The following is a 57,671-nucleotide window of genomic DNA, read 5'->3' as shown; positions in this document are numbered from 1 at the left end:
AGCGGTCAACAACTTGTGATGAAAACAATAGAAGCACTGCTCAGAAAAGGCTATGAGTATGATACAATTAAAGATAAATTAAGAGAAAGCGGGATTAGCGATGACTGAGAAAAGTTTAAGCGAAATGACTAAAAGTGAAATTTTAAATGAAATACAAAAATATAAAGAAAAAATGCGTAAAGCAGAAATGAACGGCATTTTAAACGAGTACGATGTCTACCGTACCAAAGTCATCATAGCGGAAAGTTACTTGGTAGATACAGACAAAATTGAATTCGGTAAACTTTATGAATTAAATGATGGTACGAAACGTTATATGCGTGTCGATCGTTTGAAAGGTGTCTTTGCATGGGGCAAAATCTTGCATAGCGGACTAAGTGAAGAAGGCATCCCAGTCGCATTATTAAAACTTTAGAAGGATGTAGAAATTATGGCGAGTTCGATTGTATTAAAATTACTGAATATAACACATTATTATCGTAAAAAGAATAGAAAAAAATGGTATCTCCCATATGGTTATGATGCTGAAGATATCGAGTTGAACAATGTGTCGCTTCACTTATATCAAGGCGAATCGTTAGGCATTATAGGAGAGCCAGGCGCGTCTAAAACATTAATCGGCAGAATTTTAGCGGGTGAAGTCAAACCGGATAAAGGGCGTATCAGACGAAACGGCAGTTTATACTTCGGAGATATTGAAGATAAACATTTACATGAAGAAACGGTAGCTGCTTTTGTTCAAAATGCGGTGGAACTTTTTACATATACAGCTTCTGGACACAAAGTCGAACAAATTTTGCGCTATGCTGATTTATTTGAACAAAAAGACAAGCCAGTTTATGAACTGACAGATCGTGCCTATGCACAATTAATTGTCAGTTTAGCACGTACTTCTAAAGCAGATATCATTATTTTCAACCATGTACTCAGTGAACTAGATGATTCATTTATGGATAAAGCTGTCGCTTTATCACAAGATTACATAGATGATGAACTGACGATGATCACGATTGATGATAACTTAGAAGTGATTCAAGCTGTGTGTAACTATGCGGTATGGGTTTCACATGGTCAATTACGTTTAGAAGGACCATTGAGTCGTGTGCTGCCTACATTTAGAGAACATGAGCGCGATCGCCAATCATTAAAAACTGACGAGGAAAAAGCGCAGTTTGATGTGGATTGGAAGAAAAAACGATCACGAATTCCTGAAATGTCCTACAACTTTAAGCGTGTTGAACGTTATAAACACGCAAAACCTACGCCTTTCCTTGCGCGCGTGATTGGTTGGAGTGTCTTGTTGCTGGTCGGTTTTATCTTTACAGCGGCATTATTGTTCAACAATTTAGGAATTGTACACTTCGCTCAAAATACAGAACAAAGTAAATTACAAGCACAGAAAAAAGGTGTCTTTGATGAAACATTGACGTATGGCATTGTGACGAATAAGGAAATAGAAGTGAAAGGTTTGGACAATTCTAATAAAGTAAAATTGCCGAAATACTCATTTGTGACCATTACGGGTGAAAATGATGATAAATATCGTCTTGTGATAGATGACAAAACATATGTAACAGGCAAAAATAAATTGTATCATTTCAATCCAGCAGGCTTGTATGAACGACATGGTAAAGATTCACTCGAAGATTATATGAAGTCTAACTATATTAACTATATTGATTTCTATAATAGTCATATCGGCCAATCACATAAAAAAGCAACTAAAAGTTTAGTTCCTGAACAAGACCAGCGTTTTGTGGCGCCGGTGACACAACAACCTGTAGATTTACTATTTAATGATACTGATCATTTAACAGGCTTTGTTTTCCCAATTGTTGATAAAGACAAATTGGTCGATAAGTTCGATATCAAAGGTGATTATTGGGTAACAAAATCTGGTAAGGGTTACTTTATCGCTGATTTGAAAGATAATAAATGGATTTATATAGAATTGTAGGTGAGACGTTTTGATCGATAAACTGATAAATTTTTATTATAGCTTGCCGCAAATGATTAGACATTTAACGGGCAGTTTGAAGCGGAATTGGAGATGGCTTGCGATTCCGCTTGCAGCTTCTGTATTATTATTACTCGTCATGTTGCTGTTGTTAAAAGTCATTAATGCGACAGAAGAAACACAAGCAGTGTGGTATTACCGTTTCATCGGGTTCATCACATTATCGTGGACACTGGTCACACTTTATTTCAACACAATGCGTTATCGCAGGGATTATTATGAATATAAAAATTATGACTATCCGACAGCCTTTAAAACAATCATCTATTCATTGATTTTTTCTCTAGGATTACTCATTTCTATCGCGATGGTTGTCCTTGTGAAACCGGTGAATTTAGACAGTTCTTTTTGGGCCATATTGTTTTATTGGGTAATGTGGAATATCTTTGTGATGATTGTGTCACAAGTTCTTGGTTTAGTAAGAATGATTAGTCGTTATCAAATTTTTGATATAACGCTTTATATCGTGTTTGCGTTGATGTTTATCATCGTACCAATCTTTTTCATTCCAACTGCACATAAATCAATTTGGATGCATATTTTAATGTTGAATCCATTGTTTTATCTTGTTTCTGGTATTGAAGAAGCTGTCATTATCGGTATAAATAGCTTAGGAAATATTCCTTACCATTTCTTCTTTATGGTTTGGTTGGGTATCGCCAGTTTATTACTGTATATTTTAAGACCGCATATTGCGTATGAGAAATTCAGAATGACGACACATCGTTCGATTCATTTGAAAAATACAGCTGAACCAGATAAAGTCAAAAACACAAATTTTGAGCAGTAAGCTATAAATGATATATACAAGATTTATGAATAAAGGCGTGCATAAATAAAACGAGAACAAAGTGTATAAAATACATTTTGTTCTCGTTCTTTTATTAATGGGCATATAGCTTTTTCATTAATTTTTGTTCGCTGAAGACCCAACCTGTATAGGAATGCGTGATGTTTAATGCTTGATTTAGGTGGACAATCGCAACGAAAGAGTAGTGATCTTTGTTTAAGTAACGTAAGTCAATGAAGCGGACTTCAAGAATATTATCACTTAAACGACGTGTATCCCATCTGTAAATAGATGAAAAGTTTAAAAATGCTTTGATGTTAGGGTCATTACGTAATACTTTCATTAACGCCTCATCAGGGAAAGGCTGTCGTTTAACTTTATCTGCGAAGACCACATTTGTTCCATAACTGCGTCCAACATAATCATGTGTTTGTGTTTGAACCGCGACACGCCATTCCATAAACTTCATAGTAGGTGCGACAAAGACTTTGACAAGGTGGGCGTCATCTTGGCTGCTGACCATACGTAAAACACGTTTTCTAATCGTCGCTTGGAAAATAAAACGTACAATGTAATAAATGACCAACACAATGAAAATTGGAATATAAACTGCAAAGGCGTTTAAACCGAAAGCCCAAAGGACGATACCTAAACACCATAAAATAAAGATATATGGATCAAAGGTATTGATAACACTCAATTGAATCCATTTATTTGAGAATGGTCGTAAAGCTTGGGTTCCATAAGAGTTGAAAATATCTACAAAGACGTGTAAAAAGACCGCAAGTTGTGCCCATAACCAAATATGCAATGGATTGATATGGCTGAAGAATGTAAATATGAGTAAAGTAATGAGTATCGGCCATAATATAGTAAAAGGTATTGAATGTGTGATACCTCTATGATTAGATATATAAGCAGCATTGTTTTTTAGTTTTAATACAGTGTCGCTGTCAGGAATCAATGAACCTGCGATTAATGTTGTCGCAGCAGCACCAAAGTGATCTGACAGGGTGGGGTCATGCATGGCGAGCGCGGTAAGCCCGATGCCCATGACAATGTGTGTACCTGTATCCATAATTGTTCACTCATTTCAATTATTCTTACATATAGTATAAAACATATTGACAAATAACTAAATCAATTCATCTTTAAAAAAGGTTGAGTTGACGAGAGAGAAGGAGTACTGTTTTTTGATGAAACATCAAAAAAGTTTCAAAAAAGATTTATTAGATTGGTTTGAAACCAATCAACGTGAAATGCCGTGGCGTGAAACAACCAATCCGTATTATATCTGGATAAGTGAAGTCATGTTGCAGCAAACACAAGTCAAAACGGTGATTGATTATTATCATCGTTTTACAGAACGCTTCCCGACTGTGGAAGATTTAAGTGAAGCATCTCAAGATGAAGTTCTAAAATATTGGGAAGGACTGGGTTATTATAGTCGTGCACGAAATTTTCATCATGCTGTTCAAGAAGTTGCGACGAAATATAATGGACAAGTCCCAAGCAATCCGGATTTGTTTGCGCGATTAAAAGGGGTAGGTCCTTATACGCAAGCAGCAGTGATGAGTATTGCGTTTGATTTACCTTTACCAACTGTTGATGGTAATGTATTTCGTGTTTGGTCTCGTTTAAATAATGATTTCAGCGATACGACAAAACAATCCGTACGAAAAAAGTTTGAACAAGAATTACGTCCCTATGTGCAAACTAACGCAGGTCAATTCAATCAAGCCATGATGGAACTAGGCGCATTAATCTGCACACCAAAGTCGCCACTTTGTTTACTTTGTCCGGTGCAGAGCCATTGTGCTGCATTAGAAGAAGGTACAGTTGATGCGTTGCCAGTTAAACCGAAAAAGATTAAGAAGAAAACGATTAAGCAGAACTGTTATGTCATTTATAACCAAAATCATGAAGTGCTGATTGAACAGCGCACGGAAAAATTATTGCATGGCATGTGGGAATTTCCAATGTATGAAGCGGTACATAGTGAAGAACAGCTGCATGATTTACTACAACAAGATGTTTCCATCAGCGATGAACCGATATTTACGTTAAAACATCAGTTCACACATTTAACATGGGATATTCAAGTGTATCAAGTTGATGATGTCATAGATGCGTCAGAGATTACGTTAGATGAACAATTTTTGTGGATGCGTCTCGAGGATCGCGATGCATATAATTTCCCGGCATCTATGCATAAAGTTATGAACTATTTAACTAAAAAGTAGTTTAGTCTGAGTTTAAAATGGCGTTATGTTATAATTGGGAATGTGAAAAATAGCCAGGAGGAGGTGTGGAACATGGTAAAAGAGTCCATACCGAAAGAAGGAGAACGGATTAAAATTCAAAGTTACAAGCACGATGGCAACATTCATAGAGTCTGGTCAGAAACTACGATATTGAAAGGGACAGACCATGTTGTGATTGGAGGCAATGACCACACGCTTGTAACCGAAAGCGATGGACGTACATGGATTACTAGAGAACCAGCTATTGTTTACTTCCACTCGGAATATTGGTTTAATGTCATCTGTATGTTCAGAGAAGACGGTGTTTACTATTATTGCAACTTATCTTCACCTTTTGTGTGTGATGAGGAAGCATTGAAATATATTGATTATGATTTAGATATCAAAGTTTATCCGAACGGGAAGTATCATTTGTTGGATGAAGATGAATATCAGCAACATATGCAGCAAATGAATTATCCAAAAGATATTGATGCGATTTTACGCAGGAACGTTGATATCTTACAACAATGGATTGAACAAAAGAAAGGCCCATTTGCGCCTGACTTTATTAAAGTTTGGAAAGAACGATTTAAAAAATTAAGACAAGGTTAGCGTATCAAGCAGAATGCTTTATTACGGCTTGTGTTTTTAATTATAATAACTGAGGTATGAATAACAATCTTAATACGAGGTTGGGACATCACGTGGTAATGTCTCGCCTCGTTGATTTATTTCACGTTATAAATACAAATAGGATAGAAAGGGAGGATTGCCTCAATGATACGCAGGTATTTAAAGTTTGTTAAGCCGTATAGATGGCGGATAGCAGCTACCATTATCATTGGTATCATTAAATTCGGCATTCCGATGTTGATTCCATTATTAATAAAATATGTTATTGATGATGTTATCAACAATCCGAGCATGGGCATGCAATCGAAATTGAGCCACTTGGGTATCGCAATCGGGATTGCCTTTTTTATATTTGCAATTGTACGTCCACCAATAGAGTATATGCGCCAATATCTTGCACAGTGGACCAGCAACAAAATTCTTTATGATATTCGTAAGCGGCTTTATGATCATCTACAAGCCCTCAGCGCACGCTTTTATGCCAATAATAAAGCAGGCGAAGTGATTTCACGTGTGATTAATGACGTTGAACAAACGAAAGACTTTATCTTAACTGGGCTGATGAATATTTGGTTAGACTGTGTGACGATTATTATCGCATTGTCTATCATGTTTGTGCTTGATGTTAAATTAACATTGGCAGCGATGGTTATATTCCCGTTCTACATTTTAACGGTCTATTACTTCTTCGGAAGATTACGTAGTTTAACACGTGAAAGATCACAAGCTTTAGCAGAAGTGCAAGGTTTCTTGCATGAACGTGTTCAAGGTATTTCAGTCATTAAAAGTTTTGCGATTGAAAAAAATGAAGCACAAAACTTTGATAAGAAGAATAGTAAATTCTTAAATCGTGCCTTTAAACATACACGTTGGAATGCGTATTCATTCGCCGCAATTAATACTGTAACTGACATTGGTCCGATTATTGTTATTGGTGTCGGCGGTTATTTAGCGGTTACAGGTTCTATAACAGTGGGTACGTTAGCAGCTTTCGTCAGCTACTTAGAACAACTCTTTGGACCTTTACGTCGTTTAGTATCTTCATTTACAACATTGACACAAAGTTTTGCGTCAATGGACCGTGTTTTCCATTTACTAGATGAAGATTATGATGTCAAAGACGAACCGTGTGCGAAACCGATTAAAATTACAGAAGGCAATATCTCATTAGAGCATGTATCATTTAGATATAATCCACATGCACCGAAAGTATTGGATAATATTTCATTAAATGTCAATCATGGAGAAACCGTCGCATTTGTCGGAATGTCCGGTGGCGGTAAATCCACATTGATTAATTTGATTCCGCGTTTCTATGATTCCACAGATGGGACAATCACCATCGATGGTTATAACATCAAAGATTTCTTATTATCCAGCTTGCGTGAACAAATTGGTTTAGTCCAGCAGGATAATATCTTGTTCTCAGATACTATCAGAGAGAATATCTTGTTAGGTAAACCAGGTGCAAGTGATGAAGAAGTGATTGAAGCGGCGAAACTCGCAAATGCACATGATTTCATTATGAGTTTGCCTGAAGGTTATGAAACTGAAGTAGGGGAACGTGGTGTGAAATTATCTGGCGGTCAAAAACAACGTATTTCACTGGCACGTATCTTCTTAAATAATCCGCCGATTATTATTTTAGATGAAGCGACAAGTGCTTTAGACCTAGAGAGTGAAGCAATTATTCAAGAAGCATTAGCACATTTAAGCGAAAATAGAACCACATTAATCGTTGCGCATCGTTTGTCTACGATTACGCATGCAGATAAAATTGTTGTGGTTGAAAATGGACAAATTATTGAAGTGGGTACGCATCAAGAGTTATTAGCTAAACAAGGTGCATACCACCATCTCTACACAATTCAAGATTTATAATAAAGAAAGAGCAGAAACGCACCTCAGCTGAGAGGTATGTTTCTGCTCTTATTTTTATAAGTCTAAGTCTTCTTCTTCAATTTCAATATTTGAGTCATCTGTATGATATTTGAAATAACTTAAAACTAAACGGTCTAAGTGTTCTAAATCATAACTGAATTCTTCAATCGCAGAGATAATCTGCATCACATTTGAAATTGAATACTCAGATGTTTCAGTGTTTAGAAGCATTTCATTTCTAAATGCATCCAATAATTCAATTTTTTGCGGAATGTCTACAGGTGCTTGGAAGTTATCAAAGTCGTGCCTTGCTTTTTGTGCAATACTTAACATGATTTGATCATATGAAGTCATTAAATCGTCTAATTCAAATTTAATTTGTAATTTGAGTTCAGTACTCATATTATGCAAATCGTGTTGATAACGATGCATGCGTCTTAAAACATCATAGGCACTTTTCGTCGTTGTGACCACTTGTTTAAAGATGATTTTCTTACGATTTAGTTCTGGCCAGTTTTTTCTGAAGAAAGGACGTTCTTCTTTATAGTAATTAAACAATTGTTCGAGGTTCTTTAAACGCTCTTTAATACTCTTCGTATCTTCTTTAACGTGGTAGAACTCAGTCGTATCATTAATAACTAATTTAATCCAAATGAAAATATCTGAAGCGATATTCATTGAATTATAATACAGTTTAGTTTCGTATTTAGGTGGGAAGAAAGCTACATTGACAGTAAAAGCACTGAAAACACCAATCATCACTAAAACGAAACGATAAAAGGCTGATGCATAGAAGTTACCTGTTTCGCCGCCTTGTCCCATGATGATGAGGGCAGTAACAGTAGCTAAAGTTGCAACATGTTGCAGTTTGATTTGGAATAACAACGCAATTAACACAATTACTGTTGCACCCATGATAATAATATTATCGCCAAACAAACTGACCATCGATACAGATAAAATGGCACCGATTAAGTTACCTTGAAACTGTTCTTTTATCGTTTTATAAGAACGATATACACTTGGCTGCATTGCTACAATTGCACCAATACCGGCTACGGTAGGAATCCCTGCACTTTTTGGCAGTAATGATGCAATTAACATTGCTAGGACAATCGCAATACCTGTTTTAAATATTCTTGCACCTAGTTTCAAATGAGCGTGCTCCTTTTTTCTATTTATGCACATTAGTTCGAGAATAACTTCCCGAACAAAAACGTATATTAAAGTTTATACACTGAATCAGTATGTTTTTCAAGTTTATTTCATTTGAGAGAAGGCATAGTCTGCAGCACGTAATGTTTCATCAATATCTTCGTCTGTATGTTCTGTTGTTAAGAACCATGCTTCGAATTTAGATGGTGCTAAGTTGATACCTTGATGCAACATTAATTTAAAGAATTTAGCAAAAGCATCACCATCAGAATTCTCTGCTTGGTCATAATGTGTAACTTTCTCATCTGTAAAGTAAAGTGTTAATGAACCATAGACACGATTGATAGTTGCTGTGATGCCATGTTTTTTGATTAGTTCATTTAAACCGTCTTCTAATTTTTTACCAAGACGATCTAATTTATCATAGACGCCTTCTTGTTCTAATACTTCTAATAAAGCAATACCTGCTTTCATTGAAAGTGGGTTACCTGCCATAGTACCTGCTTGATATGCGGGACCTAAAGGCGCAACTTGTTCCATAATATCTTGACGTCCGCCGTAACCGCCGATTGGTAAACCGCCGCCGACAATTTTACCGAATGCTGTTAAGTCCGGATAAACATTAAGCAAGTCTTGTGCTGCACCATAGTGGAAGCGGAAAGCTGTGATGACTTCATCATAAATCACTAAGCCGCCATATTGATGTGTAATTTCATTGACTTCTTCAAGGAATCCAGGAAGCGGTTCAACCATTCCGAAGTTACCGATAATTGGTTCAACTAAGACTGCAGCGATTTGATCGCCCCAATGTTTCATTGCTTCTTTGTAAGATTCGATATCATTAAATGGTACAGTGATGACTTCTTGTGCAACACTCTTAGGTACGCCGGCTGAATCTGGTGAACCTAATTGAGAAGGGCCGCTGCCTGCTGCAACAAGTACTAAATCAGAATGGCCATGATATGAACCTGCGAATTTAATGATTTTATCGCGATTAGTATACGCACGTGCGACACGGATTGTTGTCATGACTGCTTCAGTACCAGAGTTGACAAAACGCATTTTTTCTAATGATGGAATAGCTTCACGTAATTTTTTAGCAAACTCGATTTCTAATTCAGTTGGTGTACCATATAACACACCTTTAGCTGCTTGTTCTTGAATCGCTTTAGTAATATGTGGATGTGCATGTCCTGTGATAATCGGACCATACGCTTGTAGATAATCAATATAACGATTTCCATCTACATCGTATAAGTATTGTCCTTTACCTTCCTTCATTACTACCGGAGCACCGCCGCCAACTGCTTTATAAGAACGAGAAGGGGAGTTGACACCGCCAAGGATATATTCGTTAGACAAACTCTGAAGACGTTCGCTTTCAGTAAATTTCATGATTTATCAACCTCTTTTAATTTAATATTTCCGTTTACTATCGTATCATATAATTAACTATAAGAAGAAAAAGGTGAGCATATGTTGAAAAAAGGAGACAAATTCCCTGAATTTGCATTAGAAAATCAAGATGGAGAAGTCATTACTAACGACACAATCAAAGGCAGAAAGGCAATTCTTTATTTCTATCCAAGAGATAATACACCAGGATGCACAACTGAAGCTTGCGACTTCCGTGATAACATGGCAATGTTTAATGATTTAGATATTACAGTTTACGGAATTAGTGGAGATTCTAAAAAGAAACACCAAAACTTTATCGCAAAGCATGATTTGAATTTCGACTTACTTGTGGATGAAGATTATAAATTATCTGAAGCAACAGGCGTTTATCAATTGAAAAAAAGTTTTGGTAAAGAATCTATGGGCATTGTAAGAACAACTTTTGTTGTAGATGAAAATGGTGTCGTAGAACATGTGATTGAAAAAGTAAAAGTTAAAGAACAAATGGATCAATTAAAAGAAATGTTGGGGTGAAGTGCGTGAAGGTTCTTTCATTAAATAGACTAAAAGACTCTGAGCAGTTATTGGAAGAAACTTTTCCAGAAGTTGAATTTGTATTTCATAAAAATGTAGATGAAATAAAAGAACAAGATAAACAAGACGCAGAGGTTGTCATTGGTTATAGTGGCAAAGCTGATCAAGCTTTCTTTGAAGGTATGCCGAATTTAAAATTTGTGGCATGGTATGCTGCAGGTGTAAATTCATTACCATTAGAGTATTTTGCTGAACGTGATATTGTGCTGACAAATGCATCAGGTATCCATGCAAAACAAATGAGCCAGTTTGTGTTTGCTTATATTCTTGATGATTATAAACAAATGCGAGTATCTAGACATAATCAAGAGAATAAAGTTTATGATTCGAAAATTACTGGCAGACGTGTAGATGGAGATACAATACTTTTATTAGGTACAGGTAATATCCCGCAACAGATCGCAAAACTTGCACGCGCATTTGAAATGAACATTATTGGGATTAATACGACTGGGCATGAAGTTGAAGGATTTGATGAAGTATATCCTTTAAGTGAACTTGATGAAGTGTTGCCTAAAGCGGACATTGTGGTTAATGTTTTACCTGAAACTGAATCCACGTATTATTTATTAAAGGATAAACAATTTGATGCGATGAAGGAATCTGCATTATTCATTAATATTGGCAGAGGTACTATTGCATCAGAGGAAACGATAGTAAACGCATTGAAAGAGAATAAAATCCGTCACGCTTATTTAGATGTATTTGAAAAGGAACCCTTATCAGAAGATAATCCACTTTATGATTTAGACAATGTGAGCATTACTGCACATATTACAGGAAATGGTAAAGAGAACTTCAAAGAGGCATCTCAAATATTTATTAGGAATTTCAAACAATTCTTAAACAATGGAGATGTTATTGAGAATAAAGTAGATTTATCAAAAGGTTATTGATAAAACAGTGTGCTAACATTGACATTTCAGTGGTTCTACCGTTATATTAATATTAAGTAATAATTATTATTAAGTAGAAAGACGGTGGATTAGATGAGTGCAGAAATGGAATCTATTGAGCATCAATTAGAGGACTCTATTGCATCTTTAAGAAATGCCGGAATCAGAATTACACCGCAAAGACAAGCCATTCTTAGATTTTTGATTTCAAGTAAAACTCATCCAACAGCAGATGAAATTTATCAGGCACTGTCACCAGATTTTCCAAACATAAGTGTTGCGACGATATACAATAACTTACGCGTGTTTAAGAAAACAGGAATTGTGAATGAACTGACTTACGGAGATGCATCTAGTCGCTTTGATTTTAATACACATAATCATTATCACGTCATTTGTGAGAATTGCGGTAAGATAGTAGATTTTCACTATCCGCAATTACATGAAGTTGAACAATTAGCTCAACATGTGACCGGTTTTAAAGTGTCACATCACAGAATGGAAATTTATGGATTATGTCCAGAATGCCAAAGTAAAGAACAATAACATTATTACCAATTAAAGGGAAAGCTGAATGTCGTTTGGACATTCAGCTTTTTTAATTACCATTTGATCGCAAGAGTTTTAATGTAATGTAAAGAGATGAAAACAATAAGAATATATAATTTAAATTACAGAACGAAGTATAACTACACACAAATGGTAAGAAAGTTAGTCGCGTAATTACACCATATACAGCAATAATCTCATATGAATGAAAACGTGCGCGCTTGTAGTAATTTTATACAATTTTTATTATAGAAAATTATTGACTCTTAACAGAAGGCTTGATATGATGAATAGGTCGTTGAAACGGCGCAGTAAATTAAACATTGAGTTTTAAAAGTTTGAATTAAAAACTTTAACAAAGTGTAAATTTTACTATTGATTAACAACAAGAAACATTATAGAATAGTTATTGTTGAAAAAAACGAAACAAGTTACTTCGAAAAAATATTTTTAAAAAGTACTTGACTTCGAAATTCATAAGCAGTATAATTGATTGTTGTAACGCGAAAAAATGAACATTGAAAACTGAATGACAATATGTCAACGTTAATTCCAAATTAACAAACGTCTTAAGACGTTTTAAAACAATTAGTTTTTATGAGCTAGTCAAACATCATAAATTATTATGGAGAGTTTGATCCTGGCTCAGGATGAACGCTGGCGGCGTGCCTAATACATGCAAGTCGAGCGAACAGATAAGGAGCTTGCTCCTTTGACGTTAGCGGCGGACGGGTGAGTAACACGTGGGTAACCTACCTATAAGACTGGGATAACTCCGGGAAACCGGGGCTAATACCGGATAACACATAAAACCGCATGGTTTTATGATGAAAGACGGTTTTGCTGTCACTTATAGATGGACCCGCGGCGTATTAGCTAGTTGGTAAGGTAACGGCTTACCAAGGCAACGATACGTAGCCGACCTGAGAGGGTGATCGGCCACACTGGAACTGAGACACGGTCCAGACTCCTACGGGAGGCAGCAGTAGGGAATCTTCCGCAATGGGCGAAAGCCTGACGGAGCAACGCCGCGTGAGTGATGAAGGTCTTCGGATCGTAAAACTCTGTTATTAGGGAAGAACAAGGATGTAAGTAACTGTGCATCCCTTGACGGTACCTAATCAGAAAGCCACGGCTAACTACGTGCCAGCAGCCGCGGTAATACGTAGGTGGCAAGCGTTATCCGGAATTATTGGGCGTAAAGCGCGCGTAGGCGGTTTTTTAAGTCTGATGTGAAAGCCCACGGCTCAACCGTGGAGGGTCATTGGAAACTGGAAAACTTGAGTGCAGAAGAGGAAAGTGGAATTCCATGTGTAGCGGTGAAATGCGCAGAGATATGGAGGAACACCAGTGGCGAAGGCGACTTTCTGGTCTGCAACTGACGCTGATGTGCGAAAGCGTGGGGATCAAACAGGATTAGATACCCTGGTAGTCCACGCCGTAAACGATGAGTGCTAAGTGTTAGGGGGTTTCCGCCCCTTAGTGCTGCAGCTAACGCATTAAGCACTCCGCCTGGGGAGTACGGCCGCAAGGCTGAAACTCAAAGGAATTGACGGGGACCCGCACAAGCGGTGGAGCATGTGGTTTAATTCGAAGCAACGCGAAGAACCTTACCAAATCTTGACATCCTTTGATAACTCTAGAGATAGAGCTTTCCCCTTCGGGGGACAAAGTGACAGGTGGTGCATGGTTGTCGTCAGCTCGTGTCGTGAGATGTTGGGTTAAGTCCCGCAACGAGCGCAACCCTTAAGCTTAGTTGCCAGCATTAAGTTGGGCACTCTAAGTTGACTGCCGGTGACAAACCGGAGGAAGGTGGGGATGACGTCAAATCATCATGCCCCTTATGATTTGGGCTACACACGTGCTACAATGGACGGTACAAAGGGCAGCGAACCCGCGAGGTCAAGCAAATCCCATAAAGCCGTTCTCAGTTCGGATTGTAGTCTGCAACTCGACTACATGAAGCTGGAATCGCTAGTAATCGTAGATCAGCATGCTACGGTGAATACGTTCCCGGGTCTTGTACACACCGCCCGTCACACCACGAGAGTTTGTAACACCCGAAGCCGGTGGAGTAACCTTTTAGGAACTAGCCGTCGAAGGTGGGACAAATGATTGGGGTGAAGTCGTAACAAGGTAGCCGTATCGGAAGGTGCGGCTGGATCACCTCCTTTCTAAGGATATATTCGGAACAGTTTCGTAGGAAACTGAAACGGAATAACGTGACATATTGTATTCAGTTTTGAATGTTTATCATTCAATTTTAAATGGGCCTATAGCTCAGCTGGTTAGAGCGCACGCCTGATAAGCGTGAGGTCGGTGGTTCGAGTCCACTTAGGCCCACCATTTAAAATTCATATATGGGGGCTTAGCTCAGCTGGGAGAGCGCCTGCTTTGCACGCAGGAGGTCAGCGGTTCGATCCCGCTAGTCTCCACCATTATTATTTGTACATTGAAAACTAGATAAGTAAGTAAAATAGATTTTACCAAGCAAAACCGAGTGAATTAGAGTTTTAAAAGCTTTATTCATTTAAATGAATCGCTAGTAATCAATTGCCGATGGCAAGCGATTACTCACAATATTAATAACGTGATTAAGTTATTAAGGGCGCACGGTGGATGCCTTGGCACTAGAAGCCGATGAAGGACGTTACTAACGACGATATGCTTTGGGTAGCTGTAAGTAAGCGTTGATCCAGAGATTTCCGAATGGGGGAACCCAGCACAAGTTATGTTGTGTTATCGACATGTGAATACATAGCATGTCAGAAGGCAGACGCGGAGAACTGAAACATCTTAGTACCCGCAGGAAGAGAAAGAAAAATCGATTCCCTGAGTAGCGGCGAGCGAAACGGGAAGAGCCCAAACCAATGAGCTTGCTCATTGGGGTTGTAGGACACTCTATACGGAGTTACAAAGGAATAAATTAGACGAATCACCTGGAAAGTTGAACCAGAGAAGGTAAAAGTCCTGTAGTCGAAAGTTTATTCTCTCTTGAGTGGATCCTGAGTACGACGGAGCACGTGAAATTCCGTCGGAATCTGGGAGGACCATCTCCCAAGGCTAAATACTCTCTAGTGACCGATAGTGAACCAGTACCGTGAGGGAAAGGTGAAAAGTACCCCGGAAGGGGAGTGAAAGAGAACTTGAAACCGTGTGCTTACAAGTAGTCAGAGCCCGTTAATGGGTGATGGCGTGCCTTTTGTAGAATGAACCGGCGAGTTACGATCTGATGCAAGGTTAAGCAGCAAATGTGGAGCCGCAGCGAAAGCGAGTCTGAATAGGGCGTTGAGTATTTGGTCGTAGACCCGAAACCAGGTGATCTACCCTTGGTCAGGTTGAAGTTCAGGTAACACTGAATGGAGGACCGAACCGACTTACGTTGAAAAGTGAGCGGATGAACTGAGGGTAGCGGAGAAATTCCAATCGAACCTGGAGATAGCTGGTTCTCTCCGAAATAGCTTTAGGGCTAGCCTCAAGTGATGATTGTTGGAGGTAGAGCACTGTTTGGACGAGGGGCCCCTCTCGGGTTACCGAATTCAGACAAACTCCGAATGCCAATCAATTTAACTTGGGAGTCAGAACGTGGGTGATAAGGTCCATGTTCGAAAGGGAAACAGCCCAGACCACCAGCTAAGGTCCCAAAATATATGTTAAGTGGCAAAGGATGTGGTATTGCCCAGACAACTAGGATGTTGGCTTAGAAGCAGCCATCATTTAAAGAGTGCGTAATAGCTCACTAGTCGAGTGACACTGCGCCGAAAATGTACCGGGGCTAAACATATTACCGAAGCTGTGGATTGTCCGTAGGACAATGGTAGGAGAGCGTTCTAAGTGCGTCGAAGCATGATCGCAAGGACATGTGGAGCGCTTAGAAGTGAGAATGCCGGTGTGAGTAGCGAAAGATGGGTGAGAATCCCATCCACCGATTGACTAAGGTTTCCAGAGGAAGGCTCGTCCGCTCTGGGTTAGTCGGGTCCTAAGCCGAGGCCGACAGGCGTAGGCGATGGATAACAGGTTGATATTCCTGTACCACCATTTATCGTTTTAAGCGATGGGGGGACACAGTAGGATAGGCGAAGCGTGCTGTTGGAGTGCACGTCTAAGCAGTGAGACTGAATGGTAGGCAAATCCGCCATTCTTAAGGTTGAGCTGTGATGGGGAGAGGAAACATGTTTTCCTCGAGTCGTTGATTTCACACTGTCGAGAAAAGCCTCTAGCTAGATAACTGGTGCCCGTACCGCAAACCGACACAGGTAGTCAAGATGAGAATTCTAAGGTGAGCGAGAGAACTCTCGTTAAGGAACTCGGCAAAATGACCCCGTAACTTCGGGAGAAGGGGTGCTCTTTAGGGTTCACGCTCTGAAGAGCCGCAGTGAATAGGCCCAAGCGACTGTTTATCAAAAACACAGGTCTCTGCTAAACCGTAAGGTGATGTATAGGGGCTGACGCCTGCCCGGTGCTGGAAGGTTAAGAGGAGTGGTTAGCTTCTGCGAAGCTACGAATCGAAGCCCCAGTAAACGGCGGCCGTAACTATAACGGTCCTAAGGTAGCGAAATTCCTTGTCGGGTAAGTTCCGACCCGCACGAAAGGCGTAACGATTTGGGCACTGTCTCAACGAGAGACTCGGTGAAATCATAGTACCTGTGAAGATGCAGGTTACCCGCGACAGGACGGAAAGACCCCGTGGAGCTTTACTGTAGCCTGATATTGAAATTCGGCACAGCTTGTACAGGATAGGTAGGAGCCTTAGAAACGTGAGCGCTAGCTTACGTGGAGGCGCTGGTGGGATACTACCCTAGCTGTGTTGGATTTCTAACCCGCACCATTGATCATGGTGGGAGACAGTGTCAGGCGGGCAGTTTGACTGGGGCGGTCGCCTCCTAAAGTGTAACGGAGGCGCTCAAAGGTTCCCTCAGAATGGTTGGAAATCATTCATAGAGTGTAAAGGCATAAGGGAGCTTGACTGCGAGACCTACAAGTCGAGCAGGGTCGAAAGACGGACTTAGTGATCCGGTGGTTCCGCATGGAAGGGCCATCGCTCAACGGATAAAAGCTACCCCGGGGATAACAGGCTTATCTCCCCCAAGAGTTCACATCGACGGGGAGGTTTGGCACCTCGATGTCGGCTCATCGCATCCTGGGGCTGTAGTCGGTCCCAAGGGTTGGGCTGTTCGCCCATTAAAGCGGTACGCGAGCTGGGTTCAGAACGTCGTGAGACAGTTCGGTCCCTATCCGTCGTGGGCGTAGGAAATTTGAGAGGAGCTGTCCTTAGTACGAGAGGACCGGGATGGACATACCTCTGGTGTACCAGTTGTCGTGCCAACGGCATAGCTGGGTAGCTATGTATGGACGGGATAAGTGCTGAAAGCATCTAAGCATGAAGCCCCCCTCAAGATGAGATTTCCCAACTTCGGTTATAAGATCCCTCAAAGATGATGAGGTTAATAGGTTCGGGGTGGAAGCATAGCGATATGTGGAGCTGACGAATACTAATCGATCGAAGACTTAATCAAATTTCAAGTTTTGATTGGTCGAATTGAAATTTACTTACTATCTAGTTTTGAATGTATAATACATTCCATTGTCTGGCGACAATGGCAAAGAGGTCACACCTGTTCCCATGCCGAACACAGAAGTTAAGCTCTTTAGCGCCGATGGTAGTCGGACTTACGTTCCGCAAGAGTAGGACGTTGCCAGGCAATCTATATTTGGAGAATTAGCTCAGCTGGGAGAGCATCTGCCTTACAAGCAGAGGGTCGGCGGTTCGAACCCGTCATTCTCCACCATTTAAATAGCCGGCCTAGCTCAATTGGTAGAGCAACTGACTTGTAATCAGTAGGTTGGGGGTTCAAGTCCTCTGGCCGGCACCATCTCAAGAGCCATTAGCTCAGTTGGTAGAGCATCTGACTTTTAATCAGAGGGTCAGAGGTTCGAATCCTCTATGGCTCACCATTTTAACGCGGGTGTGGCGGAATTGGCAGACGCACTAGACTTAGGATCTAGCGCCTTACGGCGTGGGGGTTCGACTCCCTTCACCCGCATATGCAGAAGTAGTTCAGCGGTAGAATACAACCTTGCCAAGGTTGGGGTCGCGGGTTCGAATCCCGTCTTCTGCTCCATTTTTTTGCCGGGGTGGCGGAACTGGCAGACGCACAGGACTTAAAATCCTGCGATAAGTGATTATCGTACCGGTTCGATTCCGGTCCTCGGCACCATAAATATTATAAAGATGCGCCCGTAGCTCAACTGGATAGAGCGTTTGACTACGGATCAAGAGGTTATGGGTTCGACTCCTATCGGGCGCGCTTATTTTCTACGGGAAGTAGCTCAGCTTGGTAGAGCACTTGGTTTGGGACCAAGGGGTCGTAGGTTCGAATCCTGTCTTCCCGATAACCTTAGAAAAAGGATTGTTAAATGAATATGGGGGCTTAGCTCAGATGGGAGAGCGCCTGCTTTGCACGCAGGAGGTCAGCGGTTCGATCCCGCTAGTCTCCACCATATTTAATTACAACATAAACCTATACAATGGCGGTGTAGCTCAGCTGGCTAGAGCGTACGGTTCATACCCGTGAGGTCGGGGGTTCGATCCCCTCCACCGCCACTAATTATTAGTTGTAAAATTATTTAGGACCTTTAGCTCAGTTGGTTAGAGCTAACGGCTCATAACCGTTCGGTCGCAGGTTCGAGTCCTGCAAGGTCCATATAATTTTTTTGGAGGAATACCCAAGTCCGGCTGAAGGGATCGGTCTTGAAAACCGACAGGGGCTTAACGGCTCGCGGGGGTTCGAATCCCTCTTCCTCCGCCATTTATTTTATAAAAATATTATTATCGCGGGATGGAGCAGTTCGGTAGCTCGTCGGGCTCATAACCCGAAGGTCGGTGGTTCAAATCCGCCTCCCGCAATTTTATTATGTAGGTCCCGTAGTGTAGCGGTTAACACGCCTGCCTGTCACGCAGGAGATCGCGGGTTCGATTCCCGTCGGGACCGCCATTCATTAATTTCATTATGGTTCAGTAGCTCAGTTGGTAGAGCAATGGATTGAAGCTCCATGTGTCGGCAGTTCGACTCTGTCCTGAACCATATTTGCCGGCCTAGCTCAATTGGTAGAGCAACTGACTTGTAATCAGTAGGTTGGGGGTTCAAGTCCTCTGGCCGGCACCATCTCTGGAGGGGTAGCGAAGTGGCTAAACGCGGCGGACTGTAAATCCGCTCCTTCGGGTTCGGCAGTTCGAATCTGCCCCCCTCCACCATCTTATTTAAATAGGGGCATAGTTCAACGGTAGAATAGAGGTCTCCAAAACCTTTGATGTGGGTTCGATTCCTACTGCCCCTGCCATGGCGACTGTGGTGAAGTGGTTAACACATCGGATTGTGGTTCCGACATTCGTGGGTTCGATTCCCATCAGTCGCCCTTTATTATTAATGGGCTATAGCCAAGCGGTAAGGCAACGGACTTTGACTCCGTCACTCACTGGTTCGAATCCAGTTAGCCCAGTTACTTTTGGCGGCATAGCCAAGTGGTAAGGCCAAGGTCTGCAAAACCTTTATTCACCGGTTCAAATCCGGTTGCCGCCTCCATGAATTATGCGGGAGTAGTTCAACTTTTAGAACACGTTCCTTCCCGGAACGAGGTATAGGTGCAAATCCTATCTTCCGCTCCATATATTTTATTTAATGCGGGAATAGTTCAACTCTTAGAACACGTTCCTTCCCGGAACGAGGTATAGGTGCAAATCCTATTTTCCGCTCCATTTTTTATTTTCTGCGGGAGTAGTTCAACTTTTAGAACACGTTCCTTCCCGGAACGAGGTATAGGTGTAAATCCTATCTTCCGCTCCATATTAAGCCGGCGTGGCGGAATTGGCAGACGCGCGGGACTCAAAATCCCGTTCCAGCTAATGGAGTGCCGGTTCGACCCCGGCCGCCGGTACTAGCCAATTAAGAAGAGTATAACTACTGATGACTCAGTGTTTATACTCTTTTTAATTGGTTTTTTTGCGTTTTATCTCCAAATATACCAGTTAAACAGCATTGCTTCGCGTTTAATTTCTATTTCATATTGTTATTTTGTGAAAAATATCATATGATTAAACAATAGTTAAAGAACGGAGGAAAAAGTAATCTTATGGCTAAATCAGAGTTAAACGCAAAAGTGTTTTTTAGTAATATTTTGAATGCGGTCGGCGCAGGGGTTGTTGTAGCCTTATTACCGAATGCATTACTTGGTGAAATTCTTAAGTTTTTCATGAACGGTAATCATTATTTAGAATCTATTTTCCAAATTGTTATAGCGATTCAGTCATTTATGGCATTTATTATTGGTGTTCTAGCAGCACATCAGTTTAAATTTAGTGGACCATCAGCTGTAATGGTCGGTACTTCAGCAATGATTGGTTCTGGTGCACTTCAATTTACTTCTAAAGGATTAGGGTTAAAAGGAATCGGCGATATTATTAATATCATCATCGTCGTTATGATTGCATGTTTGCTGATTATTTTATTAAGCGGCAAATTAGGTTCCCTTGAAATGATCGTATTGCCAGTTGTCATTCCTGTCGTTTCAGGATTTATCGGTTTAGTTATTTTGCCTTATGTATCACATATCACAAAAGCATTAGGCGCAATGATTCATATGTTTACTGAATTAAATCCTTTACTAATGAGTATATTAATTGCGATGACATACGCATTACTAATGGTAACACCAATTTCATTAGTTGCGATTGCCACTGCGATTTCATTAACTGGCTTAGGCAGTGGTGCAGGTAACTTAGGTATTGTGGCTGCATGTGTGACATTTATTTGGGGTTCATTACCTGTCAATAAAGCAGGTGTAAACATTGTGTTAATCATTGGTGCAGCGAAAATGATGATTCCTGTTTACTTCAAACATTTAATTATCGCAGTGCCACTTGCGTTAAACGGCTTAGTAGCTGGATTAGTCGCATATTTCTTCAAAGTTCAAGGAACGCCAATGTCAGCAGGGTTCGGCTATACAGGGCTAGTAGGACCTATCAATGCATTTAACCGTATGGAAGGTGATCCGATGATGAATATTATCTTCTTATTCCTAGGATACTTTGTGATTCCATTTGGGGCCGGCTTTATTATCCATCAATTGTGTAAGAAGTTCTTACCTGGATATAGTAGTGACATTTACAAATTTGATATACCAAAACAATAACACTTCAACCTTGTTCAAATACGAACAAGGTTTTTTTATGGCGTTTTAACATATTTATCAGTAATTATCAGAAAATTTAAAATAACTATTGCATATTGATACATTCATATGTATAATAATTCCATAAGTTAAGGAGGACACCACTATGATACAACAGAAAGCATTAAACTTAATTAAGGTATTCATATGTACGGTATTTTTATGCGGCATCATTTTACCGTTATTTAATTTAAAAGCGCATGCCGAAGCTCAAGATCCGGTATGGGATAAAATCAAACAAAGAGGAGAGTTAAGGGTTGGATTATCTGCTGATTACGCACCATATGAGTTTGAATCAACAAAAAATGGTAAGCGTGAATATGTAGGTATTGATATTGAATTAGCCAAAAAAATTGCGGAAGATAACCATCTTAAACTAAAGATTGAAAACATGTCATTTGATAGCTTGCTTGGCGCTTTGAAAACTGGAAAAATCGATATGATTATTTCTGGGATGACACCAACACCAGAACGTAAAAAAGAAGTAGACTTCTCAGAGTTCTACATGAAATCTGGACAATCTATTATCGTTAAGAAAACAGAGATAGATAAATATAAATCATTACGTGATTTTGATAATAAAAGAATCGCAGCACAAAAACAAACAACACAAGAACAATTAGCTAAAACAGAAATTGAAAATGCGGATGTGCATTCATTAACGCGTTTACCGGAAGCGATTATGTCATTAAAAAGCGGTAAAGTAGATGGTGCCATTATCGAAAGACCTGTAGCCGAAGCATATTTACAACAAAATCCTGAATTAGGGTTTGCGAAGGTTAAATTCCATGAACCAGATAAAGATAATTCGATTGCGGTTCCTAAAAACGCACCCGTATTACTTGCGCAAGTAAACAAGTCAGTAAAAGATGTGAAAGATCAAAACTTAATTCCGAAATATAAAGAGATTGCCGCACAATCTATGGAAGAAGAAGGCAACTTCTTTACGAAATACGGCTCATTCTTTATGACAGGTATTAAAAATACAATTTTAATATCTATTGTTGGCGTAGTCTTCGGTGCTTTATTCGGCGCATTTTTCGCATTGATGAAATTAAGTTCAATCAAACCTTTGAAATGGTTGGCTTCAGTATATATTGAATTTATTAGAGGCACTCCATTGCTTGTACAAGTATTCTTAGTATTCTTCGGTACAACTGCGGTATTAGGTTGGGATATCTCAGCATTAATATGCGGGATGATTGCGATGGTTATCAACTGTGCGGCCTATATTGCGGAAATTATCAGAGCAGGTATTAACGCTGTTGATAAAGGACAAACTGAAGCAGCAAGAAGTTTAGGATTAAGCTACGGTCAAACAATTAAAACAATTATTTTACCTCAAGCTATTAAAAATATTTTACCTGCATTAGGTAATGAGTTTGTGACAGTTATTAAAGAATCATCAATTGTATCAGTCATTGGTGTCAGTGAGATTATGTTTAATGCACAAGTTGTACAAGGTGCATCATTTGATCCATTCACACCATTACTTGTAGCAGCAATTCTTTACTTTGTCTTAACCTTTGTATTATCAAGAGTCATGAACTTCTTTGAAGGGAGAATGAAAGTCAGTGATTAATATTAAACATTTGAAGAAAAACTTCGGCAGTAATGAAGTTTTAAAGAATATCGAATTAGAAATTAAAGCAGGGGAAGTTGTGGCGATCATCGGACCATCTGGTGGAGGTAAAAGTACATTACTACGTTGTATCAACCTTTTAGAACAACCTGATAGCGGTGAAATTATTTTTGAAGGTACAAACATTTTAGACAAAGATGTGAAAGTAAATGATTTAAGACAAAAAATGGGAATGGTTTTCCAAAACTTCAATTTATTTCCACATAAAACCGTCTTAGAAAACATTATGTTAGCACCGAAATTACTTAAACATACAGATACGGCGACTTTAAAACAAGAAGCTCAAGAGTTATTAAACAAAGTAGGTTTGTCTGATAAAGGTGACAGTTACCCAGCTCAATTATCAGGTGGACAAAAACAAAGGGTTGCGATTGCTAGAGCATTAGCAATGCACCCAGATGTGTTACTTTTTGATGAACCAACTTCAGCGCTGGATCCAGAAGTGGTGGGTGATGTACTTCAAGTTATGAAAGAACTTGCGAAAGAAGGCATGACCATGGTAGTTGTAACACATGAAATGCAGTTTGCGAGAGATGTCAGTGATAAAGTAGTCTTTATGGCAGATGGTATTGTAGCTGAAGCGGGGACACCTTCAGAAATTTTTGGTAATCCGCAAAATGAAAGAACACAACAATTTTTAAAACGCGTCTTATAACAACAAGGAGATGGCAGCGATGATTGAAGTAGGTATAGTAGGTGGCAGTGGATATGGAGCGATTGAACTTATTAGATTACTTCAACATCATCCTGCTGCACATATTAAATATGTTTTTTCTCATTCTAAAGCACAGGAATCCATTAAATATACATTTCCACATCTCTATCATAAAGATATTATGTTTACTGAGTTAGATGTTTCAAAAATAGATTGCGATATTATCTTTTTTGCGACACCTTCAAATGTATGTAAAAACTATGTGCCGAGTTTATTAGAAAAAGGGATAAAGGTCATTGATTTATCAGGTGATTTCCGTTTGAAAGATCGTGAAGTTTACCATCAATATTACAATGAGTATCCATTATCATCACAGTGGTTGAATCAAGCTGTTTATGGTTTAGCAGAATATCAGTCAGATTATGAAAATGTTAATTTGATAGCTAATCCAGGATGTTTTCCGACGGCCTCACTCTTAGCACTCGCACCGTTGATAGAAGCGGATGTCATTTGTGAAGACCAAATTATTATTGATGCCAAATCAGGTGTTTCTGGTGCTGGCAGATCTATTAAACAGCAAACCCATTTTCCAGAGTTGAACGAAAACTTTCAAGCCTATGCGATTGGAAAACACAAACATACACCAGAAATTAATCAATATTTAACTCAAGTAGCAAATAAAGAGATAAATGTAAGGTTTACACCGCATCTTGTGCCGATGAACAGAGGAATACTCGCCACATGTTATGTGACTTTTAAACAGCCTATTAAAGAAACAGAAATCAGAAGTATTTATCACAAAGCTTATGCGGATAAACCGTTTGTCAGATTAAGAGAACAAGGGACCTTCCCAGCCACCAAAGAAGTTGCGGGAAGTAATTATTGTGATATTGGCATTTATGTTGATGAAACTACACACTCCGCAATTATTGTGTCTGTAATAGATAATTTAGTCAAAGGCGCAAGTGGTCAGGCAATACAAAATATGAATAAATTATTCAAACTAGATGAACAAACAGGATTAGATTTTACACCTGTATATCCATAAAAGAAGGTGACAACGATGAATCAAACACAACAAGAATTTAAAGTTTTAAAACAAGGTGACGTCGCTTCACCTAAAGGGTTTAAAGCCGGCGGTCTTCATGTCGGTTTAAAAAAGCAAAAACGTGATTTTGGTTGGATTATCAGTGAAGTTCCTGCCCAAGCAGCAGGGATTTATACTGTAAATCCCTTTCAAGCAGCACCGCTTAAAGTAACACAACAAAGTATCGCATTAAACCATGAAATGCGCGCAATTATTGTGAATTCTGGCGTTGCGAATGCTTGTACGGGTCCACAAGGCTATCGAGATGCCTTAGCCATGCGCAGTCGTGCTGCACAAACATTGGAAATACCAACAGATTCAGTCGCGATTGCTTCTACAGGTGTTATTGGAACGTTGTTGCCGATGGATTTAATTGAATATGGGTGTTCTCAAATCAAACAACCTGAATATAATCAAAGTACTTATTTTAACAATGCGATTTTAACGACTGATACGGCTTCAAAACACATTGCGGTGGAAGTTGAAATTAACCAAAAAACGATCACAATTGGCGGAACCGCAAAAGGTTCAGGTATGATTCATCCCAACATGGCAACCATGCTTGGTTTTATCACAACAGATGCCAAAATCGAAAGTCACTATCTGCATGCTTTATTAAAATCAGTTGCGAATGATACATTCAATATGATTACTGTTGATGGCGATACCAGTACCAATGACATGGTATTAGTATATGCCAATGGTTTAGCAGAAAATGAGGCATTGTCACCCCAACATGCCGAATGGGCAAAATTTAAAGCGGCATTTTTCAAAGTTGCGCAATACCTAGCCATGTCTATTGCGAAAGATGGTGAAGGAGCCACAAAATTAGTGCGTGTTAAAGTTAATGGTGCTCCTTCCAAACACATAGCGGGTCAGACAGCTAAAGGCATTATTTCTTCTAACTTAGTCAAAACAGCATTATTTGGAGAAGATCCTAATATTGGTCGTTTGGCATCAGCGATTGGCAATGTCTATCCGGAAGTGAAGCCGCATGATGTCAATATTTGGTTATGTGATACTTTGGTCGTGAGTAACGGTTTACCTGTCTTATTTGATGAGTCGGCTTTAAAAGAGAAAATGAGTGCGGATTATATTGAAGTCATCGCAACTATAGGTAAAGAAAAATTTAGTCAGGAAGCATTTGGATGCGATTTATCCTATGATTATGTTCGTATTAATGCTTCATACAGAACGTGAGGTTTGTTTATGCAGTTTATTATTATTAAGATTGGTGGCAGTATCCTCAATCAATTAACATCTACGACATATAAACAAATTGCACAACTCAAAACAACAGGTTGGTATCCAATCATTGTACATGGTGGTGGTCCAATGATTAATGAAGCATTAAAAGAGAAGGGTGTTGAACCAGAATTTGTTAATGGTATCAGAAAAACTAACCTTGAAACGTTGAATATTGTTGTGAATACATTATTATGCCAAGTAAACGTAGGCATTGTTGAACAAGCGAATGAAAGCGCACAAAATTTCATTGGTATTAATGGAGCGTATTTTCCTATTTTCACATGTCGTCCAAACGACAAAGCATTAGGCTATGTTGCTGAACCAGAGAATATTAATCAAGATGTGTTTCTCCAATTGTGCAAAAATTATATACCAGTTGTGGCCTCTGTTGGCAGATATCATAATCAATTCTATAACATTAATGCGGATACACTTGCGTATAAAATCGCTGCCGCATTACGAGCGCCTTTAGTTATATTAAGCGACATTCCAGGCGTATTAAATCATGATGAAGTGATTTCAGAAATCCAATCTTCTGAGATTGATGCATTAGTTGCTTCAAATATCGTTACAGGCGGTATGATTCCAAAGTTGAAAGATGCCTCAGATGCACTAGAAGCGGGAGTTAAGGAAATCGTGATTGCACCAGGATATGAAGCAAACATCATTAAACAGTATCAAGAAGGCCAACAGATTGGCACAAAAATTTATAAATAATGAAGCATGAGCTGATATCGATTGAAAGATATCGGCTTTATTTTTTGAGGGAATTGTAGCTTGTTGTGAAGCATTGTGTGTTAAAATACAAAATGGACCATGGATATGGAGGCATTATGGTGGATAATAAACAATTAAAAAGAGAGATTATTGAATATGCCTATCAAATCGGAATAGACAGTATTGGTTTTACGACTGCGGATCCATTTGATGAGCTTAAACAAAAGTTAGTGGACTATCATGCCAAAGGATATGCATCTGGTTTTGAGGAATCAGATATTGAATTAAGAGTGAATTCCAAGTTATCAATGCCGACCGCAAGATCTATCATTGCTATTGCAGTAGGTTACCCGAATAAATTGAAGGGTGCACCAAAGAGTGTTCGAGGCGATAGAAGAGGGATGTTTGCAAGGGCATCATGGGGACAGGATTATCATACAATTATGCGAAAGCGTCTAGATAAATTAGGCGCATTTATTCAATCACGTGTACCTGATGTTGAAATGTTATCAATGGTAGATACAGGTGTGCTGTCAGATCGAGCAGTAGCTGAACGTGCGGGTCTTGGCTTCACAGGAAGAAATGGTTTTGTGATTAATCCTGACTTAGGAACATGGACTTATCTAGGTGAAATGCTGGTCAGTATCCCATTTGAACCTGATGATCCAATACTTGACAGTTGTGGTGACTGTACAATTTGTGTCGACCGTTGTCCAACAGGTGCCTTAGTAGGAGATGGGCAATTAAACAGTCAAAAATGCATCTCATTTTTGACACAGACAAAAGGCTATTTACCGGATGAATATCGCTACAAAATCGGTAATCGTTTATATGGTTGTGATACGTGTCAACAAGTCTGTCCTAAAAATAGAGGGATTAATACAGAACATGATGATATTGTATTAGAACCTGAAATTTTAAAACCCCGTTTAATTCCTTTATTACAAATGAGTAATAAAGAATTCAAAAACACGTATGGACATTTAGCAGGGGCTTGGAGAGGTAAAAAGCCGATTCAACGCAATGCGATTATTGCATTAGCACATTTTAATGAGACATCAGCATTGCCAGAGTTAAAAGAAGTCGCATTAAATGATCCAAGACCGATGATCAGAGCAACAGCTTATTGGGCAATCGGACAAATTGCAGGCGAAGATGCGCGTGAATTTATCGAAACGCATTTAGCAGGTGAAATAGATGAAGTACAAGAAGAAATGTTAAAAGGATTAGAAAAGAGGAATTAAGTAGCATGACAAATCACGTCGTATTATATCAACCCCAAATTCCTGCAAATACAGGGAATATCGCAAGAACATGTGCGGGTACGGATGCACATTTGCATCTGATTAAACCATTAGGATTCAGCACTGATGATAAAATGTTGAAACGTGCAGGATTAGATTATTGGGCACATGTAAATATAACTTATTATGAAAATATCGAAGAATTTTTCGAAAAAACTGAAGGCCATTACTATCTCATCACAAAGTTCGGTCAAACTACATTCACTGATTTTGATTATTCAAATTCAGAAGAAAATCATTATTTTGTGTTTGGACGTGAAACAACAGGTTTACCAGACTGGGTGAAAGAGAAGTATGCTGAAACAGCATTAAGAATACCAATGAATGATAATATTCGCTCTTTAAATTTATCTAATACCGCAGCAATTTTAGTCTATGAAGCATTAAGACAACAAAATTATCCTGATTTACACTAAAGGATGTTTGGGTTTGAGTGAAATCACGAAACGAAACAGGTATAATAGAATTAACTATAACGTATATCTAGGCGTTTACTTCTTTTGAGAACAGGGTAAATAATGTAGCAATTGAAGTGATATACGAACCGAGAACAATTAGAGGAGTGTACATTATGGCAATGAACTTTAAGGTTTTTCCAACTGCGGATAAAGCTGCACGCTATTCTGCAGACATTATCAGAAAGACATTTAATAATAATCCAACAACAATCATGGGTGTGCATCTAGCAGATGACAACGCGCCAGTTTTAGAAGACTTAAAACAAAACGTGTTACGTAACCCAGTTGATTTCAGTCAAATCAATATTTTAGATTATGATAACAACAAATCATATTATCAAACATTAGGTGTACCGGATACACAAGTATATGAATTATCATATAATGACGGTGTTGTTGAATTTATTGAAGAAAACATTAAATCAAAAGAAAATAAAGCAAAATTTACATTACAAGTGTTAACAATTAATGATAAAGGCAGCTTAGATGTAGCGGTTAAATCAGGTGTGATGCCTGCACGTGAAGTGATTTTAATTGTGACAGGTGCTGACAAAGCAGACTTAGTCAACAAATTATATAACGAAAATGGCAACTCAAGCTATGTTCCTTCTGACTTAAAAGCACACCGTATGGTGAATGTTATTTTAGATGAAGCGGCAGCTGCTGGTTTACCAGAAGATGTACGTCAGTACTTTACTGAACGTTTCGCTTAAGTTGAATCATAAACAATCAATTCAATCCGAGTTATGTTGAAGAATAAATACATAACTCGGATTTAGTTTGTGTTCAGCGCCTTTTTCCTTTATTATTTTGTTGAATGAGTAATTTCAGAAAGGAACATTTCCATGCAAAATTTACATAAACATTGGAAACTATTAATGGTAGCCACTACCATCTTTGGATTACTATCTATCAAAGGTTTTCCAATTGCGTTAGGCGCACTTTATTTGCCCGTCTTATTTCGTGTCGTCAAGCTGCAAATGAATTTATCAGAAGGTCTAGTCAGCCAACGAGATCCGCAACTCTTTATTAAGAGTAATCAAAAAGGGGTTATTATCAGTGTAGTTTGTTGTATTGCTGTGACATTTATTTTGTTTAAACCGCTTGGTGATTTCTACAACAGTTTAACTGGCATATTCGGTACATTAATTCAAATCAGCCCAGTGCTATTAGTGATTAGTATCATCTTATATATTTTGACTGCGGTTGCAGTAATTAAAGCTGTTAAGCATACATTTAACAATGTCGGAACTAAATAATAGATTGTATGAATTTGAGTCTAGCTTGCTAGGCTCATTTTTTCATTAAGAGACATGTAAGCGTTAACTATATAGAGATTTAATTTAAAATCGTTTAATGCTATACTTATGATAAATACCAAACATAAAGGGGAGACAAGTCAAATGTCAGTAAGAATTGAACATGATACATTCGGAGAAATTGAAGTACCTGGGGATAAGTTCTGGGGTGCTCAAACTGAAAGAAGTAAACGTAATTTCCCAGTAGGTAAAGAACGTATGCCAATTGAAGTTGTATACGGCTTTGCGCAACTTAAACGTGCAGCAGCTTTAGCTAACTTTGAATTAGGTAAATTAAGTGAAGCTAAAAAAGACGCTATTGTCTTTGCATGTGATCGTGTCATCAAAGGGGAACTTGATGAACACTTCCCACTTGTTGTATGGCAAACAGGAAGCGGTACGCAAAGTAATATGAACGTCAACGAAGTAGTCAGCTACGTAGCAAATGATTACTTAAAAAAACATGGCAGCGAAGAAACAGTTCATCCTAATGATGATGTGAATAAATCACAAAGCTCTAACGATACATTCCCAACTGCAATGCATGTTGCGTTGTATCATGAAATCGAAGCAAACTTAGAACCTGCTTTAAAACAATTACGTGATACATTCGCGAAAAAAGAAAAAGATTTCCATGACATTATCAAAATTGGACGTACACACTTACAAGATGCGACACCTATTCGTTTAGGACAAGAAATCAGTGGCTGGCGTTATATGCTTGATAAATGCGACCAATTATTAGGTGAATCGAAAGCGCATTTATTAAGCTTAGCAATCGGCGGTACAGCAGTAGGTACAGGTATTAACGCACACCCTAAATTCGGTGATATGGTAGCAGCAAATATTAAAGAAAACACGGGTTATCCATTTGTATCTTCTGAAAATAAATTCCATGCCTTAACTGCACATGATGAAGTAGTACAATTGCATGGTTCATTAAAAGCTTTAGCAGCTGACTTAATGAAAATCGCAAATGATATCCGTTGGTTAGCATCTGGTCCAAGAGCTGGATTAGCTGAAATCAGTATTCCTGAAAATGAACCAGGTTCTTCAATCATGCCAGGTAAAGTGAACCCAACTCAATGTGAAATGTTGACAATGGTTTCTGTACAAGTTATGGGTAACGATACAGTCGTAGGTATTGCGGCGTCTCAAGGTAATTTTGAATTAAACGTATTCAAACCTGTAATTATGGATAACACATTACAATCTATTTACTTGCTTGCAGATGGTATGCGTACATTTGACGAAAACTGTGCACAAGGTATTGAACCAATCGAAGAAAATATCGATCAATATCTAAACCGTTCATTAATGTTAGTAACTGCTTTAAACCCACATATCGGTTATGAAAAAGCAGCGAAAATTGCGAAAAATGCACATAAACAAGGTATTACACTTAAACAATCAGCTATTGATTCTGGTTATTTAACAGAAGAACAATTCGATGAATGGATTAAACCAGAAAATATGGTGGAACCAAAAGAATAATCTTTATCTATAACAATACAATGTAAAAAGGAGAGGGCCGCGGCCTTCTCCTTTTCTTTATTATTTTTTATCATCTAATGATACAGAAATCTTTTCCTTCGTTAACGGGTGGATAAATTCTATTTTATGACTGTGTAAGCGTAATTGGCGCAACTTAGAATCGCCATATAACGGATCACCAATGACTGGATGACCGATTGCGGCTAAGTGGACACGGATTTGGTGTGTACGTCCAGTATCTAATTTAATATCTAATTCGCATTCGTTTTCTTTCAGCATACGTGCATCTAAAATATGTGTAATCGCTTGTTGACCAGTTGGTGAGACCCGTCTGCGGTTTGGATGGAACTTGTCTTTACCGATAGGCTGATCAATGGTTTGCGGCTTAAGCGGTAATAAGCTTTTAACGACTGCTTTATAAATTCTAGAAATTTGATTTTCCTCTAACATACGATCCAATAATTTTTTCATCAATGGATTTTTAGCGACAATCAACAAGCCAACTGTTTCTTGATCGAGTCGATGAATGGGCTCAACATAATCACTGTCTAAAGTATAAATCACATGATTCATCAATGTATTGCTTTCTTTTAAGTCGTTTGGATGTGTTTTAACGCCTTTAGGCTTTTTAATAATCGCAATATCTGCATCTTCATAATAAACATCTGCATAACGATAACTTGGTAAATAGTTGCTTTTTTCGTCTGGAGTCGGGACAAATACTAGGTCTCCTTGTTGCACTTTTGCTGACAACTGTGCAGGTGCTTGATTAATGGTAATGGCCTTTGACATATTTAATTGATGCAGTTCTTTCTTTGGTAACTTCACATCTTGGAAAATTTCTCTTAATGTATAGCCGTTATATTGTTCAGGTACTTTAAATTCCATAACTTCCTCCTCGATTGTTCCTTAATATCATAACATATTCTGAGGGAGGATAGTTGCGTGTTCAAGTAGAATGCTATCGTTATATAGAGTGAATCGGTATAATAAAAATAAGATTAAAGATGAGTGAGGTGAGCACTGTGGTTAAACCGACCCGTTTGGCATTATTAAAAGAGATAGCCGAATATCTAAATGAAGAAACCGAAATTTATACCATGATGCACGGCGCATTAAAACTTTTAATTGAAGGCAGCACATTTACAACTGGCTGGATTTTCTTCATCAATGAAGCTGGGGAACATGAAATGGCTGCTGACTACCAATTACCGTGTTCTTTAACGAAGCATGATTGTCAAAGCATGCGAGAAGGGACGTGTTGGTGTGTACAAGCCTATCACAGTGAAAAGTTAATGAAAGCCTCGAATATCATTCATTGTTCTAGAATCAGTGCCGCAAATCAAGAATACGCGGATGAATCGGAAGGGATTACACATCATGCGACGGTTCCATTACGTTCAGGAAATGAACGGTTTGGCTTATTAAATGTTGCTTCACCTGATACTATAAAATATTCAGAAGAGGATTTGGAACTGTTAGAATCCGTGGCATTTCAAATTGGTTCTACAATTAAGCGTATTGAATTAACGAATAAAGAGAAAGAAGCGGCGCGTTTAAATGAACGCAACCGATTAGCACGAGATTTACATGACTCTGTTAATCAGATGCTGTTTTCTTTAAAGCTGACTGCACATGCTGCGTATGGGATGACAAAAGAACCTGTTGCGAAAAAGGCATTTGAAACGATTGAGACAACGAGCCAACAAGCTGTGAATGAGATGAGAGCGTTAATTTGGCAGTTAAAACCCATTGGATTAGAACATGGATTAGTCAGTGCGTTAAAACAATACAGCCATTTAATTGGGATTCAACCTGAAATAGAAGTAGAAGGTCTTATTGATTTGTCTAGCAGTGTTGAAGAACATAGTTATCGCATTTTGCAAGAAGCCATGAATAATATTAAAAAGCATGCGCAAACCAATCAAGCACACATACACTTGCATCAACATGACGGCAGTTTTGATATGGTGATTTCAGATAACGGTGCAGGTTTTAATCCGGATTGGATTGACCAAACTTCCCACGGTATTTACAATATGCGTCAACGCATTAAACAAATACAAGGGAAAATGGAGATAAATTCTAAATTGGGACAAGGGACAACGATACGATTACGTGTACCATTGACTCATACAGAGAAGGAGACAAATCATGAATCAAGTCGTTTTGATAGATGATCATTACATTGTACGTCAAGGTTTGGAATTTTTGATTTCAACGATTGATGATTTAAATGTACAAGGCGCTTTTGCGAACGGCAAAGCATTTATAGCTGAGTTAGAACAAAGTCAACAACCCCCAGATATTGTACTGCTTGATTTAGTGATGCCAGAGATGAATGGCATTGAAGTTACAGAATATCTGAAAACACACTATCCAGAAATTAAAATATTAGTACTGACGAGCTATGCGGATGATGAACATGTCATTTCAGCTATTAATAAAGGGGCAGATGGCTACGAAATGAAAGATGTAGAGCCTGAACAGCTTATCACATCCATACATAAAGTACTGCAAGGAGAAAAAATGATTCATCCACAAGTACAAAAAGTGATGGAGAATGTCGCGAAAAAGCCGCATCATATTAATAAACTTTCAAATCGAGAAAAAGATGTGTTAAAAGAAATGGCGAAAGGTAAAACAAATCGCGAAATTGCGGAAGCACTATTTGTATCTGAAAAGACCATCAAAACGCATGTCAGCCATATCTTTTCTAAACTGCAAGTCAGTGACCGCACACAAGCAGCTATTTATGCAATGGAAAATAAACTTATCTAATTCAACATTAAACGTATATGAAAGATGATACTAATATCTTTCATATACGTTTATTTATTTTGTGAAAAATAGCACAATAAAATGTACATTTACTATTTATGTAAAATTAGACTATAATAGAAGTATACAAAGGGGGATGAGACATATGAAGAGTAAAAAGTTAACCATCAATATCGTCATTGCACTCGTAGCAGGGATTGTGATTGGATCTATTTGCGATATTTACGCAAATACAAGTTTAGTTAAAGGGGTCGACCAATATTTCTTTAATACTGTGGGTCAAATATTTCTAAACTTAATCTTTATGCTCGTTGTACCAGTCGTATTTGTATCGATTGTACTGGGTGTAGTTGGTGTTGGAGATCCAAAGTTATTAGGCGGCATAGGTTTAAAGACATTAGTCTTTTTCTTATGTACGACAGCCATCGCGATTACGATTGCAATTGTTTTGGCATTAATCGTAAAACCTGGGGCAGGTCATTCGGATTTAATGAAGAGCACTGAGGTTTCTTCTTATCAAAAAACGTTAGATAAACAAAGTGAAGGGGCAGAAGCGCCAGCGAATCAAACGTTTGATCAGACATTGATTAACCTGTTTCCAAAGAACCCAATTGAATCTATGACACAAGGGAACATGTTGCAAGTTATTACCTTCTCGATTTTTATAGGTATCGGGATGATGGTATTAGGTGACAAAGCATTAATCGTCAGGCAGTTCTTTGAACAATTCAATGAAATACTGATGTACATTATTTCTATGATAATGCGTGTATTTGCGCCTATTGGCACATTTTGTTTAGTCGCACATGCATTTACAGGTGCAGGCCTTGGCGCAATTAAACAACTTGGTTTATACTTTATCGTTGTTTTAGCTGCTTTAATTTTACATTTCTTCTTAATTTATGGCGGTACGATCAAGTTTATTGCGAAAGATAGTCCGATTAAATTCTTTAAAGGCTTTATTCCAGCGATAACAATTGGTTTCGGAGGTTCAAGTTCAAACGCTGCACTGCCAGTTTCAATGGAATGTACAAAGAAAATGGGTGTACGCCCAGCGATAGCATCCTTTGTGCAACCGCTTGGAGCCACAATTAATATGGATGGTACAGCCATTATGCAAGGGGTAGCTACAGTCTTTATTGCGCAAATTTCGGGCGCTCAATTGACGATCTTGCAAATTTTGACAGTTATTGTGATTGCGGTCATCGCAAGTATCGGTACTGCAGGTGTACCGGGTGTTGGCTTAATAATGTTAGCAATGGTGTTAACTGCCGTTGATTTAAATCCAGCAGCTATCGGTATTATTATTGGTATAGACAGACTCTTAGATATGACACGTACAGCTGTAAATATAACAGGGGATGCAGCATGTGCCTTCATGATTTCTAAACAAGAAGATAGAAAAGCACTCAGTAAATAGCAAGTTACAAAGGCTTGGGATGTTCTAGAAACGTCTCAGTCTTTTTTAATACGTTTAAATATGACTTAACTGTGAAGTGAATATTTCTACTTTAAGGTAAAATTAACTTAAAATGTAAAAATGACTTGAAATATCGCAAATTTTCGCCATAATAGAATAAGGGTATAAAACACCATAACAAGTTTAACCAATTCAATGAGATTATATGGAATTGGTAAATATATAATGCGTGATGTGTTTGATTATTTAGACAATTTCGGATATATCAAAATACGTCATAAAAGCTAAATTCGCTCTTTTAATTTTTCGCATTTTGTATTAAGATGTAATTTGTGTTTCAAGAATTGTGTATTATTGCAATTTCTTGCGTACGGAAAGATTACACAATAGAAAGGTAGAGTAATGATGGACAGACAAAGTTTTACAGATTTAATTCAAACGAAGTTCAAGATGGTGAGAATAGAAGCGGGATACACTCAAGATACGATGGCTCAAACAATTGGGTTATCAAAGAAAACATTAGTACAAATTGAGAAAGAACGCGTCTTACCAAACTGGACAACATGTGTTTCAATTTGCGCTTTATTCAGAGACTCTGATGTCTTAAATAGTACGTTTGGATGTGACCCCCTTGAAATCGTCCAAACTATTTCTAGAAATCACTGTGCATATCCTAAACATGCGACAACAAGTGATATCTACTGGAATACATTAGATTCTAAAAACGGATTTATCCTGCAAAGTAATAAAGTCAGTGAAATCTACCGTGTTTTAAATCAAAACAAACAACCTATTTTTGGTACTTCTAAATTAAGAGAAGCTGAAACATATTTCGGAAGAATCTCTAAAGATGAATTAGTACATGCTTAATTCAACTGATAAATAAGTGATAACAGAATCTTTTACAGAGATTGATACACTATTTATCCAACATAAGACTTTACTTATAAAGATTGATGGCTTAAGTCCATCAATCTTTTTTCTATTTTGAAACCTCTGAATTGTGCATGTTAAGAAATATATTGTAATATTAATGCTACGAGTGATTGAAAAGGAGATAAAAATTATGCACGCATTTTTCGTCATATTATTTATGATTGTGATAGGCGCAATTATTGGCGGTGTTACGAATATCATTGCGATTAAAATGTTATTCCATCCGCAAAAAGCGTACCATATTGGTAAATGGCGTATTCCATTCACGCCTGGTTTAGTCCCAAAACGCAGAGATGAAATCGCGAATAAGATTGGACGTGTCATCGAAGAGCACTTAATAACTGAAACGTTGATTAAAGAAAAAATTAGTTCGGCGAGTGCTAGAACAGCGATTGAAGGATTTCTATCACAGCAAATTAATAAATTAGGCAGTGATCGCGCAACACTGCAAAACTTTGCGCAGTCGCTAGATATAGATTTCGAAACTGCAGCACAGCAAAAAGTACAAAAATTAATTGAAGATAAATTACAGCAATATTATCAGGAACACGGAGAAGCTGAATTACATTCACTAATACCTAAAGCATTAGAAGTTGAGTTGGATGAGAAAGTTGAAGATTTAACACCCTTGCTTTGTGATCGTGCGCGCATCTATTTATCCTCTCAAAAAGGGGAACAAGATATCTATAATATGTTAGATACGTTCTTTGAAGAAAAAGGTAAAATCGTTGGTTTGCTTCAGATGTTTATGACTAAAGAAAGTATTGCTGAGCGTATTCAAATGGAATTGATTCGTTTAACGAATCATCCAAAAGCACGTCAAATTGCTGCACAGCTCATTAGAAATGAATATCAGACGCTGAAAGGTAAACATTTGAATCAAGTGTTATCTCAAACACAATTCACGAACATCAAAGAAAAAATGACGCCGATTATGATGGCTTATATTGATATTCCTCATAAAGCGAACCAACCGATTTCTGAGCTAGCACCTGGCTTAGTACAATATGCACAAGCACATGCAGCGAGCTTTATGACAGATTTAATTGTGGATAAAGCTGCTGAACATATTTCTTCAATTATGAAACAAGTGAATTTAAGCGGTATTGTAGAAGAACAAATTAATTCATTTGATTTAGATTATATTGAACGTCTGATTATAGAAATCGCTAATAAAGAATTGAAATTAATTATGCTGCTCGGTTTTTTACTGGGTGGAATTATTGGTTGTTTACAAGGTATTATTGCATTGTTCGTTTAAAAAGAACATGGCAGGGAATGTAAGTAGAGGCAGTTAATAAGAAAATAGGTAAATGTTTCGACACTGTTATGCATTTATGTTATGTTTATTGACGACGTAGTAAAACAAATACTTATAGGAGTGAATTTGAAATGGCAGTAGATTTAAAAGAACAAGCAAACCAATTAGAAGAGGCTTTAAGACAAAGTGATGAGTATAAAGCAATCAAAGATGCTTATGACAAAGTTAAAGCTAATGAAGAATCTAAAAAATTATTCGATGAGTTCCGCGAAACTCAATTGAAATTCCAACAAATGCAAATGCAAGGACAACAAATCGAAGAAGAAGACTTGAAAAAAGCTCAAGAGCAAGCACAAGCAATTGAAAAAGACGAAAACATTGCTGAATTAATGCAAGCTGAACAACAAATGAGCCAAGTATTCCAAGAAATCAACCAAATCATCGTAAAACCTTTAGATGAAGTTTACGCTGAAGAAGAAAAATAATATTTGGTAGTTTAACTGTCGGGTGTGATCACTCGGCAGTTTTTTTCATGCTTTTATTGTCTATGTTCTTTAGACTCATCCTAGGCGACTATGGTAAAATAAGATGATACTTTGATTAACAAAACAGTAGAATTTACATAGTTTATATTGAATTTGGATTACAAGAAAAAAGGAGCTTACTATGATATGGTGAAATTTATTCATTGTGCAGATTTACACCTAAATAGCCCGTTTAAAACGCATAGCCATTTAAGTGAAAACATTTATGAAGATGTGAAAAAGAGTACGTATGAAAGTTTCAAGACATTAGTCAATTATGCATTGCAAGAAGAAGTTGATTTTATAGTTATTGCTGGTGATGTCTTTGATGATCATAACCGTACGTTAAGAGCTGAAGTATTTTTAAAAGAGCAATTTGAACGTCTAAAGAAAGAACAAATTTTTGTGTATATGGCGCATGGCAATCATGATCCGCTCTCAGACAGTGTGGTTACAGATTGGCCAGAAAACGTTTCAGTGTTTGATAAAAATGTTGAGACATACCAAACCATTACTAAGAATGGTGAAAAGATTTTATTACATGGTTTCAGTTATCAGGATCATGCAAGTTATGAAAATAAATTAGATGAATATCCTTCTAGCCAAGGAGAGAAGGGTCTGCATATTGGTGTACTACATGGTACATACAGTAAATCCTCAACAAAACATCGCTATACTGAATTCCGACTAGAAGATTTAAATTCTAAACTTTATCATTATTGGGCGCTCGGCCATATTCATGAACGTCAACAAATTAATGACATGCCGCCAACATACTATTCTGGTAATATTCAAGGTCGTCACTTTAATGAAATGGGTGACAAAGGCTTCTTGCTTGTTGAAGGGGATGAGTTCAAACTGAATGTTGAATTTGTACCTTCACATTTTATACGTTTCGATGAAATTAAAATTGAAACGACACAAACAACCAAACAAGGAATTTATGAAGTGGTTCAAAAATTTAAAGAGCAAGTCAGAGGACAAGGTAAAGCCATCTATAGAGTTTATTTAGAAATAGATAGCGATGAACCTGTATCTTCTCAAGACTTAATGCAAGTTGAAGCAATGCTGAGAGAATACGAAGAAAATGAAAATAACTTTGTGTTTATAGAATCATTATTTGTGTCGTATAAAGATGATGATACAAGACCACTTGAACATGAATTTTCTCAAGAATTAAAAGCTGATGATGCCATTTTTACAGATGCGATGAGTGATCTTTATCTCAATCCTAAAGCTACTAAGTTCCTAGATAACTATGATGACTTTGATAAGATTGAATTGATTAATCGTGCAGAAGCATTGCTTAAGTCAGGTTTGAGAGGTGAGCAATCATGAAAATTTTAGCATTAGATATTTATGGTTACGGTAAGTTTGTGGAAAGAACAATTAAGTTTAATAAGTCATTAACACAAATATATGGTGAGAATGAAGCGGGTAAATCCACAATCCAAGCATTTATTCATTCTATTTTATTCGGCTTTCCTACTAAGCGGGAAAACGAACCGCGCTTTGAGCCAAGATTAGGTAATCAATACGGCGGCAAACTTTATTTAAAGTTGGATGATGGTCAAGAAATCCAAGTGGAGCGTGTGAAAGGTGCCGCGCAAGGTGATGTCAAAGTCTATCTTGAAAATGGCGGTATCCGTGATGAAGAATGGTTGCAAAACAAATTAAACTATATCGACAAGAATACATATAAAGGTATCTATTCTTTCGATGTTTTAGGTTTACAAAATATCAATCGCAATATGGATGAGAAGCAGCTTCAAGAATATTTATTACAAGCAGGTGCTTTAGGCTCTACGCAATTTACAACGATGCGTGAGCAATTAGAAGACCAAAAAGCAGCGTTATATAAACGTTCAGGCAAAAATCCAATTATTAATCAACAGTTAGAACAATTAAATGATTTACAAAATCAAATCAGAACACATGAAAGTGAATTAGAATCTTATCATAGTTTGATTGATGAAAGAGATAAAGCAGAACGTCGTTTAGATCATTTGCAACAAAACTTGATGCAGTTATCTAAGATGCATGAAGCGAAACAAAAAGAACTTGCATTATTAGATCAAACGCAAGAGTGGAAAGTATTGGAACATGAATTAAATATTGAACCGCTAGATTTCCCTGAACAAGGCATCGAACGTTATGAAGCCTCTAAAGCACGCAGAGATCAGTTGAAGAAAGATATTAGTCTGCGTCAAGAAAAGCTTGCTCAACTGCAACAAGAAAATGAACAAATTGATGTGCCAAAACAATCTGATTTGGATGCTTTAAATAATATTGCGAAACAAGAGAATGAAATCAAACAAAAAGAAAGTCAACTGTACACCCTTAATAAAGAGATTGAGGATAAGGAAAGAGAAATCGAAGGACTTAAATCTAATATTGGTTGGCAAGAAGATCATGATCAAGTTGATACTTCTGAAAGCATGAAAAGCTTTGTCAGCAAACAAATTGCGAAGAAACAAGATCAAGCATCTTACATGACACAATTGGAACGTACGCTTGAAGAACAACAAATTGAACAAGCAAACAACGAAGAAGAAAAACAACAAGTTGAAAATGCGTTAGTTTCGGATGAAGTCTTTGAAAAGAAAAAAGAATACAATCAAAAATCGATTGAATTGAATGAAAAGAAAAATCTTTATCAGAAAATGAAAGAAGCGTTTGACTCTGAACAAGCTGAGCGTAATCGTAAGACAAAAACAACAAGAATCATCTTCTTTGTTTTAGCAATTATCAGTGCAGGTTTAGCAGCGTTCTCATTTGTGACGCAAGCAATGTTGTTCGCGATTATCTTTGTCGTAGCTGCTGTTGGTTTTGTGATTGGTGCACTGCTATTCAAATCATCAGAAATTGGGCACAGTGAAACTTTCTCTAATGAAATTTCACAGTTAGAACAAGAAAATGCGGATTTAGAAAACAAATATGATTTAGACTTCGACTTAGATGATCAAGCACGTTTAAGAAATCAACATCATGGTGTAGACAAAGCGATAGGTATCTTACATTCTAAAATTGAATTAACTGAGGATAAATTAGCTGAAGCTAAACAAAACCATGAACGCTTTAACCAAAACATTCAAGAAGTTAAAACAGATTTGCATGTGTCTGATAAAATGTCAGATGACTTATTAATTGATGGGATTAAGACAATTGAGCGTATTCAAGCATTAAAACAACGTGTCGTTGAATTGAAAGAACAACATACCGCTTTAAAATCAGAAATTGATACATTCTATGATCATGCGCAAGCTGTCACAGAAAAACAAATTAGTGATTTTAAATCAGCAGCATTATTCCATGATACAAATCGTTGGTTGAAACAAGCAGAAGAAAATAAAACACGTTGGACACGAAATGATGAAGACATTCAACTTTTAAGCAATGAATTAAAACAATTGAATGAACGTTTAGAGGAGCATAACCAATCAATTAACAGTTTATTTGACTTTGTTAAAGTTGGAGACGAAGAAGCATACTATCGTTACCATCATCGTTATGTGACTTATAAAGATAATCACAACAGATATCAAGATCTAAATAAATACTTGGAAAATCAAAACATGATGTATGATGAAGCATCTGACTTAAGTGATAAAACTAAGGTTCAATTAGAAGAAGAAAATAACAGATTAGCTACACAGGTTGATGAATATAATGATAAGTATTTAACATTACAAGCTGAAGTGAGTGATTTAACTGCACAAATCAAACATATGGAAACGGATGATACCTTAACACAACTTCGTCATCGTTACTATATGCTTAGAAACCAAATGAATGAAAATGCGAAAGATTGGGCGAGTCTCAGCTATTTACAAGCATTGGTTGACGCACATATCAAACAAATTAAAGATAAACGTTTACCGCAAGTCATTAATGTTGCCACTGAGATATTCAAACAATTGACGCATGATAATTATACGCAAGTCACATATGAAAATGAGGATGTCAGAGTTAGACACCGTAATGGTCAGATGTATCAACCGAATGAAATCAGTCAATCGACAAAAGAAGCTTTATACATTGCATTACGTCTAAGCTTGATTAAAATCTTGAAACCTTATTATTCAATGCCAATCATTATTGATGATGCATTCGTTCATTTTGATAAGCATCGTAAAGGTGCTATGATTGATTACTTGAAAACTTTATCAGCAGAGTATCAAATCTTATACTTTACTTGTTCAAAAGATACCAATATTCCAACTAAACAAACAGTTGTATTAGAAAAATTAGAAGAAGGAGGCAAAAAATGAGAAATGTAGAAAAGCTTCAACCTGGCGATTCGGTGGATCATTTTTTCTTGATTCATCGAGCTGCTCAAGGCGTTACTGCACAAGGCAAAGACTATATGACTTTGTACTTACAAGATAAAAGCGGTGAAATTGAAGCTAAAGTATGGACAGTGACTAAGCAAGATATGGAAGTCCTAAAACCAGAAACCATAATCCACGCCAAAGGTGATGTGATTAATTACCGTGGACGTAAACAAATGAAAGTTAATCAATTTAAATTAGCTGAGCCGTCAGATGGTTTATCAGCACAAGATTTTATTGATGGTGCGCCGTTAACGCCAGATCAAATTAAAGAACAAATTGATTACTTTTTACTGGAAATCGAGAACAGTCGTTTACAACGTCTTACAAGACATTTGTTGAAAAAACATCACGATACGTTCTATGTCTTTCCAGCCGCAAGTTCATTCCATCATAACTTTGCGAGCGGTTTGAGCTATCATGTTTTAACCATGCTGAAGATTGCGGAGGGCTTATGCGACATTTATCCAATGCTGAATAGAAGTTTGCTATACAGTGGTGTCATTCTGCATGATATCGGCAAAGTTAAAGAATTAAGCGGACCGGTAGCGACATCTTATACGATCGAAGGCAACTTATTAGGTCATATCTCTATCGCAAGTGAAGAGGTAACACAAGCTGCTGAAGAATTAGGTATAGAAGGTGAAGAAGTGATGTTATTAAAACATATGATTTTATCGCATCACGGTAAACTTGAATATGGTTCACCTAAATTACCGATGTTAAAAGAAGCTGAGATTTTAACGTATATTGATAATATCGATGCAAGAATGAACATGTTTGAAAAAGCCTTCAAGAAAACAAGAAAAGGGCAGTTTACAGAACGTTTATTCGCAATGGAAAATAGACAATTTTATAACCCAGAGAGCTTAGATTAACTTGCGCTTCATAACAAAAAGAGCTGAATTCCATGTGGAATTCAGCTTTATTTTATACTTAAGCCAGATTAAGGTGTTTGCATACCTTCGCCGCCTTGAGATTGTTGTTTCAATTTGTCAGGATTCAAGATAGAATCATCAACGGCTTTTTTAATATCTCTGTCTTTGAAATCAACGTTAAATTCTTTGAGTAAATCTTTGTATGCTTCTACTAAGATTTTAGGATCTTTTTGAACTTTATTTTGGATGATTTGTGATTTCAATTTATTTTTTTCTGAAGCAAAGTCAGTCGGTTGATCAGCTTTAATAATATGATAACCATAATCTGATTTAACTACGTCAGAGATTTCACCATCTTTCAATTGGAAAAGGGCTTTATCGAATGGTTTCACCATTTGACCTTTAATAACATAATCTAAGCTGCCGCCTTTTTTGGCACTTTGTTCATCCATAGATTCTTTTTTAGCGATTTCTGAGAAATTGTCAGGGTTTTTCTTAACTTCTTTTTGGATTTTTTCTGCTTTCTCTTTTGCTTCTTTATCGCTTAAACCTTCTTTGTCTTTATCATCAGATTTAACTTTGATTAAGATATGAGAAGCTTTTTTAGTATCTTCTTTAAGCTCTTTGTCTGATACTTTGACTTTATCCATCAACATTTGTTTTTGGTAAGCTTGTAGTTTCTTTTGTTCTTTATAGTCTTTTAATGACATGCCTTGTTGTTTCAGCGCGCTTTCAAATTGATCTTTGCCGCCATATTGTTTTTGTTCGTCTTTGAGCTGTTTATCTATTTCTTTATCATCGACTTTGTCTGCATATTTTTTCTCTAATAATTTACCAAGTAAAATTTCGAAAGAACTATTGGCAATTTGTTCTTTACCGATTTTTTTCATTACATCTTCTACTTTAACATCTCCAGCTTTAGAAGATATTAAGACGTTTTCTTTAGAATCTGTTGCATGATTCCCGCATGCGCCTAATAGCACTGCACTTGCTGTAATAGGAATCATAATTTTCTTAAATGATTTCATAACGCAGTCTCCTTTTACTAAATATAACAATGTTAATATACCATAATATGAATCTGATACAAATTCATTACTGTTGTCTTCAGACGAAAGTCTGAAAGATAATGGCAAGAAATGCGAAAACTGCACCTTAACCATTGTTTTTCAGGGTTAAGGTGCAGTTGTGTTCATATTAATTAAAGTTTGTATCAAAAGGCATATCGTATTTGTTTAAGATGTTGAAACCTGTGCAATGTTCTTCAATATATCTGCCTTCATTAGAGAATAGAATTAATTTTAAATACATAAAGTCCATGACTGAGAAACCAGCGTTTAATGACAGTAAGAACATAAAGTAATGACCATACTGTGGCATTAATACTGCCAAATAAATACTCAAAGCAGTAAGAACGATGAGTGGTGCAATTAAGCACAGACAGAATAAATATTTATTCACTGGTGTGCTGACATATAAGTTATATAACGGAATCCATGGACGTTTAGTCAGACGTTTCTTTTTAAAGTGTTTATAGTAGGGTGCCAATACAATCAGATGAATGAGTTTATGAATTGGATAGAGTAGTAACACCGCTATTAGAAACACGAAAAAGTACCGGTCTGTGATCTCTTTATTGGATAAAAATATCAATACTTCATAGCTGATTAAAAATGTAATTATAGTTGTGACAACCGCAATAAAAAAGATACGTGGTAAGCCAAATCTTGTATTAATATCAATTTGACGTGAGCATAAAAACATCACGATACCTCCTCGCATTATTCATTTGTTTTTCTTTTATTTTAGGAATAGTTTTTGTAAGTTCTTATCAATACTTAGGTATTATCTATCTTTCTAACCAAAGAGTCAAGCATTATTTTCAAAGAAGTTTTTGATTGTATTAATTTAAAAGTGTGATTAGGGGAGAAAGTTGTCACTGCGCGGTTTTGAGAGGGATATAAGTGATGAAAAAGACCAGAACAATTTTGTTAATGTTCTGGTCTTTTATCAATATTATTCAGCTTCAGTATCCACATGTTTCTTCTTAGGTTCAACTGCAGCACTTTGATTTTGTTGTACTGTTTCTCTGTGGTCTTTACCAACAGGTTGTTGTTTTGGTGTATACGGTGTGATGTTTTTCTTATCAGGGCTTTTCGTAATGCCTTGAACTGTTTCACCGATAACTTCACCACGTTTTTGGATATCTTGAATATTTTCTTGGATATGATTGATATTTGGTTGGATATCTTTCATAAAATCGCTGATTAAAGTTTTAACTTCATCTACAATGGTTTTAACTTCACTTGTACCATCTTTGATTTGGTTAACATAAGTTGAAATATTAGATGTTTGTTGTTTAATTGCTCGTGTACTATCGTCAAATTCTGTTTGACCTGCTTTAGAACTGTTCTTATTGAAAGCAGTCACAGCAAGACCAGCTGCAGTACCAGCAACTAAACCACCTAAAATACGAATTACTCTCATAGGTTAGTCTCCTTATTTAATGATGTTGAAATTAGATATAGTATGTTATTACCCGAAATTTTGGTAATCATTCAAATTGTGCTTGAATCTCTTCAGCAATTTTAGCTTTCGCTTCATCGCCTAATTCTTCTTCATGTGTAATCCATTTATAGCCGAAACCATCCACATCATTTTCGTATCTTGGTAAGAAGTGGAAGTGTAAATGGAATACAGATTGGTCTGCAAATTCACCATTATTTTGAATGATGTTTAAGCCATCTGGATTAAATGCTTTTTTAATTGCGTTCGCAATTTTTGGCATTGCTGCACCGATATGCTGCATAGTTTCTGGATCTGTTTCGAAAATGTTTGGTGATGCTTTCTTAGGTACAAGTAATGTGTGACCTTTCGTTACTTGTGAGATATCTAAGAATGCATATACATAATCATCTTCATAGACTTTATAACTTGGGATTTCACCATCAATGATTTTGCTGAAAATTGTTTCTGACATCACAATTCACTCCTTAAAAGGTTTACTTATTGTTCATTATAGCATTACCCGCCTTTAAACGTCATGTCACGAATGATTTCTCTATGAGTTGATGCGTCCTTTTTGGTACAATAAAGAACAGTTGGAGGTAAGCATATGACTGTTAAAGTAGAACATCTCACAGGTGGTTATGGTAAAAAGCCTGTGATTCAAGATATTAGTTTTGAATTGAACAATGGCGAAATTGTAGGTTTAATTGGATTAAATGGTGCAGGGAAGAGTACGACAATTAAGCACATGCTTGGTTTGTTGACCCCAGCAGCAGGTGAACTTTCAATTTCAGGTACCAATATTAAAGAAGATATTGAAACATATAGACACAAATTATCATATATTCCAGAAGCACCAGTGATTTATGAAGAACTGACATTACAAGAACATATTGATATGACAGCAATGGCCTATGGTATTGATAAAGACACCGCAATGGAGCGTGCAATGCCGTTATTGAAAACATTTCGTTTAGAAAAAGAACTTCAAGTATTTCCAAGTCATTTTTCTAAAGGGATGAAACAAAAAGTCATGATTATTTGTGCGTTTATCGTGAATCCTGAACTTTATATCATTGATGAACCATTTCTTGGTTTAGATCCGCTCGGTATTCAATCCATGCTGGATTTAATGGTTGATAAGAAAAATGAAGGGCGTACGGTACTGATGAGTACACATATTTTAGCAACAGCTGAACGTTATTGCGACCGCTTCATCATCCTAGACGAAGGCCGCATTGTTGCCTTTGGTGACCTAGACGAGCTGAGAGCACAAACGGGTCTGCACGATAAAACATTAGATGAAATTTATATTCATGTCACACAAGGTGGTCAAAACGTATGACAGACCATCGTGCAATCGCATTATTCAATCAAAGAAGATCAGCCATCAGTAAAGAAAAAGCTTATTACAATAAATTTATTTTTAATGGGCATTTCTCAGTATTTCTATTGATTTTATTCGGTGTATTTATTTTAGGCTATGGCAATTGGTTGAAACATATACCCACAGGGATACCTTATGCAATTTTAGCAAGTATCGCTGTTGCGGTGATTTCAATTTTTCCTTTAAGAACTTTGTTTAAGGAAGCGGACCGATTGTTCTTGCTGCCATTTGAACGCCATATGCATAGCTATTTGAAATATAGTATTGCATATAGTTATTTCAATCGAATCGTATTACAAGTGGCAGTATTAATCGTTTTGTTTCCTTTGTTCAATCGGCTTGAACAGGGTAATTTGCTATATTTCATCCTATTTGCGGTGATTGCTGTGATTTATCCTTATTTAGGTTTGATTGCTAAATTAGAATGGATACAAGCGAAAAGACCGGTATGGTTGATACAATTACTGCAATGTCTGATTTTCGCAATGACTTACATTGTTATTCTAGGTGCTCATCAATGGTTGGGTGTATTGCTCGTTGTTTTATTTGCTGCATGGATTGTGGTGTTAAAGAAAAAGAATGAGAAACAATTATTGCCATGGGAAACATTGATTGCGATCGAACAACAACATCATATGAACTATTATAAATTCGTTAATATGTTCACGGACGTGAAGCATCTGCGTTCAGCAGCAGTTCGCCGTCGTTATCTCGATGTATTATTACCAAGACCGCGTTCAAATCAATATAACGCAAAACACATGTATTTATTCTTATTTAAGCGCAGTTTCCTAAGAGGGAAAGATGCATTTAATATCATTTTAAGACTGGTCATTATCACACTTGTCTTAATGATTTGGTTAGCCAATCAATGGATTTCTTTAATTGTAGGCGGATTGTTTATGTATATTATTTTGCTGCAAACTGCACAGTTTTATACACAACAAGCCTATGGGTTATGGCCCCAAGTTTGGCCGGTACCTGAAGAACGCGTGATACAAGGCTATGGTCAGTTTTTATACCATATAATGTTTGGAACGGGCGTAATTTTAACACTGACATACGCCATCTTGTTCCCAACCCAATTTTATTTGGCAATATTATTCTTTATTGTCGGTTGGCTGACAATCAGAAATATTATCAAGAAATTGAAATATCAAGAAGCTTTATTAAAAGATTAAAGCGAAACAGAAAAACAACGTCTCATTAGCAAAGCTTGCTAATGGACGTTGTTTTTATTTTGAATAGGTTTGCTTAATCTTTATCCACCGGATAGAGGAAACGTTCAAGGTAGCTTGAATGTTGGCCGCTAGAACCGAAGAATTGAGATAACGCTGCTTTTGAGAACTTATCTTGATAAACTTGAGAAGCTTTGAAATCCTCGAAGTTAGAACGCTCATTAAAGCCGAAGTACAGTTTGTAAGTTGTACCTTTAAGCGGTTTTAAGAAGCGGAAACATTTGAATCCTGGGAATTTATCTAAGTTTAAAGATAATGATGTGATGCGTTTCTCTAATTGGTACATGTGATTTTCTGAAGTTGGAATAAAGATAACAGCATAGAAGCATTCTTCTTCAAGTTCATTCACACTTGAAAGTACCTCGTATTTAAGCGGTTCTTTTAATACAGTTGGTTGATCTGTTTCTTCAAAAATCACAGATGAATCTTTTGTTGAAAATAAGAATAAATCATGGTCTTTGTTGTTTAATCGAATTTGGTTGAGGTATCCGAATGTACCATAGGATGCATATAGTTTCATGGCACGTTCCTCCTTTTGTCTGTTTCTACTTAAACTAAATTTCTAGCAATTAAAGTAGCTAGTATTCTTATTATATAGTATTAGTGGGACAAGATGATATAGAAAAGGCGTAATTGTGTCAGAAAATGAAAACGGAACCAATGAGGATTTAACTAAATTATGTCATAATATAATATGTTGCAGCTAAAGAAAGTAAAAATGTAGAAATAATTTACATGATTGTAATTGCCTATGTCTTTTTTATGACATTTACAAACAAGGAAATACGTGTATTCTGCGGATATGCTAGAATAGATTAGAATGATTATAATTGTGGGAGGATACTGTGGTGCATCAAAAAAATAATACAATTTTAAAGATGATTAAGGGAGAAGAGGTTGAACATACACCGCTATGGTTTATGAGACAAGCAGGGCGTTCTCAACCTGAATATCGTGCCTTAAAAGAGAAATATTCGTTATTTGAAATTACACATCAACCTGAGTTATGTGCTTATGTGACACATTTACCAGTAGATCATTATCAAACTGACGCAGCGATTTTATATAAAGATATCATGACACCATTAAAACCGATTGGTGTGGATGTAGAGATTAAATCAGGTATCGGTCCTGTAATCGAAAACACAATCAAAACAATTCAAGATGTAGAAAAATTAGGCCAAATTGATCCTAAACGAGATGTGCCTTATGTGTTAGATACGATTAAGTTATTGACTGAAGAAAAGTTAAATGTGCCTTTAATCGGATTTGTCGGCGCACCGTTTACTTTAGCAAGCTACATGATTGAAGGCGGACCTTCTAAGAATTATCATTTTACTAAAGCCATGATGTATCGTGATGAAGCGACATGGTTTGCGTTAATGGATCATTTAGTAGATATGTCTATTACGTATGCGAATGCGCAAATTGAAGCAGGTGCAGAATTAATCCAAATCTTTGATTCATGGATTGGCGCACTGAATGCTCCGGATTTCAGATATTATATTAAACCGCATATGGAACGTTTAATTAAAGGAATTAAAGCACAACATGATGTGCCGGTTATTTTATTTGGCGTGAATGCGACACATTTAATTGAAGAGTGGAATTCATTACCTATTGATGTCTTAGGTATTGATTGGCGTACAACAATTAAAGCGACGGCTGATGCAGGGGTTACAAAAACAATTCAAGGTAATTTAGATCCTTCATTGTTGTTGGCACCTTGGGAAGTCATTCAACCACGTCTAGATGACATCCTTGATCAAGGGATGGCATATGGCAAACATATTTTCAATTTAGGACACGGCGTATTCCCTGAAGTTAAACCGGAAATGTTGAAACAGATTGCGGATTATGTCCATAAATATACAAAACGCAAATAATAGCAATGCAAAATGAACGGTAAAGGAAGGGTTTCATATGACTCGAACTATTGGACTGCTTGTAATGGCTTATGGTACTCCTTATCAAGAAAGTGATATCGAGCCATATTACACAGATATTCGTCACGGTAAAAAACCGACACCTGAGGAAGTTCAAAATTTAAAAGATCGTTATGAATTTATTGGAGGTATGTCTCCATTAGCTAAAATTACAGATGAACAAGCAGAGGCATTAAAAGATCAATTAAACGTAATGTATCAAGACAAAGATATTACGTTTAAAGTATATGTCGGTTTAAAACATATTCATCCATTTATTGAAGATGCGGTTGAACGTATGCATCAAGATGGGATTACAGAAGCGGTTACGATTGTATTGGCACCGCATTATTCTAATTTCTCAGTCGGTTCATATAATAAACGTGCAGCGAAAGCAGCAGAAGCACATGGCATTACTTTGACACATGTTCAAAGCTTCTATCAACAACCGAAATTCATTCAATATTGGGTGAGACAAATTAATCAAACATTATCAGAAATTCCAGAAGAGGAGCATGACCGTACTGTATTGGTTGTTTCCGCACATAGTCTGCCTGAAAGAATGATTGTAGAATCTAATGACCCATATCCAGAACAACTTAAAGACAACACTAGATTATTGGAAGAATTATCTAATATTCAACATACCGCAAGAGGTTGGCAATCTGAGGGTAATACAGGTACACCATGGCTCGGACCGGATGTTCAAGATCTAACAAGAACATTAAAAGCAGAATATGACTATGAACATTTCATTTATACACCGGTTGGCTTTGTATGTGATCATTTAGAGGTACTTTATGATAATGACCATGAATGTAAAGTGGTATGTGATGAAGTAGGTGCAACGTACCATCGTCCACCGATGCCGAATACACATCCGCTCTTTATTGGCGCTATGGCAGATGAGATTTATTATGTTTTAACAACGAAAGAAGAGGATGCAAATGAGTAAATCAATCGCAGTCATCGGCGGAGGGATTACAGGACTTTCCGCCGCATATTATTTAAAGAAAGCACATCCAGAGTATGATGTGACGATTCTTGAAGCGTCGAATCGAACAGGAGGCAAAATCCAAACGTATCGTAAAGATGGATTTACGATTGAACTAGGACCTGAATCTTATTTAGGCCGTAAGACAATCATGACTGAGCTTGCGACAGAAGTCGGCTTAGGTGATGATTTAATTACTAACCAAACAGGACAATCTTATATCTATGCTCGTAATCGTTTATATCCAATTCCAGGTGGTTCGATTATGGGCATACCCACTGATTTAAAACCTTTTATGACAACACAATTAATCTCATTAAAAGGAAAGCTTCGTGCGGCGATGGATTTGACAAAAAAACCTATCGAGATGGATGGAGATATATCAGTCGGCGATTTCTTCAGACAACGACTTGGCGATGAAGTTTTAGAAAATCTGATTGAACCTTTAATGGGCGGTATTTATGGAACGGATATTGATCAATTAAGCTTAATGAGTACATTTCCAAACTTTAAAGAAAGAGAAGAGGAGTTTGGCAGTTTAATTAAAGGGATGCGTCATGAAAAGTTATTACGTCAACGTCAAAAGCAACTTTACCCAGGTGCACCTAAAGGACAATTCAAGCAATTCAGACATGGTTTGTCGTCCTTTATGGAAGCTTTAACTAAAGCAATCGTTGAACAAGGAACTACCATTCAATATCAAACAAAAGTAGAAGATATCATTGGTTTCCAAAAAGGCTATAATGTGGTCTATAATGGTGAAAAACATTTTTATGACGGTGTTTTAGTCACTGTACCTCATCAAACCTTTATGCAGTGGTTCTCTGAAGACCCAGCACTAGATTACTTTAAAACAATGGAAAGTACCTCTGTCGCAACAGTTGTCTTAGCATTTGATGAAAAAGATGTTGTGAATACGTATGACGGAACAGGCTTTGTGATAGCAAGAACATCTGATACGCGTATTACTGCTTGTACATGGACAAGCAAAAAATGGCCATTTACTACACCTGACGGCAAAGTATTACTACGTGCATATGTCGGAAAACCAGGTGATTACATTTTAGAAGAAATGGATGATGAACAAATTGTTGCGACCGTGCGTCGTGATTTAAGTCAAATGATGGATATAAAAGGTGATCCTGAATTTTCAATTGTGCATCGCATGCCGAAAAGTATGCCGCAATACCATGTCGGACATATTCAACAAATCAGACGTATTCAAGATCACATTCAGCATACGTATCCGCATTTACGTATTACTGGTGCAGCTTTTGAAGCAGTCGGCTTACCGGATTGTATCCAACAAGGTAAAGATGCTGCAGAATCTTTAGCAGATGTTATTCAATAATTTTTTGGAACTGTTGATTAATCTGTAAAAGGATTGACCTTTTAACCAAATAGGATTAATCTATTAAATGAAGACGATGAGATAATATGATAGATTTTATATTATAGGTATAAGCAAGAACAAGAGAAAGATGACCTGAACCTAAGTTTTAATGATAATTGTAAATCGAAAATTATCTTTTGATGAGCACAGAAGATAGGAGACGGTTTTCAATACATTTCAACTGATATTTCAGGTCATTTTCTTTTTGAAAGAGCAAGAGGTGAAGAACATGACAAATATTGTTTTAATTCATGCGCAAGGCGCTGATGCCCATTCGAACTGGTATGAATGGTTAGAACAATCATTAAGATTAGAAGGTTATCATTGTGATATCGTAAATATCCAACATGATTTGCCTGTAGATATGGATGAATGGTTAAAGCAATTAAATGAGCAAGTTGAAATAACAAAGTATGAAACTTATTTCGTCACACATGGATTTGGTACACTTGCAGGGCTTAAATATTTAGAGCAACATCCAGATGTGCATATAGAAGGGTTCTTCAGTATCGCAGGCTACGGTCCAGATGCTGAAGGGATTCACACAGATTTACATGTGTCGGATGTAACATTAGATATTGAAGGCTTGAAACCACGTATTGATTATTTTTATGGTTTAGCATCTAAAGATGATCCGAATGTTCCGTATGAAGCGACAGAACAATTAGTTCAATCTTTCGGCGGTGAAACGAAGATTGTTGAAGAAGCGGGTCATTTTACAACGAAAGATGGTTATGATACTTTCCTAGCTTTAAAGAATAATATGATTAAGCGTATGGCGAATTAAATACATCAAAAAAGGTCTCTCTGGCGAACGTCCAGAGAGACCTTTTCATTTATCATGTAATGCTCAACATACGATCTAAGCTTTCTTTCGCATATTTCGCTGTTTCAGCATCGACTTTAATAATGTTGTCGCGATTGCCATCTACAATTTTATCTAGACACCAAGCTAGGTGAGGAAGGTCAATACGGTTCATTGTTAAACATGAACACATTAATGGGTTTAATGAATCAATTGTAATGTCTGTATATGTTTCTTTTAAACGATTCACTAAGTTCATTTCAGTTCCGATTAACCAACGAGAACCTTTTGGTGCATTTTTAATTGTTTCGATAATATAGCGTGTAGAACCTGCATAATCTGCAGCTTGTACCACTTCGAATTCACATTCAGGGTGAACAATAACATTAATTTCAGGGTCACGTTCACGTGCTAAATCAATATGTGCTTTATGGAATTTCTCATGGACTGAACAATGGCCTTTCCATAAAACAATACGTAAGTCTTCAAGTTTGCCTTCATAAACAAGTTCTTTCGCAATAGGATCCCATACTGCCATTTGTTCAAGCGGAATACCTAAGTCATAAGCTGTGTTGCGGCCTAAGTGTTGGTCAGGTAAGAATAAAATAACTTTACCTTGTTTTAATGCCCAATCCACGACTGATTTTGCGTTACCGCTTGTAACACATGAACCGCCATGTTCACCGACGAATTTTTTAATTGCGGCTGTAGAGTTAACGTAAGTTAAAGGTAAAATATCTAAATTGAATTCTTGTGTTAAGACATCATAGCCATGTAGGGCTTGTGTAATATTCGCCATATCTGCCATTGAACAGCCGGCAGATAAATCAGGAAGGTAAATATCTTGATGATCATCTGTTAAGATGTCAGCTGTTTCTGCCATGAAATGCACACCGTTAAATACGAAGTATTCAGCCGCTGTATTTTCTTTACAGATACGTGCAAGTTCTAATGAATCGCCAGTAATATCAGCGAATTGTACAACTTCATCTTTTTGATAATGGTGTGTCGGCATGAATAGGCGATCACCTAATTCATCTTTGATGGATTGAATATGTTGTTCTAATGCTTCGGTAGACATTTTGAGATATTTTTCAGGAATTTCCTTTGATACAGATAACATTGGGTTAAACATTTAAATCACAACCTTTGCAGAAATATCGAGCGCGTTTTGCGCATAAAATAGAGCACCCATTGAAATGAAATCTACGCCAGTTTCAGCGTAAGCAACGACGTTTGTTTCGTTTATATTACCAGAAGCTTCTGTTTGAATATGTTTTGGAACTGCTTTAAGGTGTTCAGCAATCCATTCAGGTGTTTGATTATCAAACATAATGATGTCGACATCTTGGTCGATTGCTGTTTTAAGCATCTCTTCATTTTCAATTTCCACTTCAATTTTATCCATTGGACCTACAACTTTTTTCGCATTTTGAATCGCAATTTCCATCGATTCACTAAAAGCGATATGATTATCTTTTAACATCAATCCATCATTTAATGAACGGCGATGATTCAAGCCGCCACCAACAGTTACCGCAAATTTTTCAAAGAGACCTAAACCTGGTGTGGTCTTTCTTGTATCCACAATACTTGTAGATGTATGGGCAATTTTCTCAGCAATACGGTGTGTTTGTGTCGCAATACCAGACATACGTTGAATTAAATTCAAGACGATACGTTCCATTGTGAGCAGTACATAAACAGGACCTGTAATTTCAGCGATGATATCACCAGGTTTGACTGTTTCACCATCTTTGATTTTTTGGTCAATCTCAATATGACTCTTTAATAGTTTGAATCCTTCTTTGATGATGGTTTCACCGCAGAAGATGCCATTATCTTTTGATTTTAAGTACATTGTGCCTTGTTGTGTCTGATCAAAGATGTGTGTTGCTAAATCACCATATTGATTATCTTCAATGTAATATTGAGTGATTTTCTCTCTGACGAGTAGTGGATTTAACATGTTCCATGCCTCCTGAATTAATTTCAATAAGTTTGAATTGTAATTGTTTGTCTTGATGTGGATAATCTAGTCTGTAATGTACACCTCTCGATTCTTGACGGGAGAGGGCAGCTGTACAGACAATTTGCAGTAATTTGACAATGCAATAGCGTTGCCATTTTGCTTTATCAACATATTCTGTCTCAGTTGTTTCAAATAATGTTTGTTCAATTTCTTTAAGATAGTTTTGCATTTTAATTCCTTTACGTTCTACGCCTAAAATGTCAAAACTTTTTTGTTGTAAATATTCTGCTTTATCTGCAGAGATAGAAGGAATTTTAAAGACTGGACTAAAATGACTACGGCTGACTGGTTGTAATGTCTGATTTAATTTTTCAGCACATAATGCGCCCATCACTAAACCTTCTAATAATGAATTGCTGGCTAAGCGATTTGCACCATGGAAGTTTGTGCAAGCCGCTTCTGCAATCGCATACACGCCTTCAAGACTTGTTGTTCCATCAATCTCTGATTTAATACCGCCGACTGTATAATGCGCACCTGGTGTGACAGGAATACGCTGTTTCGCAATCGCTTTTGGATAATGTGCTTGAACGGCTTTGTAAATAGTAGGGAAACGTTCTGCGAAATTCGAAATCGCACTAATATCTAAGAAGACTTGATGACCATCTTGCTGTTGATGATATATCGCACGACTTGTCACATCACGCGGTGCCAAGCTTTTCATAGGGTGTATCGTATTCATAAATGGTATGTCTTGTTCATTAACTAATACACCGCCATCTCCTCTGACAGCTTCAGAGACTAGACTATAGGCATGTTTCGGTTCGCCTAATAATGTAGGATGAAATTGAATCATTTCCATACTTTCTAAGGCAATACCGTGACGTAATGCAACGACACAACCTGATGCAATCGAATGTGGAATATTTGAATTCGTAGGGAACAGGTTATTGATGCCTCCCGTAGCGAATACCACACTATCTGCTTCAATGATTTGCTGTTCATCAGCTGGATCTAAGACCAATACACCACAGACTTGTTGTTCATGGTTGTAAATTAAATCAATGACCTCAGTAGCTTCCATAATCGTTAAATGTGGATGTGAAAGATGTTCTACCATATGCTGTGCGATATACTTACCAGTTTGGTCACCACCTGCATGCAAGATTCTAGCTGCTGAATGTGCACCTTCCATTGCATAATCTAAATGATGTGTGACAGGATTTGCATCGAATGGGACACCTTCATCTATTAAGGCTTGGATATATGGATAGCTTTTTGTGATCACTTCTTGAATGACATTAATATCGCCCATTTCAGCACCGGCCTCATAAGTATCTTGACTATGGCTGATTGCTTCATCTTCTTCTCTTTTTGAAAAACATATGCCACCTTGGGCAAAATTACTGTTGTTTTCAGCAAGCTTGTCCTTAGTGATACAAATCACTTCGATATCATCTTGTAATTGACGAACAAACGAGAGTGCAGCAATTCCGCTCCCAACGACAATGACACGTTTCATGTTTACACCTCTATTTACATTAATATATACAATTATGTTAACATATATGTATGCAATGATTTTGTCATAAAAGTAAGATAATTGCAAGTGGGGGAGAAAAGATATGATTTATTTAGATAATGCAGCGACAACACAACCATCAAAAGAAGCGCTGGCAATATATAACGAAGCACAACAAACATTATTTTTTAATAGCGAAAGTTTACATGTCGGTGGAGAAATGGCAAGAGAAGCCTTGAGTTCCAGCCGACACTATATCCAAGAATATTTCAATACAGACAAAGAAGTGTTATTTTCAACGAGCGGTTCACACGCAAACCAAATCGCAATTGATATTTATTTATCACAAGCCCAAGAAGGTAAAGTACTCGTTTCACCTTATGAACATCCTTCTATTTTTGCAGCTTTAGACCCTTATAGAAAACAATTTAACATTGTAGAAATGCCTTTGACACAAGAAGGTGCAATTGACTTAACAGCGTTAGAAGCATTAATAGATGCAGAGA

The 57,671-nt window shown here is 37.3% G+C and carries 49 protein-coding genes, 27 tRNA genes and 3 rRNA genes (2 of these 79 running past the window's edge); 67 read left to right on the top strand and 12 right to left on the bottom strand.

Annotated features, from left to right (window positions below; genetic code table 11):
- The 4 genes in view from recX to ACFCT9_RS05180 are tightly spaced (at most 52 nt apart) and all read left to right on the top strand, a layout consistent with a single transcriptional unit that may run on beyond the window.
- Window positions 1-108: the end of a recombination regulator RecX gene (recX, locus tag ACFCT9_RS05195; RefSeq protein ID WP_412521371.1), read on the top strand. It extends 696 nt beyond the left edge of the window; 108 of the gene's 804 nt are visible here — the last part of the coding sequence; its start codon lies off the left edge, out of view; it ends in the stop codon at window positions 106-108.
- Window positions 101-415, top strand: coding sequence for a YfhH family protein (locus ACFCT9_RS05190; RefSeq protein ID WP_002481649.1), 315 nt, complete (start codon window positions 101-103; stop codon window positions 413-415). Before recX ends, ACFCT9_RS05190 begins: the two co-directional genes overlap by 8 nt.
- 15 nt (window positions 416-430) lie before the next feature.
- Window positions 431-1,957: an ATP-binding cassette domain-containing protein gene (locus ACFCT9_RS05185; RefSeq protein WP_412521370.1), complete on the top strand. Its 1,527-nt coding sequence runs from the start codon at window positions 431-433 to the stop codon at window positions 1,955-1,957.
- Window positions 1,958-2,009: 52 nt separating this feature from the next.
- The gene (locus tag ACFCT9_RS05180) at window positions 2,010-2,807 is read left to right on the top strand and encodes a hypothetical protein (protein ID WP_412521369.1); all 798 of its coding nucleotides are present in this window, start codon (window positions 2,010-2,012) and stop codon (window positions 2,805-2,807) included.
- Between the two features lie 94 nt (window positions 2,808-2,901).
- Here ACFCT9_RS05180 and ACFCT9_RS05175 read toward each other — a convergent pair whose 3' ends face one another.
- Complete coding sequence (locus ACFCT9_RS05175; RefSeq protein ID WP_412521368.1) at window positions 2,902-3,885, bottom strand: metal-dependent hydrolase; 984 nt, start codon at window positions 3,883-3,885, stop codon at window positions 2,902-2,904.
- A gap of 118 nt (window positions 3,886-4,003) precedes the next feature.
- Between ACFCT9_RS05175 and mutY the strand changes: the two genes are divergently transcribed.
- The 3 genes from mutY (at window position 4,004) to ACFCT9_RS05160 (ending at window position 7,567) form a co-directional block, all read left to right on the top strand.
- The gene (mutY, locus tag ACFCT9_RS05170) at window positions 4,004-5,050 is read left to right on the top strand and encodes an A/G-specific adenine glycosylase (protein WP_412521619.1); all 1,047 of its coding nucleotides are present in this window, start codon (window positions 4,004-4,006) and stop codon (window positions 5,048-5,050) included.
- Between the two features lie 72 nt (window positions 5,051-5,122).
- The gene (locus tag ACFCT9_RS05165) at window positions 5,123-5,665 is read left to right on the top strand and encodes a DUF402 domain-containing protein (protein ID WP_412521367.1); all 543 of its coding nucleotides are present in this window, start codon (window positions 5,123-5,125) and stop codon (window positions 5,663-5,665) included.
- Between the two features lie 165 nt (window positions 5,666-5,830).
- A complete protein-coding gene (locus tag ACFCT9_RS05160; RefSeq protein ID WP_412521366.1) occupies window positions 5,831-7,567 on the top strand; it encodes an ABC transporter ATP-binding protein in 1,737 nt (578 codons plus the stop codon).
- 54 nt (window positions 7,568-7,621) lie between these two features.
- On the opposite strand, the gene ACFCT9_RS05155 is transcribed toward ACFCT9_RS05160, so the two are convergent.
- Both ACFCT9_RS05155 and ACFCT9_RS05150 read right to left on the bottom strand, forming a co-directional pair.
- Window positions 7,622-8,722: an FUSC family protein gene (locus ACFCT9_RS05155; protein ID WP_412521365.1), complete on the bottom strand. Its 1,101-nt coding sequence runs from the start codon at window positions 8,720-8,722 to the stop codon at window positions 7,622-7,624.
- Window positions 8,723-8,827: 105 nt separating this feature from the next.
- Entirely contained in the window at window positions 8,828-10,117 is a 1,290-nt protein-coding gene (locus tag ACFCT9_RS05150; protein WP_412521363.1) for a glutamate-1-semialdehyde 2,1-aminomutase, read from the bottom strand.
- 81 nt (window positions 10,118-10,198) lie between these two features.
- Here ACFCT9_RS05150 and bcp point away from each other — a divergent pair, with 81 nt between their 5' ends.
- From bcp to fumC, 44 genes are all read left to right on the top strand, one after another.
- Window positions 10,199-10,654 (top strand): thioredoxin-dependent thiol peroxidase, encoded by a 456-nt coding sequence (gene bcp, locus ACFCT9_RS05145; protein ID WP_412521361.1) that lies wholly within the window; start codon window positions 10,199-10,201, stop codon window positions 10,652-10,654.
- A 5-nt stretch (window positions 10,655-10,659) separates the two neighbouring features.
- Window positions 10,660-11,610, top strand: coding sequence for a phosphoglycerate dehydrogenase (locus ACFCT9_RS05140; RefSeq protein ID WP_412521359.1), 951 nt, complete (start codon window positions 10,660-10,662; stop codon window positions 11,608-11,610).
- A 93-nt stretch (window positions 11,611-11,703) separates the two neighbouring features.
- Complete coding sequence (gene perR, locus ACFCT9_RS05135) at window positions 11,704-12,156, top strand: peroxide-responsive transcriptional repressor PerR (RefSeq protein ID WP_412521357.1); 453 nt, start codon at window positions 11,704-11,706, stop codon at window positions 12,154-12,156.
- Window positions 12,157-12,781: 625 nt separating this feature from the next.
- Window positions 12,782-14,333: ribosomal RNA gene (locus ACFCT9_RS05130) — 16S ribosomal RNA — on the top strand.
- A gap of 95 nt (window positions 14,334-14,428) precedes the next feature.
- Window positions 14,429-14,505, top strand: a tRNA-Ile gene (locus ACFCT9_RS05125).
- A 16-nt stretch (window positions 14,506-14,521) separates the two neighbouring features.
- A tRNA-Ala gene (locus ACFCT9_RS05120) sits at window positions 14,522-14,597 on the top strand.
- A gap of 154 nt (window positions 14,598-14,751) precedes the next feature.
- Window positions 14,752-17,675, top strand: a 23S ribosomal RNA gene (locus ACFCT9_RS05115).
- 71 nt (window positions 17,676-17,746) lie between these two features.
- A 5S ribosomal RNA gene (gene rrf / locus ACFCT9_RS05110) occupies window positions 17,747-17,861 on the top strand.
- Together the 16S, 23S and 5S rRNA genes with 27 tRNA genes alongside form the textbook arrangement of a ribosomal RNA operon.
- A gap of 11 nt (window positions 17,862-17,872) precedes the next feature.
- Window positions 17,873-17,948: transfer RNA gene (locus ACFCT9_RS05105), tRNA-Val, on the top strand.
- Window positions 17,949-17,956: 8 nt separating this feature from the next.
- Window positions 17,957-18,032: transfer RNA gene (locus ACFCT9_RS05100), tRNA-Thr, on the top strand.
- 6 nt (window positions 18,033-18,038) lie between these two features.
- Window positions 18,039-18,114, top strand: a tRNA-Lys gene (locus ACFCT9_RS05095).
- Between the two features lie 7 nt (window positions 18,115-18,121).
- A tRNA-Leu gene (locus ACFCT9_RS05090) sits at window positions 18,122-18,203 on the top strand.
- A gap of 3 nt (window positions 18,204-18,206) precedes the next feature.
- Window positions 18,207-18,281: transfer RNA gene (locus tag ACFCT9_RS05085), tRNA-Gly, on the top strand.
- Between the two features lie 7 nt (window positions 18,282-18,288).
- Window positions 18,289-18,377: transfer RNA gene (locus ACFCT9_RS05080), tRNA-Leu, on the top strand.
- 16 nt (window positions 18,378-18,393) lie between these two features.
- Window positions 18,394-18,467: transfer RNA gene (locus ACFCT9_RS05075), tRNA-Arg, on the top strand.
- Window positions 18,468-18,478: 11 nt separating this feature from the next.
- Window positions 18,479-18,552: transfer RNA gene (locus ACFCT9_RS05070), tRNA-Pro, on the top strand.
- Window positions 18,553-18,584: 32 nt separating this feature from the next.
- Window positions 18,585-18,660: transfer RNA gene (locus tag ACFCT9_RS05065), tRNA-Ala, on the top strand.
- A gap of 29 nt (window positions 18,661-18,689) precedes the next feature.
- A tRNA-Met gene (locus ACFCT9_RS05060) sits at window positions 18,690-18,763 on the top strand.
- 26 nt (window positions 18,764-18,789) lie between these two features.
- Window positions 18,790-18,863: transfer RNA gene (locus ACFCT9_RS05055), tRNA-Ile, on the top strand.
- A gap of 12 nt (window positions 18,864-18,875) precedes the next feature.
- Window positions 18,876-18,968, top strand: a tRNA-Ser gene (locus tag ACFCT9_RS05050).
- Window positions 18,969-18,992: 24 nt separating this feature from the next.
- Window positions 18,993-19,066: transfer RNA gene (locus tag ACFCT9_RS05045), tRNA-Met, on the top strand.
- A 12-nt stretch (window positions 19,067-19,078) separates the two neighbouring features.
- Window positions 19,079-19,154: transfer RNA gene (locus ACFCT9_RS05040), tRNA-Asp, on the top strand.
- 17 nt (window positions 19,155-19,171) lie between these two features.
- Window positions 19,172-19,244: transfer RNA gene (locus tag ACFCT9_RS05035), tRNA-Phe, on the top strand.
- A gap of 5 nt (window positions 19,245-19,249) precedes the next feature.
- Window positions 19,250-19,325: transfer RNA gene (locus ACFCT9_RS05030), tRNA-Thr, on the top strand.
- Between the two features lie 5 nt (window positions 19,326-19,330).
- Window positions 19,331-19,414: transfer RNA gene (locus ACFCT9_RS05025), tRNA-Tyr, on the top strand.
- Window positions 19,415-19,426: 12 nt separating this feature from the next.
- Window positions 19,427-19,500: transfer RNA gene (locus ACFCT9_RS05020), tRNA-Trp, on the top strand.
- 2 nt (window positions 19,501-19,502) lie between these two features.
- Window positions 19,503-19,575 (top strand) — tRNA-His (locus ACFCT9_RS05015).
- Window positions 19,576-19,587: 12 nt separating this feature from the next.
- A tRNA-Gln gene (locus ACFCT9_RS05010) sits at window positions 19,588-19,659 on the top strand.
- Between the two features lie 8 nt (window positions 19,660-19,667).
- Window positions 19,668-19,742: transfer RNA gene (locus ACFCT9_RS05005), tRNA-Cys, on the top strand.
- A gap of 8 nt (window positions 19,743-19,750) precedes the next feature.
- A tRNA-Gly gene (locus tag ACFCT9_RS05000) sits at window positions 19,751-19,825 on the top strand.
- A 15-nt stretch (window positions 19,826-19,840) separates the two neighbouring features.
- A tRNA-Gly gene (locus ACFCT9_RS04995) sits at window positions 19,841-19,915 on the top strand.
- 13 nt (window positions 19,916-19,928) lie between these two features.
- Window positions 19,929-20,003: transfer RNA gene (locus tag ACFCT9_RS04990), tRNA-Gly, on the top strand.
- Window positions 20,004-20,009: 6 nt separating this feature from the next.
- Window positions 20,010-20,094 (top strand) — tRNA-Leu (locus tag ACFCT9_RS04985).
- A gap of 195 nt (window positions 20,095-20,289) precedes the next feature.
- A complete protein-coding gene (locus tag ACFCT9_RS04980) occupies window positions 20,290-21,348 on the top strand; it encodes a PTS transporter subunit IIC (RefSeq protein ID WP_412521355.1) in 1,059 nt (352 codons plus the stop codon).
- A 145-nt stretch (window positions 21,349-21,493) separates the two neighbouring features.
- Window positions 21,494-22,969, top strand: a complete 1,476-nt coding sequence (locus ACFCT9_RS04975) for an ABC transporter permease subunit (RefSeq protein WP_412521353.1) — start codon at window positions 21,494-21,496, stop codon at window positions 22,967-22,969.
- Window positions 22,962-23,684 carry an amino acid ABC transporter ATP-binding protein gene (locus ACFCT9_RS04970; protein WP_412521351.1) on the top strand — a complete coding sequence of 241 codons (723 nt, stop codon included), beginning with the start codon at window positions 22,962-22,964 and terminating at the stop codon, window positions 23,682-23,684. The genes ACFCT9_RS04975 and ACFCT9_RS04970 overlap by 8 nt, the downstream gene beginning before the upstream one ends.
- 19 nt (window positions 23,685-23,703) lie before the next feature.
- Window positions 23,704-24,732 (top strand): N-acetyl-gamma-glutamyl-phosphate reductase, encoded by a 1,029-nt coding sequence (gene argC / locus ACFCT9_RS04965; protein WP_412521349.1) that lies wholly within the window; start codon window positions 23,704-23,706, stop codon window positions 24,730-24,732.
- Between the two features lie 15 nt (window positions 24,733-24,747).
- On the top strand, window positions 24,748-25,971 hold the full coding sequence (argJ, locus tag ACFCT9_RS04960) for a bifunctional glutamate N-acetyltransferase/amino-acid acetyltransferase ArgJ (protein WP_412521347.1): 1,224 nt from the start codon (window positions 24,748-24,750) through the stop codon (window positions 25,969-25,971).
- 9 nt (window positions 25,972-25,980) lie between these two features.
- On the top strand, window positions 25,981-26,736 hold the full coding sequence (argB, locus tag ACFCT9_RS04955; RefSeq protein WP_412521345.1) for an acetylglutamate kinase: 756 nt from the start codon (window positions 25,981-25,983) through the stop codon (window positions 26,734-26,736).
- Window positions 26,737-26,855: 119 nt separating this feature from the next.
- A complete protein-coding gene (gene queG, locus ACFCT9_RS04950; RefSeq protein ID WP_412521343.1) occupies window positions 26,856-27,980 on the top strand; it encodes a tRNA epoxyqueuosine(34) reductase QueG in 1,125 nt (374 codons plus the stop codon).
- 5 nt (window positions 27,981-27,985) lie between these two features.
- Window positions 27,986-28,456, top strand: coding sequence for a tRNA (uridine(34)/cytosine(34)/5-carboxymethylaminomethyluridine(34)-2'-O)-methyltransferase TrmL (trmL, locus tag ACFCT9_RS04945; protein ID WP_412521341.1), 471 nt, complete (start codon window positions 27,986-27,988; stop codon window positions 28,454-28,456).
- Between the two features lie 155 nt (window positions 28,457-28,611).
- On the top strand, window positions 28,612-29,211 hold the full coding sequence (locus ACFCT9_RS04940; RefSeq protein ID WP_412521339.1) for a glucosamine-6-phosphate isomerase: 600 nt from the start codon (window positions 28,612-28,614) through the stop codon (window positions 29,209-29,211).
- A gap of 132 nt (window positions 29,212-29,343) precedes the next feature.
- Entirely contained in the window at window positions 29,344-29,757 is a 414-nt protein-coding gene (locus ACFCT9_RS04935) for a hypothetical protein (protein ID WP_412521337.1), read from the top strand.
- Between the two features lie 144 nt (window positions 29,758-29,901).
- Complete coding sequence (gene fumC / locus ACFCT9_RS04930; protein WP_023016261.1) at window positions 29,902-31,290, top strand: class II fumarate hydratase; 1,389 nt, start codon at window positions 29,902-29,904, stop codon at window positions 31,288-31,290.
- Between the two features lie 60 nt (window positions 31,291-31,350).
- On the opposite strand, the gene ACFCT9_RS04925 is transcribed toward fumC, so the two are convergent.
- Window positions 31,351-32,178 (bottom strand): RluA family pseudouridine synthase, encoded by an 828-nt coding sequence (locus ACFCT9_RS04925; RefSeq protein ID WP_412521334.1) that lies wholly within the window; start codon window positions 32,176-32,178, stop codon window positions 31,351-31,353.
- Between the two features lie 137 nt (window positions 32,179-32,315).
- Here ACFCT9_RS04925 and ACFCT9_RS04920 point away from each other — a divergent pair, with 137 nt between their 5' ends.
- The 9 genes from ACFCT9_RS04920 (at window position 32,316) to yhaM (ending at window position 43,421) form a co-directional block, all read left to right on the top strand.
- A complete protein-coding gene (locus ACFCT9_RS04920; protein WP_412521332.1) occupies window positions 32,316-33,470 on the top strand; it encodes a GAF domain-containing sensor histidine kinase in 1,155 nt (384 codons plus the stop codon).
- Window positions 33,445-34,071, top strand: a complete 627-nt coding sequence (locus ACFCT9_RS04915) for a response regulator (protein ID WP_412521330.1) — start codon at window positions 33,445-33,447, stop codon at window positions 34,069-34,071. Before ACFCT9_RS04920 ends, ACFCT9_RS04915 begins: the two co-directional genes overlap by 26 nt.
- A 145-nt stretch (window positions 34,072-34,216) precedes the next feature.
- On the top strand, window positions 34,217-35,491 hold the full coding sequence (locus ACFCT9_RS04910) for a dicarboxylate/amino acid:cation symporter (RefSeq protein WP_412521328.1): 1,275 nt from the start codon (window positions 34,217-34,219) through the stop codon (window positions 35,489-35,491).
- A 405-nt stretch (window positions 35,492-35,896) separates the two neighbouring features.
- On the top strand, window positions 35,897-36,361 hold the full coding sequence (locus tag ACFCT9_RS04905; protein WP_002481289.1) for a helix-turn-helix transcriptional regulator: 465 nt from the start codon (window positions 35,897-35,899) through the stop codon (window positions 36,359-36,361).
- Between the two features lie 196 nt (window positions 36,362-36,557).
- Window positions 36,558-37,688: a DUF445 domain-containing protein gene (locus ACFCT9_RS04900; RefSeq protein ID WP_412521326.1), complete on the top strand. Its 1,131-nt coding sequence runs from the start codon at window positions 36,558-36,560 to the stop codon at window positions 37,686-37,688.
- Window positions 37,689-37,819: 131 nt separating this feature from the next.
- Entirely contained in the window at window positions 37,820-38,173 is a 354-nt protein-coding gene (locus ACFCT9_RS04895; protein ID WP_412521324.1) for a YlbF/YmcA family competence regulator, read from the top strand.
- 186 nt (window positions 38,174-38,359) lie between these two features.
- The gene (locus ACFCT9_RS04890) at window positions 38,360-39,550 is read left to right on the top strand and encodes a metallophosphoesterase family protein (protein ID WP_412521322.1); all 1,191 of its coding nucleotides are present in this window, start codon (window positions 38,360-38,362) and stop codon (window positions 39,548-39,550) included.
- On the top strand, window positions 39,547-42,483 hold the full coding sequence (locus tag ACFCT9_RS04885; protein WP_412521320.1) for an AAA family ATPase: 2,937 nt from the start codon (window positions 39,547-39,549) through the stop codon (window positions 42,481-42,483). The genes ACFCT9_RS04890 and ACFCT9_RS04885 overlap by 4 nt, the downstream gene beginning before the upstream one ends.
- The gene (yhaM, locus tag ACFCT9_RS04880; protein WP_412521318.1) at window positions 42,480-43,421 is read left to right on the top strand and encodes a 3'-5' exoribonuclease YhaM; all 942 of its coding nucleotides are present in this window, start codon (window positions 42,480-42,482) and stop codon (window positions 43,419-43,421) included. The genes ACFCT9_RS04885 and yhaM overlap by 4 nt, the downstream gene beginning before the upstream one ends.
- Window positions 43,422-43,489: 68 nt before the next feature.
- On the opposite strand, the gene ACFCT9_RS04875 is transcribed toward yhaM, so the two are convergent.
- From ACFCT9_RS04875 to ACFCT9_RS04860, 4 genes are all read right to left on the bottom strand, one after another.
- Window positions 43,490-44,449 carry a peptidylprolyl isomerase gene (locus ACFCT9_RS04875; RefSeq protein ID WP_412521316.1) on the bottom strand — a complete coding sequence of 320 codons (960 nt, stop codon included), beginning with the start codon at window positions 44,447-44,449 and terminating at the stop codon, window positions 43,490-43,492.
- Window positions 44,450-44,618: 169 nt separating this feature from the next.
- Complete coding sequence (locus ACFCT9_RS04870) at window positions 44,619-45,185, bottom strand: DUF3267 domain-containing protein (RefSeq protein WP_412521618.1); 567 nt, start codon at window positions 45,183-45,185, stop codon at window positions 44,619-44,621.
- A 252-nt stretch (window positions 45,186-45,437) separates the two neighbouring features.
- Window positions 45,438-45,908 carry a YtxH domain-containing protein gene (locus ACFCT9_RS04865; RefSeq protein WP_412521314.1) on the bottom strand — a complete coding sequence of 157 codons (471 nt, stop codon included), beginning with the start codon at window positions 45,906-45,908 and terminating at the stop codon, window positions 45,438-45,440.
- Window positions 45,909-45,975: 67 nt separating this feature from the next.
- Window positions 45,976-46,401, bottom strand: a complete 426-nt coding sequence (locus tag ACFCT9_RS04860) for an HIT family protein (protein ID WP_107605723.1) — start codon at window positions 46,399-46,401, stop codon at window positions 45,976-45,978.
- Window positions 46,402-46,536: 135 nt separating this feature from the next.
- On the opposite strand from ACFCT9_RS04860, the gene ecsA reads away from it, so the two are divergent.
- Together ecsA and ecsB are read left to right on the top strand one after the other, a co-directional pair.
- Window positions 46,537-47,274 carry an ABC transporter ATP-binding protein EcsA gene (ecsA, locus tag ACFCT9_RS04855; protein WP_412521312.1) on the top strand — a complete coding sequence of 246 codons (738 nt, stop codon included), beginning with the start codon at window positions 46,537-46,539 and terminating at the stop codon, window positions 47,272-47,274.
- Window positions 47,271-48,497 carry an ABC transporter permease EcsB gene (ecsB, locus tag ACFCT9_RS04850; RefSeq protein ID WP_412521310.1) on the top strand — a complete coding sequence of 409 codons (1,227 nt, stop codon included), beginning with the start codon at window positions 47,271-47,273 and terminating at the stop codon, window positions 48,495-48,497. Before ecsA ends, ecsB begins: the two co-directional genes overlap by 4 nt.
- Before the next feature lie 73 nt (window positions 48,498-48,570).
- On the opposite strand, the gene ACFCT9_RS04845 is transcribed toward ecsB, so the two are convergent.
- Window positions 48,571-49,074: a signal transduction protein TRAP gene (locus tag ACFCT9_RS04845; protein ID WP_412521308.1), complete on the bottom strand. Its 504-nt coding sequence runs from the start codon at window positions 49,072-49,074 to the stop codon at window positions 48,571-48,573.
- Between the two features lie 325 nt (window positions 49,075-49,399).
- Here ACFCT9_RS04845 and hemE point away from each other — a divergent pair, with 325 nt between their 5' ends.
- From hemE to ACFCT9_RS04825, 4 genes are all read left to right on the top strand, one after another.
- Entirely contained in the window at window positions 49,400-50,440 is a 1,041-nt protein-coding gene (gene hemE, locus ACFCT9_RS04840; RefSeq protein ID WP_412521306.1) for a uroporphyrinogen decarboxylase, read from the top strand.
- A gap of 37 nt (window positions 50,441-50,477) precedes the next feature.
- Window positions 50,478-51,434 (top strand): ferrochelatase, encoded by a 957-nt coding sequence (hemH, locus tag ACFCT9_RS04835; protein WP_412521305.1) that lies wholly within the window; start codon window positions 50,478-50,480, stop codon window positions 51,432-51,434.
- Complete coding sequence (hemY, locus tag ACFCT9_RS04830; protein WP_412521303.1) at window positions 51,427-52,824, top strand: protoporphyrinogen oxidase; 1,398 nt, start codon at window positions 51,427-51,429, stop codon at window positions 52,822-52,824. The genes hemH and hemY overlap by 8 nt, the downstream gene beginning before the upstream one ends.
- Window positions 52,825-53,095: 271 nt before the next feature.
- Window positions 53,096-53,653, top strand: coding sequence for an RBBP9/YdeN family alpha/beta hydrolase (locus ACFCT9_RS04825; RefSeq protein WP_412521302.1), 558 nt, complete (start codon window positions 53,096-53,098; stop codon window positions 53,651-53,653).
- Between the two features lie 52 nt (window positions 53,654-53,705).
- Here ACFCT9_RS04825 and nadA read toward each other — a convergent pair whose 3' ends face one another.
- The 3 genes from nadA to ACFCT9_RS04810 are packed head-to-tail and all read right to left on the bottom strand — an operon-like array spanning window position 53,706 to window position 57,165.
- The gene (gene nadA / locus ACFCT9_RS04820) at window positions 53,706-54,806 is read right to left on the bottom strand and encodes a quinolinate synthase NadA (RefSeq protein WP_412521301.1); all 1,101 of its coding nucleotides are present in this window, start codon (window positions 54,804-54,806) and stop codon (window positions 53,706-53,708) included.
- Complete coding sequence (gene nadC, locus ACFCT9_RS04815) at window positions 54,807-55,640, bottom strand: carboxylating nicotinate-nucleotide diphosphorylase (RefSeq protein ID WP_412521300.1); 834 nt, start codon at window positions 55,638-55,640, stop codon at window positions 54,807-54,809.
- Window positions 55,591-57,165, bottom strand: a complete 1,575-nt coding sequence (locus ACFCT9_RS04810) for an L-aspartate oxidase (RefSeq protein ID WP_412521298.1) — start codon at window positions 57,163-57,165, stop codon at window positions 55,591-55,593. The genes nadC and ACFCT9_RS04810 overlap by 50 nt, the downstream gene beginning before the upstream one ends.
- Window positions 57,166-57,268: 103 nt before the next feature.
- Between ACFCT9_RS04810 and ACFCT9_RS04805 the strand changes: the two genes are divergently transcribed.
- Window positions 57,269-57,671: the start of a cysteine desulfurase family protein gene (locus ACFCT9_RS04805; protein WP_412521296.1), read on the top strand. It continues 716 nt past the right edge of the window; 403 of the gene's 1,119 nt are visible here — the first part of the coding sequence; its start codon is at window positions 57,269-57,271; its stop codon lies beyond the right edge, outside the window.

This window comes from Staphylococcus simulans (assembly GCF_047037175.1).
In the GTDB taxonomy this organism is placed as follows: domain Bacteria; phylum Bacillota; class Bacilli; order Staphylococcales; family Staphylococcaceae; genus Staphylococcus; species Staphylococcus simulans_C.
This window is presented reverse-complemented; position numbering and strand designations above follow the sequence as displayed.

Excerpts from the sequence above, each read along its gene's own strand:
- ACFCT9_RS05190 (WP_002481649.1), top strand. The coding sequence starts at position 101 with ATGACTGAGAAAAGTTTAAGCGAAATGACTAAAAGTGAAATTTTAAAT.
- ACFCT9_RS05185 (WP_412521370.1), top strand. The coding sequence starts at position 431 with ATGGCGAGTTCGATTGTATTAAAATTACTGAATATAACACATTATTAT.
- ACFCT9_RS05180 (WP_412521369.1), top strand. The coding sequence starts at position 2,010 with ATGATTAGACATTTAACGGGCAGTTTGAAGCGGAATTGGAGATGGCTT.
- ACFCT9_RS05175 (WP_412521368.1), bottom strand. The coding sequence starts at position 3,885 with ATGGATACAGGTACACACATTGTCATGGGCATCGGGCTTACCGCGCTC.
- mutY (WP_412521619.1), top strand. The coding sequence starts at position 4,004 with ATGAAACATCAAAAAAGTTTCAAAAAAGATTTATTAGATTGGTTTGAA.
- ACFCT9_RS05165 (WP_412521367.1), top strand. The coding sequence starts at position 5,123 with ATGGTAAAAGAGTCCATACCGAAAGAAGGAGAACGGATTAAAATTCAA.
- ACFCT9_RS05160 (WP_412521366.1), top strand. The coding sequence starts at position 5,831 with ATGATACGCAGGTATTTAAAGTTTGTTAAGCCGTATAGATGGCGGATA.
- ACFCT9_RS05150 (WP_412521363.1), bottom strand. The coding sequence starts at position 10,117 with ATGAAATTTACTGAAAGCGAACGTCTTCAGAGTTTGTCTAACGAATAT.
- bcp (WP_412521361.1), top strand. The coding sequence starts at position 10,199 with ATGTTGAAAAAAGGAGACAAATTCCCTGAATTTGCATTAGAAAATCAA.
- perR (WP_412521357.1), top strand. The coding sequence starts at position 11,704 with ATGAGTGCAGAAATGGAATCTATTGAGCATCAATTAGAGGACTCTATT.
- ACFCT9_RS04980 (WP_412521355.1), top strand. The coding sequence starts at position 20,290 with ATGGCTAAATCAGAGTTAAACGCAAAAGTGTTTTTTAGTAATATTTTG.
- ACFCT9_RS04975 (WP_412521353.1), top strand. The coding sequence starts at position 21,494 with ATGATACAACAGAAAGCATTAAACTTAATTAAGGTATTCATATGTACG.
- argC (WP_412521349.1), top strand. The coding sequence starts at position 23,704 with ATGATTGAAGTAGGTATAGTAGGTGGCAGTGGATATGGAGCGATTGAA.
- argJ (WP_412521347.1), top strand. The coding sequence starts at position 24,748 with ATGAATCAAACACAACAAGAATTTAAAGTTTTAAAACAAGGTGACGTC.
- argB (WP_412521345.1), top strand. The coding sequence starts at position 25,981 with ATGCAGTTTATTATTATTAAGATTGGTGGCAGTATCCTCAATCAATTA.
- trmL (WP_412521341.1), top strand. The coding sequence starts at position 27,986 with ATGACAAATCACGTCGTATTATATCAACCCCAAATTCCTGCAAATACA.
- ACFCT9_RS04940 (WP_412521339.1), top strand. The coding sequence starts at position 28,612 with ATGGCAATGAACTTTAAGGTTTTTCCAACTGCGGATAAAGCTGCACGC.
- ACFCT9_RS04935 (WP_412521337.1), top strand. The coding sequence starts at position 29,344 with ATGCAAAATTTACATAAACATTGGAAACTATTAATGGTAGCCACTACC.
- fumC (WP_023016261.1), top strand. The coding sequence starts at position 29,902 with ATGTCAGTAAGAATTGAACATGATACATTCGGAGAAATTGAAGTACCT.
- ACFCT9_RS04925 (WP_412521334.1), bottom strand. The coding sequence starts at position 32,178 with ATGGAATTTAAAGTACCTGAACAATATAACGGCTATACATTAAGAGAA.
- ACFCT9_RS04915 (WP_412521330.1), top strand. The coding sequence starts at position 33,445 with ATGAATCAAGTCGTTTTGATAGATGATCATTACATTGTACGTCAAGGT.
- ACFCT9_RS04910 (WP_412521328.1), top strand. The coding sequence starts at position 34,217 with ATGAAGAGTAAAAAGTTAACCATCAATATCGTCATTGCACTCGTAGCA.
- ACFCT9_RS04905 (WP_002481289.1), top strand. The coding sequence starts at position 35,897 with ATGGACAGACAAAGTTTTACAGATTTAATTCAAACGAAGTTCAAGATG.
- ACFCT9_RS04900 (WP_412521326.1), top strand. The coding sequence starts at position 36,558 with ATGCACGCATTTTTCGTCATATTATTTATGATTGTGATAGGCGCAATT.
- ACFCT9_RS04895 (WP_412521324.1), top strand. The coding sequence starts at position 37,820 with ATGGCAGTAGATTTAAAAGAACAAGCAAACCAATTAGAAGAGGCTTTA.
- ACFCT9_RS04890 (WP_412521322.1), top strand. The coding sequence starts at position 38,360 with ATGGTGAAATTTATTCATTGTGCAGATTTACACCTAAATAGCCCGTTT.
- ACFCT9_RS04885 (WP_412521320.1), top strand. The coding sequence starts at position 39,547 with ATGAAAATTTTAGCATTAGATATTTATGGTTACGGTAAGTTTGTGGAA.
- yhaM (WP_412521318.1), top strand. The coding sequence starts at position 42,480 with ATGAGAAATGTAGAAAAGCTTCAACCTGGCGATTCGGTGGATCATTTT.
- ACFCT9_RS04875 (WP_412521316.1), bottom strand. The coding sequence starts at position 44,449 with ATGAAATCATTTAAGAAAATTATGATTCCTATTACAGCAAGTGCAGTG.
- ACFCT9_RS04870 (WP_412521618.1), bottom strand. The coding sequence starts at position 45,185 with ATGTTTTTATGCTCACGTCAAATTGATATTAATACAAGATTTGGCTTA.
- ACFCT9_RS04865 (WP_412521314.1), bottom strand. The coding sequence starts at position 45,908 with ATGAGAGTAATTCGTATTTTAGGTGGTTTAGTTGCTGGTACTGCAGCT.
- ACFCT9_RS04860 (WP_107605723.1), bottom strand. The coding sequence starts at position 46,401 with ATGTCAGAAACAATTTTCAGCAAAATCATTGATGGTGAAATCCCAAGT.
- ecsA (WP_412521312.1), top strand. The coding sequence starts at position 46,537 with ATGACTGTTAAAGTAGAACATCTCACAGGTGGTTATGGTAAAAAGCCT.
- ecsB (WP_412521310.1), top strand. The coding sequence starts at position 47,271 with ATGACAGACCATCGTGCAATCGCATTATTCAATCAAAGAAGATCAGCC.
- ACFCT9_RS04845 (WP_412521308.1), bottom strand. The coding sequence starts at position 49,074 with ATGAAACTATATGCATCCTATGGTACATTCGGATACCTCAACCAAATT.
- hemH (WP_412521305.1), top strand. The coding sequence starts at position 50,478 with ATGACTCGAACTATTGGACTGCTTGTAATGGCTTATGGTACTCCTTAT.
- hemY (WP_412521303.1), top strand. The coding sequence starts at position 51,427 with ATGAGTAAATCAATCGCAGTCATCGGCGGAGGGATTACAGGACTTTCC.
- ACFCT9_RS04825 (WP_412521302.1), top strand. The coding sequence starts at position 53,096 with ATGACAAATATTGTTTTAATTCATGCGCAAGGCGCTGATGCCCATTCG.
- nadA (WP_412521301.1), bottom strand. The coding sequence starts at position 54,806 with ATGTTTAACCCAATGTTATCTGTATCAAAGGAAATTCCTGAAAAATAT.
- nadC (WP_412521300.1), bottom strand. The coding sequence starts at position 55,640 with ATGTTAAATCCACTACTCGTCAGAGAGAAAATCACTCAATATTACATT.
- ACFCT9_RS04810 (WP_412521298.1), bottom strand. The coding sequence starts at position 57,165 with ATGAAACGTGTCATTGTCGTTGGGAGCGGAATTGCTGCACTCTCGTTT.